The sequence below is a fragment of the Psychrobacter namhaensis genome, assembly GCF_016107545.1.
In the GTDB taxonomy this organism is placed as follows: Bacteria; Pseudomonadota; Gammaproteobacteria; order Pseudomonadales; family Moraxellaceae; genus Psychrobacter; species Psychrobacter namhaensis.
The window spans coordinates 115343-173013 of the sequence record NZ_JABASS010000002.1; the positions used below are offsets into that span (position 1 = coordinate 115343).

Genomic DNA, 57671 nt, shown 5'->3' on the forward strand with positions numbered 1-57671 from the left:
ATCGACGAAGCTGAAGGGTTGTTACACGATATTGATCAATTCGTTGATGAACATCAAAATCAGCCTTATGTTGAAGTGACCGATGCGATTGTACGGGCGTTTCACACGTTGAGAGGGGCGTCTGGCTCTAGTGCTTTAGCCGCTATCAGTGAAGTTAGTGCGACCATTGAGCATAGCTTGGAGTTGTTGCAGCAGCAAGATACGGCCATGAATGCTCAGCATTTAGAAGCGTTGGCTCAGTCTGCCACGTTGATGGATGGCTACTTGTACAACTACAAACAAAACATTCAACCACAAGATGTGTCGATAGAAGACGCGCAAAGTCAACAAGATATAGCCTCTTTACAAGCGATGCTGGGCGAGCCATATGGCGTTAGCGATGCTGAGGTTATATCGGATAATAAACCAACGATAGCGCAGCTTTTAGACAATCATATCGATGAATTATTGGATGCTGAATGGGAGTTAGATGCTGCACTGAGCCACTCTGAGACAGCGCAAGTTCAAAGTTATATAGAGCAGCAAATTTCGCAAATACAGTATTTAGCCAATAAAGCCCAAGCGTTTCCAAAATTCACCTCAATCCTCAATGAGCTGGGTCACGCTTATACCTACTTGCAGGGTAATCCTGACAAAGCAAGAGACAAAAACGTTCAAGCGGTATTACATGACGGCCATGCCCAATTAGTCGGTTTGTTTGACGCATTAGCGGGTAGTATGTCACTGAAAATCGATCAGCAAGCTCTTGATGACCTGCAAAGTATCTACCAAAATGATGACAGCAGTACTCATAATGAAAGCGTCTTTACTGTGCAAACCGTCTCAGCGCCTGATCTACAACTTGAGTCTATTGATACCGACGCTGAACTGTTGGAGATCTTCTTAGAAGAGGCGCAGGAGCTTGATACAGCGCTAGACGAGAGCTTTAATAAATGGCGTGCTGATATCACCAATGTTAATGCGTTAAAAGTTTTGCAACGCCATCTGCACACTATCAAAGGTGGCGCGCGGATGGCAGGTATTCGTAGTATTGGCGATTTGACTCACGAAGCTGAAAGTATCTATGAAGCGTTTGTAGAGAACAGACGAGCACCAACAGCGCAATGGCTTGAGATTATGCAGGTGGTGCAGGACACGATGTCACTGCAATTGATGCATATCGTAAATTATAAAAAATCGTTTTTTGCCTCAGCGCTTATCGAGCAACTACAACAGTTTGAAAAAGCAAAAACGTTGCCAGAAACGGTAGAGCTCATCATACCAGCACCGAAGAGCCGTTTTGACTCTGAGACGGTAAGTACAGCTGCTGACAGTAGTTATGATAGCGATGCGGCGTCTGATGCTTTAAGCCTAGACACTATGATTAAACAGTCATGGGCTCATGGTTTGCCTGATCCTGATATATTGGCGGTGTTTTTAGAAGAAGCAGAAGAGCTTACCAATCGTAATAAGTATCTGCATTTATTCTTAAAAGATACAAGTAACACAACCGCGCTTCAAGCGCTTCAGCGTGATTTGCACACCATCAAAGGTGGGGCGCGAATGGTTACTGCGGCTGGCATCGCTGATTTGGCTCATGAGATGGAGGCTGTTTATAAAGATTTTGTAAATAACCGCCGTCCTACTACCAAAAAAGTATTAGAGTTACTCGTTGCCAGTCATGACTGGCTTGCCGATGCGGTATCGATGCTTAGACAGCATGTCAATCCGCCAACGCCTGCATTGCTCATTGAAGCGTTACAGCAGTTTGGTAAAAATCCAGACAGTTTAAAACAAATACCCAAGGAGTCTCTGCAGGCACAGCATGAAGCAATCTTCATAGCGAGAGAAAGGCAGGATTCACAGTATCTTGCGAAAGATATTAGTGACATGCCAGCGATGGTCAGCAGTACCAACGAGGAAGATCAGAGTGCTAACAATAATGAGATGATTCGTATTTCAGGAGGGTTGATCGAGCATATGATCAACTTGTCTGGCGAGTCAGCCATTAACCGTGCGCGTATCGATATGGGTATGAGCAGCTTGACCAACAGTATTGAAGATATGGGTATCACAGTACAGCGGCTAGCCGATCAGTTACGCCGGATGGAAATCGAGCTTGAGGCACAAATTTTATCGCAGATAGACGATGAGCTGATTGAGAATGAAGATTTTGACCCTCTAGAGATGGATCAGTACTCTTCTTTGAATCAATTATCAAAGTCTTTGACAGAATCGGCGTCGGATTTGGTTGATATTAACCACACCTTGTTAGAGAAAACACGTGATAGCGAAAGTCTTTTATTACAGCTGTCACGAACACAAACTGAGTTGCAAGATGGGCTTATGCATTCGCGTATGGTGCCATTTACGCGCTTGACCCCGCGTCTTGAGCGGGTCGTGCGTCAGACCGCTAATGAGCTTAACAAGTCTGTTGAGTTAACAATCATCAACGCTGATGACGAGATGGATAGAACCATCCTAGAGCGTATTACCTCGCCGCTTGAGCACATGCTGCGTAACGCGGTCGATCATGGTATCGAGAACACCTCGACGCGTCTAAAAGCAGGTAAGGAGCGTAGTGGGCGTATCACTCTTGAAGTACAGCGTGAAGGAAGTGAGATTGTCATTCAGTTAGTAGATGATGGTCGCGGTATTGATGTAGACGCGGTACGTAATAAAGCGATCTCTCAAGGTCTTATTGACGCAGACGATAACAGCCTCACTGATCTTGATATCATGCAATATATTTTTAATGCTGGCCTAAGTACCAGTAAACAAGTGACGCAAATCTCTGGTCGCGGCGTTGGGATGGACGTGGTTATTAGTGAGATTCGTCAATTAGGTGGCGCCGTATCGGTCACCTCGGAGTTAGGTAAGGGATCACGCTTTACGATGCGTTTACCACTGACGGTGGCCGTGTCTGATGCTTTGGTGGTTCGGGCCGCGGATCGATATTATGCTATACCATTGGTGCAGATTGAGCGTGTGGTTCGTATCAGTCCAGAAAAGCTTTACGACTATTATCAGTCAAATGATGCGACATTGAGCTTTGAGGACGGTGATTATCGGGTACGCTATTTAAATGAAATCTTATCAGGCAATAAGCTAAACGAGCTTGTCGTTAATACCAACACCAGTTTGCCGCTCATTCTTATTAAAAACCGCACAGGACACAACATTGCTTTGCAAGTTGACCAAATTGCAGGGTCACGTATTGAGGTGGTGGTAAAACCATTAGGAAAACAGCTGTCAAACCTACCTGGGATTTCAGCTGCTACTATTATGGGCGATGGCTCGGTAATGCTCATCTTAGATCTGATCGCGTTAATGCGTAATGCCCAGTTAAGTAAAAACGTCACGAAATCCGCTGATGCTAAGAGAGGTCGTTTAGAGTCTAAGTCCACGGTCTTAGTCGTCGATGACTCAGTCACCGTACGTAAAGTAACGTCACGTTTCTTGGAGCGCCAAGGGTTTAATGTCGCGGTGGCAAAAGACGGTATCGATGCGATTGAGATATTACAAGACACGACCCCAGACATGATACTGCTAGACATTGAGATGCCGCGCATGGACGGTTTTGAGGTCGCTACCCAAGTCAGACACAATAAGCGCTTACAGCACATTCCTATCATTATGATTACCTCACGTACTGGTGAGAAGCACCGTGAGCGTGCCCTAGAGATTGGCGTGAATGACTACATGGGTAAGCCATTCCAAGAGCAAGAGCTGCTCAGTAAAATCCAGCAGATACTGGGTCAAAAGGTCAGCTTGACTCATGATGGATAATGCACGTGTTTTGGCACTGAGTAAAAAAAACAAAGATGATATCAAGGTGATGGTGGTAGCAGAAGACTACCATCAGCGTATGGCTTTTTCGGACACTGTACGCAGTTGTGGTTTTACCCTCGTTGGTTGTGTGTCACGGCTGCAATTGCAAAAAAAAAGTGAGCTTGCTGATATGGCCATCGATATTTGGCTGATAGACAGTGACTACGATGATAATGTGCTTACTGTGACCACCGCCTCTAAACCCGCCGCCGTACTGGTCGGTTTTAGTCAAGCACCTTATCTGAATGAAGCGCAGCAGTATGCCAAATGGCAGCGTAAGTTAAAGCGTAAGCTTGCACACATATTTGCTTTACCGCTCTTAGTAGATGCCCCTGTTCAAAGGAATGAAAGTCCTGAAATAGAGTGGCGCTATGTGGTTTTTTTGGGCGCTTCTATGGGAGGGCCTAATGCCATAAAAGAGTTTTTAGATAACGTGTCGCCCACGCTGCCGATTTGTATTTTACTGGCCCATCATTTTAACAGAACCATGATTGATACCTTGCCACGCATACTCAACCGTCATAATAACTGGCGTTGTCAGGTCATCACTTCTTCACAGCGCTTACGAGCCGGTCAGTGCCTTATAGCACCTATCGATAAGCAGATTGTCTGTGATTCAACAGGTCGGGTAATACTGTTAGATCAAGCTTGGAGCGGGGAGTATAAACCTGCTATCGGTCAGATTCTCAAAAACACCAGCGACGTTTATGGTAGTGAGCTTATCAATATCATATTTTCAGGGATGGGCAACGATGGATCCCAGTACTTGGATCTCATTCAAAATAACAACAGTCAATTGTGGGCGCAAGACCCTAGTTTGAGCGCTTGTTCAAGTCAACCTCAGGCTATTATTGATTCAGGGTATTGTGGTTTTGTCGGTAGTCCAGCGGATTTGGCAAAAAAACTGACGGATTATATTGGCGAGAGGGCGGTGACAAGCTCTTCGCCTTAACTTATGGTGAGCGATGTATGAAACAAATTTTGAAACATTCGTTTGAGGCAGTAAGCTTGCTGACCACAAACAACGGTATGCTTGATGTTACTGTTATTCCAGCTGTTAACCAACCTGACTGGTTGATTCCAAGTAGCCTGATTTTGAGTGTGGAAAACTGTGCCGAGCGTACGTCAACCTATGACTGGCAGCAACAAGCGCTGATGGTATTTCATCTGTTACCACAGGAGCAGTCACCAGAGACAATCGTAGTATTAGAGGGTAATACCTCAGATCACCGCTTGGCTTTGCAAACGGCAGGCGAGTTGCAACCACGCCAAGTGCGTATTTCTGAGGTGAAAGACATTGATGTCCCTGAGCAGTTCGATAACTCTGAGCCACTCAATAATATGGATACGGATGATAGGGGATTACCCCTTAATGAAAACGTTGTGCTATCCTACCTTTTTCAAACCGTTATGATTGATGACAAAACTTACTTGGTGCCAGACTTAGATAAAATTGCGCACCAATTAATTGATTTAGACAGCTAACTTTTCATCTGTTTTTGAGTGGGTCTTTGCTATCAAAGCGATCGTCCAGTCATCCTTGATGATGGTTAACTACTGAATCATAGCTGTTTTGTCTATCATATGAATGACAGCTAATTGATGACGAGGGTAATAGGGCAACTCATGAGCAATGTAAATTCAAACGTATCAAAGTGGTCCGTCAGTAGCCGTATCTTTCATTGGATTAGTGCGATTTTGTTGCTAGTCACGTGGGTAATGATACTGCTGTACGACAATCTTGATAGCAACCTTTATATCGGATTGCATAAATCGTTTGGCATCAGCTTGCTGTTTTGGATGATAGCGCGGGTCATCAACCGTCTATTGACTAAAGCTCCGCCATCAGTCCCAATGCCAAAGTGGCAAGCCCTGCTGGCACACTTAACCCATTTCGGTTTGTATGCATTATTAATCGCCATGCCAATGGCCGGCTTGTTAATGACGGTCTATGGTGGCCGACCAGTTGATATTTTTGGCTTGTTTCAGATTCCAGTGTTTGTCACCCCAGATCGCGGATTGGCCCGCTCCTATAATGATTTGCACACTGATATTATCTGGCCTGCGATTATTGCGTTTACGCTTATCCATATTGGCGCAGCTTTATATCATCAGTTTGTGAAAAAAGACAATTTGATAGCGCGCATGAAGTAGTCGTTTTTGGGTTAATTTTTATCGACGAAAAAGCCCTAAGTACGAGAATACTTAGGGCTTTTTTAGGTGCGGCATAAAGGCGTCAAGGCACAAAAGAGTGTTTGACGACGTTATTTTTTATGCTCAGGCAAACTGATATTCATCTCTAGTACATCTAAGCTGTCTTCAGAACGATGATTGATATTAACATCATCTATCTGTACACCATTGACATACTTATTAACCACTTCTAGTATTTCACGTTTCATTTTTTCGATACGATCAACGGTTAAGCGATTATTTAAACGATTTTCGCTAGCAACGATAACCTTGAGACGTTCAGTAGCTAAATTAGCGCTGCCTGCGCTACTACTGTCGTCAGTACCAAACAGGCTACTCCAAAATCCTTTTTTCTTAGTCATCATTAACCCCCAAACCAGCGCTGTAATAAACTTTTTTTCTTCACGTCAATATGACGTAGTGGACGTTCTTCGCCTAAGAAACGGGCGACAATGTCATCATAACACTGACCAGCAACAGAATCGGTATAATGAATAACGGGCTCACCGTGGTTAGATGCTTCAAGCACTGAATGGCTTTCAGGAACCACGCCAAGTAACGGCACTTTTAGGATATCATTCGAGATCGTATCGATATCCATCATCTCATTAGCAGCGGCACGTTCGGCATTGTAACGAGTGATAATCAAGTGCTCACGTACCGTACCTTGATTCTCTGCGACCTTTTTCGTTTGGCTTTGTAAAATACCAATAATACGATCTGAGTCACGCACTGAAGAGATCTCAGGGTTGGTGACGATGATCGCTTCATCAGCATGATACATTGCTAACTGAGCCCCGCGCTCAATGCCAGCAGGCGAATCACAGATAATATAGTCAAACTGTTTAGACAGCTCAGCCATAACCTCCGCCACACCTTCATTTGTCAATGCGTCTTTGTCACGGGTTTGACTGGCGGGAAGGATGTACAAGTTTTCGAGCTGTTTGTCTTTGACAAGGGCTTGCGACAAGCGCGCGTTACCGGTGATGACATCGACAAAATCGTAAACAATTCGGTTCTCACAACCCATGATCAAGTCTAGATTACGTAGACCCACATCAAAATCGATAACGACTGTCTTATAGCCACGCAACGCTAAACCAGCGGCAAAAGAGGCACTTGTCGTGGTTTTGCCCACACCGCCTTTACCTGAAGTGATTACAACTATCTTCGCCACAATGGCACACTCCTATGAATCAATGGGTTATCTTTATATAAATAGGGCAACGGCATGTTATTCACATACGATATATACACTACCTGCGAACCTAGCCTAGCATAAATAAACAAAAATTTATAGCAGGTCGAGACTAAAGCAGAAAAACAGTTTCTATATAGACCACACGGCCTCGTTACCTAAAATTTACCAGTTAATACCGCCTTTTTTATCTAATAAAATAGGCATTTATGAAGAGGGTAAATAGTGGCAGAGCTAGCGATTCATCATAGAGCAATTTTGTTAAATAAACTTACTATAATATTAAGTAAGCCACTTATAAGGCGTTAAGAATCGATCAGCTTAGTCAGCCGACCCTTCTAAAAAGCGCCTAAAATACTGATGGGTGCAAATCAGTGAGTGTGTTAGGTTTCATCCATCACCGTAAACACCAAACCTTCACCTTCTATAAACCTGACTTGCACTGACTTATCAATCACATGCTCGGGTAAGTTGTCGCGCAAGCAATAGGTGCCAGCCACCGAAACCAATGATGGATTGAAAACCTGACAAAAAATACGCGCATCTTTGTCACCAGTCGCGCCTGCGACCAGTCGACCTTGGGCACGACCGTAGATGTGCAAGCTGTTATCAGTAATCGCTTCAGCACCGCTATTGACACTGTTGGTCAAGATTAAGTCACCGCCGACGTGATTGAGGCTTTGCCCTGAGCGTAGCATTTGGTCATAAATGAGACTGGTAATTTGCTCCGTGCTCACTAGGGATTCTGCAGTGACATCAGATATCGTTGTCTCAGTGGCTGTGTCGTTGATTGCAGTGGTGTCTTTATTGCTGGCCAAATCGGCATTTTTATCCTCAGCTACTTTAGCGACCTGCGGCGCTGCTTTTTTGCTCGGTAAAATACGCTCGATACGTTTGCCATCGGCGGGGAAGATTGCCAAGCGCTGTGCGCGTGCTTGTTCGTCCAGCTTTCCTGTCACTACGCCAATAGGTTGTAGACCCCATGACCATAACAGCTCTACCAATGCTGATAGGTCTTGCTCAACCTCACTATCGATGAGGATGGGGATATTGCTCGTTTTATTGCTCAGCGTTTCAGCAAGCTGGGCTTCAATAGCGACCAGATCATCGGTACTAAACTGCAAACGTGAAAAGGTCAGCATCTTGCCATAAAAGGCCAACGCTGGTGCGGCACTCGAGGCCTGGTTATTTTTATCTAAAACTGTCATATATAAATCCTCAAGAGATAATCCTATCGCTGTACTCACACTGCTATTTTATTATCGAACCATATTGTTTATTTACTACTGAGCCATACTCACTGTTAGAAGTACAGGTTACAAATTAAGCATGTCTTGATGTTTCCACTGCTGTACTTTTACTTGAGCTTCAAACTCAGTCAGACTGTCATCAATGATACTCGAAATCAAGGTATCCAGTGCGGTATTATCAGTGTCTATATTCGCAATACCATTCGCAATCGCTACCATCAATGCGTCGAGACGCTCAGTGTCAAGCAGGCGTTTATTCAGCGCGTAAACGACGTTCTCACCTATATTATGCCCGACATGTTGTAGCTGCGATTCAATTAAGCTACCAGCGATGGGTATCATGCGAAGGTAACGGCGTAACTCAGGGGTGTTGGCCAACCCTTCTTCAATAGCATGGCCCATCTCACTGGCTAACATATTGCTGCCGCCTGTTGATGCCGTCAATGCCTGTAATTTGGGTGCCAGTTCTGACCGTAGTACGGACAACAATGCGGCTTCAATCTCCGTGCGATTTCGCGCAATCGTGGATTCAATAAATGATTTGTGCGTCTCAGGGTTGGTCAGTTGCTGCCGAAAGTTTTGGATAGCGGTTAGTATGACGCGATCAGACAGCTCTTCTAATAGTAAGTCGATATAGAATGTAATGCGATTGATCCAGGGCTGCGGCAGCACTTGGTAGCCAAGCTGATACAAGCGCCTGCCGATGACCACTGCTCGAAACAAACGTAAGGCTCGTAGCTGCGGAAAACACCCCAGTACTTCGTACCAATGGACAAAAGGAAAAAAGAACCAGCGATAATAAACTTGTTGTTTCACTGCAATCGCCCAACGCAACAACAGCTCAAGAATTAAAAAGACGGTAAAAAAACCACCAACAGTACGCAAAGGGTCATGCAGGGTGTTTTGATACCAGTTGAGCGCCTCGCTAATGCTCAGCCACCCTGCGACATTGTGACTAAAGTTACTCATCAAGATCGCATCCACACTAATCAGTAGCAGATCAATACTGATCGCAATGATCATCACGATATCATAAGTAAGTTTTAAGCGATTTGGCTTTGGGCGATTGGGTCGGGGCAGCTTATCATCTGATAAACGAGGCGACTGATTTGGCACGGGCGCTGAGTCTAGCGGTGGACTAGTAATAGGAGAGGCGGACACAGTCAAACCTTATAAGTAATCAATAGCATAAAAAAATAAGCGACTCAAATAGCACATGGCCACCAAGTCAGTCATGGGAAAAAAGCCATAAGCTTATAACCATTCACATTATCAATGAATAAGGTTAAAAAACAACCCATCTTCTATTATAATTATGCACTGATTCTCTTTACGCCCTCACGCTCTTAACCGTCATAAACGGCTTAAGTTTGCGGGTTTGCTTCAAACTCAGCCAGCATATCTGTAATCAGCTGGTCTTTTTCGCGCCATATTTGCTCAACCCACTCAAACATTTGCGCTTTTACGGCGGCATCGTTTTCATAGCCGCCATTTTGGATGCCAGTGAATAGGGCATCAGGTATCTTGATATGTCTGACATCCACACCCAAGCGTTTAATGTTTCCTTTCCAAAGGTCACTATAAGTCGGTACCCCATCTGGATAGACAATGGTCATATCTAACATGCCATCGATATCGGCGCCTAACGCGTTAATGGCCAATGATAGACCGCCTGCACGTGGCTTTAGGAGATGCGTATAAGGGGACTGCTGCTGTGTATGTTTGGCCTTGGTAAAGCGCGTACCCTCTAAATAATTTAACAACGTAAACGGCTTGTCTTTTAATAGGGCGCAGGCACGCTTGGCTTCTTCAATGTCCTTACCTTTTAGGGCAGGATTTTTGGCGATGGCCTCTTTGGAATATCGGCGCATCATTGGGAAGTCTAAAAAGTAAAAAGCTTGTCCAACAATGGGAATGTAGATCAGTTCAAACTTGGTAAAGAATCGGGTTAACGGCAGGCGTTTTTCACTAATGTACTGCACGATACTGGTGTCGACCCAAGACTGATGGTTACTGATAAGCAAGTATTTACCATGCATATGCACGTCATCGGGTAAGTTGATGCGCCAATCTTTACGCGGCAGTATGTTGTCGATTAACGCATTGTTACTACCGATCCAGTGATTGGTGATTTTGATGACTGTTTTATCGGCAATAGCCGCGCCAGTGAAAATCTTGCCAACACCCATTAGCCATAAAGGAATGCTACAACTGAAGCTGTTGGCTGCGATGACGCCAGTGGCTGTCGCAAGGGAAACGGCTTTGCCTAACTTTGGGGTGCGTTTGTGTATTTTTTGAATCGCAGATGTTAGTCGCATGCTAAATCCTTTTCGGTCGATCTTATGAGTATGTAAGGCATCCATTGCTGGAGCTGCTTGTTTGACTAGGCTCAAAGACATGTATATTTTTATGGGGTCAAAAAAGTAACATTATAAATTTTTGTCTGTAAATAAATCTATGATCAACTCAAGACGTTTTAGTCATGAGTCATCATGAGAAAACGCTAAGCATCGCTTCTAAAGACAGCCATCTATACCCGAGTGTTACTTAGCCCTTGCTATTGCTTAATTTTAGCAGAAAGGCTGCCTAGTGTACGCGTGTAAACGTGACTTGTGATACCAGTACTAAAAATCAAAAATTTGAGGGTCCGAAATGTGCCCGTATAGCAATCTAGTAACGCATTCTGCACTTCTCATACACAGGTATGACAAAATATTACACATGGTTAGATGGGAGTTGCCATAATGACAACGAGTGTATATATACACCTAGAAAAAATTAATGGAAAATATTTATAAAAAGCACACCTTATCTATAACTTTTTAAACTTAAGAGGAAATATTATGCGTAATAAATTAATGATTGCAGCAGTTGCATCAGGTCTAGCGCTTAGTGGTTGTACTACTGATCCAAACACAGGACAACAACGTCTAAACAAGACCGCACTTGGTACGTTAGTTGGCGCAGCTGGTGGTGCTACTATCTCAAAAGCAACTGGTGGCGACAAAACAGGTCGCGATGCTGCGATTGGTGCCGCTTTAGGTGCAGGTGTTGGTTATTATATGGAGCGTCAAGCTAAGCAGCTTGAGCAACAAATGGCTGGTACAGGCGTCACGGTTGAGCAAAACCCTAGCACCGGTAACATCGATTTGGTTATGCCAGGTAACATCACCTTTGCCTTTGACGATGCGACCCTAAGCTCATCTTTCAAGCCAACACTTGATAAGCTGGCCTCTACCATGAACCAGTACAATAAGACCACTGTGAACATTGCTGGTCACACAGATAGCCGAGGTTCAGCGTCGTACAACATGGGTCTATCACGTGATCGTGCTTACTCAGTGGCTAACTATCTGACGGCTCGCGGTGTCGCTTCTAATCGTATCAATGTAGTGGCTTATGGGGAATCGCGTCCAGTAGCTGATAACAGCACTGATTATGGTCGCCAGCAAAACCGCCGTGTTGAGCTAACCATTAACTCTCCACAGAGTGTTAACTAATCAATAGATTGTTAGAGATTTAACAGCTATCCCTATAGTGGTTATTTATCTTAGATAAAAGTGATCTTACTTAACACGTAAAAAGACCAGCTTATTGCTGGTCTTTTTTTATGTTTGATTGAACCATTTTTTATTCCTGCTTAAAGGTTAATTTAATAAAATCAAGAAGGAACCTAAAATTAAATATTGATAATGATTATCAATAACACTATAATTTGTAAAGTTTTCTTATTGCTGTAGTATGAAACGTCTTACTAGACCCGATAACTTACTCTGCATGATAAATAGTCAGTGTGGGTAGTTAAGATCTCTTGCGGTAATAGGATCTAAATGATTAATATAATGGATGCTCTTTAATCAAAACCAATTTTCTTTTGCTATATTTTTTGAGGATGTGTATGACGACTACCACAGTAACGAGCCGTAAGATTTTACCAACTACTTTAGCTGCTGCACTTGCAGGGCTGTTAATGGTATCGGGTTGCACCAAGCAAACTGCCGAAGACGCTGACACGAGCGCTGATACGCAAACAGAAGTGCAAAGTACAGAAGCGTCTGATGATACCCAGCTGTCAGCTGCCGATAAGGCTCACACTGATAGACTGATGATAAGCTATGCCAACATGGCGCATGCCGCTTATAAAGACTCGTTAGATACTGCCAAAGCGCTGCAAACGGCGGTAGAAACATACGTAGCAACGCCTACTCAAGCAAATCTTGATGCGGCAAAAGCTGCTTATAAAGCGGCACGTCAGCCTTATTCACAAACTGAGATTTTCCGTTTTGATGAAGGTTTTGTCACAGCCAATGACAAACGTGAAATTGGCAGCATCGATAGCTGGGAAGGGCAGGTAAATGCTTGGCCACTTGATGAGGCTCTGATTGATTATGTCAGTGACAGCTATGAAGGCGAGTACAGCAGTCAAGACAATATCATCAACAGTGATAGCATTACGGTTGGGAGCGTCAAGCAAGATACCAGCACCATTACCCCTGAGCTGTTAGCAGAAATGAATGAGATTGGTGGTAGTGAAGCCAACGTGACTACTGGCTATCACGCCATTGAGTTCATGCTATGGGGTCAAGACACGAATGGGGTCGGCGAAGGCGCAGGCAATCGTCCGGTAAGCGACTATGTAACTAAAGCTGGTGAATGTACCAGTGGTGATACAGTCAATGAAGATGCGAGCATATGTGAGCGCCGTGGTGAGTTCTTAAAAGCCGCCGCTCAGTTACTGGGGGATGACTTAACAGCGATGGAAGCTGAGTGGCAGCCTGAAAGTGAAAACACCTTACGCAGCGACCTTATGGCACGTAAATATGACAATGGTTTGCGTCAGATTATGTACCAGATGGGCAGCTTAGCACTTGGTGAGCTTGCGTCTGAGCGTATGCAGGTCGCATTTGTTACAGGCTCTACTGAAGATGAGCACGAGTGTTTTAGTGACTTGACGCATCTTAGCTATGCTAACAATGCTCGCGGGATTCAAAATGTCTTTAACGGTAGCTATAAGACAGTCGCTGGTAAAACAGTCGGGGGTTATGGCGTGAAAGACTACCTTATAGACACGGGTAACCAAGAAGCCGCTGATAAGTTGGCTACTGATTTCGCTAACGTAGAAGCTGCCTTTAACGTGCTTGTTGAAAAAGCGGAAAAAGAAGGCATCAAAGTTGATCAAATGATTGCTACCGCAGGTCAAGTTAGCGACCAAGGGATTTCAGCTGAAGAACAAAATGTCCGCCGCAGTTGGATTGAAAATAGCATTACCAGCTTACAAGAGCTGACTGCTGGTATCGAAAATGCGGCAAAAGCGGTGGGTATTGACAACCTAGATGCTGACGCAGGGTCGCAATTTTAAGTTAAGAGGTATGTGCTTAAAACAGCCAACTGAATCTACTTATGATGCCTAAGCAGTCGTTATAAGTCAGTGAGGATGATTTGGCTAAAAAAATAATTTAGGTATAATACACACGTTGTCGACCGCTGTTGGCAACGTGTTTTTTATACCGTATTAAAATAGCCTGATAGGTCAGTGCGCAGCTGTGCCCTGTCGACTAGACGTTCGGCACTTTATAGCACGCGATTTTAATGGTTCTATACTAGAACTAAGGTACTCTCTATGAACACCAAAGATGTCTTAAAAGTCAAACAACCTGCCTTGTTCTACTCTTCTTTTATCAACAAAAGCGCGCCATCAAAGCTGACACTTGGGGTGATTTTCACTTTGTTTCTCAGTGCCTGTCAGCCGACTGACGGAGTGTCTGACGGCGCTGCTGTTAATACAGAGGGGGCAGTCGATCACCAAGCTTTAGCGCCTGAACGACGCCACACCATAGAGGCGCTGGCTGGCGTACCACTACAGCAGTTGGTCAGCTTTGATCCGCAAGAGATTAAGCAAGGCGGCGATACAGGTATCAGTATCAGTAGTGCCGAGAGTTACTCTAAACCTTCATCAAATTTGACGGCTTCGCGTAAAGGGTCTTTTTTTATTGGGAATGCCTTCTTTCGGCAACCATGGGTGATCGCCCCTGCTAGCACGGATAGCCGAGATGGTTTGGGGGCTTTATTTAATGTCGCTGCTTGCCAGTCTTGTCATGTCAAAGACGGCCGGGGACATGCACCTATGAATATTGATGACGATGCTGACAGTTTACTTATTCGTCTGGCGATGCCAGCGACCACGGATGAGCAGCGCCAGCAATTGCAGAACTCACTGATCGAAAAAGTCGCTCATCCTATGTATGGTGGACAGCTACAAGATCGTGGTATTCAAGGCGTACCTGTCGAAGCGAGAATTGCGGTACAGTGGACAGATAAAACGGTTACTTTTACCGACGGTCATGTCGAAACGTTACGCGCCCCTACTTTTAACTTGACCAAGCCAGGTTATGGCCCATTCGATGATGAATTGATGGTATCACCGCGTGTTGCCTTACCAATGATTGGACTTGGGCTGCTCGAACAAATACCTGACGAAGACATTAAAAAACAAGCCACCGATAAAAATAATAATAGCGATATCAGTGGAAAATTTAACTGGGTGATGGATCCGCAAACTGGCAAGCATGCGCTAGGACGCTTTGGCTGGAAAGCTGGGCAAACCAAATTGCTTACCCAAAACCAAAGCGCCTTTAATGAAGATATGGGTCTGACGTCAAATATCCGCCCGCACGAGTCATGTATGCCGACACAAACCGCTTGTGTGAAGGCGACGACTGGCGCGGATGAGCAAGGGGATGGTAGGCCGCCTGTTGAAGTCAATGATGAAGTGGCAAAATTTGTCGAATTCTATACACGCAATTTAGCCGTACCGCATCGCCGCAATGCTGATGACAAGCTGGTGCTGGCTGGCAAAAAACGCTTTTATGATATGGGCTGTCAGAGTTGTCACACGCCAAGGTATCAACTGCCAAAAACCGATGATGACCATCTTGAGCAGCATGGACAAGTGATTTATCCTTATACGGACTTACTACTTCATGACATGGGGGATGATCTTGCTGATCGTACGATTGCTGGCAAACTGCCACCTAAAGATGCCCAAGTTGAGTTTTTAGCCAACTCATACGAATGGCGTACGCCCGCTTTATGGGGCATTGGTCTTGCCCAAACCGTTGATCCACAAGCGACGTTTTTGCATGATGGCCGCGCTCGCACCCTCATGGAAGCGGTGTTATGGCATGGCGGAGAAGCACAAGAACAACAGAAAAAAGTACTTAACCTTGACAAACAAGGACGGGCTGAACTGAATGCGTTTTTAAAATCATTATAAAAACCATGTAAATAACTACCTATAAAATTACCGAGAAACTTATGAAAATAAACCATGCTTTAGCAATGGCGTTGTCTGCCTTGAGTGCTGGATTGCTGATCAGCTGTGTAAAACCGGCTGATGAGAGTAAAGCGCCAGACGTGGATAGCCAAAAGGTGGCACAAGATAGCGCTACCTCTGCCAGTGCAACAGAAGGTGCGGGCGATACTATTGCTCAAATAATGGCAGTAGACATTAGCGCTGATACTGAACAAACCTACCTGACCCACGTGGCAAATGATATTGTCATCCCAGCATATGCGGACGTGGCTAGGCAAAGTGATGCACTGCATGATTTGGCCAAAAAGCACTGTCAGAAGGCCCCTATCAGCGGTGAAGAGCTACAAGCGCTACGCGATCAATGGCTGGTGTTGGCACAAGCATGGGCAAGTGCGGAGATGATTAATTTTGGTCCAGCGACCGCCAGTATGAGCAATCTGTACATCAACTATTATCCGGACGAGCGCGGACTGGTGCATAGCGGTGTGGCAGAGCTGATTGCGTCCAACCCAACGCTCAGCCCTGAACAGCTCGCTAATGAGAGTGCTATCGTCCAAGGGGTGCCAGGTTTAGAGGAAGCGTTATATGCCAATGACAGTTTAGATGCGAGTCAGTGTGCTTATGTGATAAGCGCAAGCAGTGCCTTGAGCACACGTTTAAAAGACATTGAGAAAAACTGGCAGCAGAATTCTACCGAATTACTGGCGATTGATAAGACGGCTGAAAGTGACCAAGGGCTAAATCAATGGTTTAACTCTTTGCTATCCTTAGTTGAGACCATGAAATCTAATGCCATTGAGCAGCCACTGGGCTTAACAGGAAAAGCCAAAGGCCATGTGCCAGCTGCTACTGCCGGACAAAGCCGTGCTATTATCAATGCTAAATTGGCCACTTTAAACACAGCGCTGACCGACCCCGTCTTAACCGCTATTTTGGCCAGTAACAACGAAAACAACGTGGCTGACCGTTTATCGACAGCGCTTGCTGATACCACGACATTATTGGCACAGATGCCAGAAGACTTAACCACCGCTGATAAAGCCGCGCAGCAAAAGTTGCTGGATCATCTGACTACGATTACGCGCCTCATAAAGCGTCAATTGATTCCGACACTTGGGATTCGTGTGGGTTTCAATAGTACCGATGGCGATTAAACAATGCAGACTATCAGAGCCAAGCCCGCCGTAACAATGACTAAGCATTTCTATAAATCTGATGAGTTAGAAAACAGACCAACAGATAAAAAGTTTGCTCATGAACTGCTGGCGACGTCAGTGTTGACAATAATTGGCACAGCAGGGCTGGTCGGTATACATCATCGCTCGCGCAAACAACGTCATCCTGACGCAAGTTTACAAGATTATGTGACTGGCTTTCGTTCGCAGTTACCCTTACTACCATCCGCCTTGAAGCCGCAGTTAACGCGCTTGCGCTATGCTTGCCAGCAGGCAACGATAGCGTGGCAATGCGCTTATAATGCTACCTCGTTAGCGGATAAAGGTAACGGCAATAGCTCGACCAACTTTAGCGCTGTACATATCACCACCATGCTAGCGCGTCCCGTTTGTTGGGTGAGCGGTGTGGCGTCTATGCCAAAAAATATCGCATCGATAAAAGACAAAAATGCCACCACCGATGCGCATGATTTTGGGGTAGTCGGTATCGATGCAGACAGGCAAATTGTCTGGCAAACCACCATGCCTGAACGTGTCCATGATATCGTCGTTCAGCCAGATTTTCATGCACAAAGTGAGTTTGACCATAAGCCTCAAAGCCGTGATGTGGTGGTGATGGGTCGCCGTCCCAGTGAAAAATTCTGGGTACTCGATACGCAAACAGGGCAGGTAAAGACTGCCATCAAAGCTGCGACCAATCGCCATTTTTATGGTCATGCGTGCTATAGCTTAGATAGCAAATGGCTCTATGTGACTGAGAATGACACGGTCCACTTGGACGGAAAAATTGGTGTCTATGATGCTTATCATGATTACAAAAAAATAGCTGAATTCGACTCGCACGGCATCGGCCCACATGAGCTGATAATGCATCCTGATGGTGACACTTTAGTGATCGCCAATGGAGGTATTAAAACCGAACAGGCTTCTCGCGAAGAACTCAATTTAGACACCATGCGCCCTTCGCTGGTTTATTTAAACCGTCATAACGGTACCTTGCTTGAACAAATCACACCTGAGCACAATCAGATGAGCGTGCGTCATCTCGCCATGCATGATAATGGCACTGTGATGATTGGTATTCAGTTTCAGGGAGAAAGGCACATTAATGTGCCACTTGTCCTGACGCACAAACGCGGAGATCCTAATTTTAGTCCCTTAGTCATGCCGAACAATCAATGGCAGCGCTTTCATCAATATATCGCCAGTGTGGCGGTGGATAGTGAGCGTAATCATTTGTGTGTGACCACACCGATTGGTGGCTGTGCGGCAATCTTTGATTTAACGACGCGTACTTTGATTGATGTTGTCAGTTTGCCAGACTGCGCTGGGGCAGCAATAATAGCTGGCAAGACAGGCAGTAATCGGGAAAAATTAGGATTTATCGTGAGTGATGGGCAAGGTCAATTAACCACGTTATGCGTGACTCATTTATCAACGACCGCATTAGAGACTAGTGACAATATTGAGCGTGTGCTGACAGATAGCCAACTCCAGAGGATGTCTTTTGACAACCATTTGCAGGCGCTTTGAGAATGAGTTTACTGCCAGAACAGAGTACCCCTTTATTAGAGAAAGCTATTCAGTATTTGGCAAGGGCAGGGATTGAGCTATGCGTGACCAAAAAGCGCGTTAAAAACATCAATTTTCGACTAAAGCCACATTTATTGATGGTATCTGTACCAAAATTTATTAGTACGGTACAGATGGGGCAGGCTATTGCTAAGCGGGTGCCGTGGGCCATTGCTAACCACGCGCAAGTGTTGGAACAACATCAGCGCAAACAAAGCACCGCACCCGAATTGTCAACTGCTGAGAGTCCGCTTCTGTTGTGGGGTATGGCGCAATCGTTTACTTTAAACCACGATGAAAAATTGGCGTATTATCGGCGGCAACTTTCCACAGTAATGCCTACGTTATTTGAAAAGTGGCAGCCAATCGTTGGCGCTCAAGCCAATGAGATACGGTTAAAAAAAATGCATATACGTTGGGGCAGTTGCAACACGCGTGCGCGCCGAATCTGGCTCTCGGTTTATCTCCCTGCTTATCCCATTGAGTGCACCGAATATGTGATCGTCCATGAGCTATGCCACTTGCATCATGCCAATCACAGTCCTGCATTTTGGCAAACGGTGGCGACAGCGATGCCTGACTATCAGCGCTGGCATAACCTATTGGCCGGTAAAACGGGCCAGTTAGACTAGGCACCTCACGTAAACCATGTAGAATGTTTGAGTAAGCCTGTTATGATAAGACATAGCGGTAGTGGTAGTTTCATTTAAATAATGCAGTTAGGCATACAAGGATGTCATATGGAACAGGTCAGTCAAGCCGAGTTTTGGCAGCAGCGTTATGAGCAAGACAGCACTGGTTGGGATATGGGTAAAATATCACCGCCACTCAAAGCCTATATTGATCAGCTACCTGAGAGTGCCAAAAATCAAGCCATTTTAGTACCGGGTGCAGGCAATGCTTACGAAGTGGGCTACTTACACGAGCAAGGTTTTACCAATGTGACATTGGTTGATTTCGCGTCTGTCCCAATTGAGGCGTTTGCTGAGCGTTATCCGCATTTTCCCTCTAAGCATTTAATCTGCGCGGACTTTTTTAGTTTGTCAGATGAGCAATATCAATTTGACTGGATACTTGAGCAGACGTTTTTTTGTGCGATCAATCCAGCAAGACGTGATGAGTATGTGCAGCAGATGGCGGCGCTGCTTAAGCCTAACGGTAAACTGGTGGGATTACTATTCAACAAAGATTTTGGACAAGCAGAGCCGCCATTCGGTGGCACGCAAGCGGAGTATCAGCAGCGTTTTGCCCCCTATTTTGATATTGAGATTATGGAGCCGAGCGATAACTCGCATCCAGCACGGCAGGGCAGTGAGCTGTTTATTAAGATGCGCATAAAAGACTGATCTCACGCTCCATATTTTCTCGAGCTTGTTGCTCTAATCGCTCATAGTAATATGAGGTGAGATAGAGTTTGGGATGCGCTAATAGTTTCTGTAACACCGTCACTCGACCGATTCGGTAATCGTTGACGGAAATATGCGCGTACTCTTGGCGTACCGCTCGCGCATAACGTTCATACTCAGGCCAAGGCGTCCCTAAAATACTTAAGTCCATATCTAACAAGTAGGCCGCATCACTGCGTTTATCATCGTCTGTCAATTCGTTAAGTTGATGAGTGGCAGTCATTAGAATAAGCGCATAGATATATCGACATTGCTCATCATTCAGATATCCCTTTAACTTATCTACTGCGTGTTCAGCGCTTTTGAGCTCGTTGTCTGAGCGTATCGGATGGTATATTACATCGTGGTAATACAGCGCCAAAGCGATGAGATGTGGCTTGTGGAGATGCGAGACAATCTGTTCGAACTGTTCAAACAGCTGCCGCACGTGACGTAAAGTGTGATAAGCGCGCTGGGTTTCGTTGTAACGAATAGCGATATCTCGCCACAGTGTTTTTGTCTCGGTCGGTAGGACATCACGGTTGATCGCAGATAAATGCTGAGCAAAACGATTGCCCAGTTCAGTACTTATTTGCGAAAATTCGTGCATATTTACCCTGCTTTTTATAGTGACGACGACTCATTATGATGGTTAACTTTTATTGGCATCCTCTTCAAAAGCTTGTTTAAACACTTTACCAAGCAAATTGACATCATCGACACGGGCATAATTTAGACGGGTGACAAAAGCGATATGACGATGTGGTCCTTCCTCTGCTAGTGGCACTGCAACTGCGTTGCGGTTTTGCAGATGCAACTGATCCAGCGCCATCTCAGGTACCAACGTCGTACCCATATTGGCGAGTGCCATCTGAATTAAGGTATTAAGACTGGCATCAGAAAAACTGGATTTCATCTGCGCGCGGTCAAAGTGACAGACAGAGAGCGTTTGGTCAGTCAAGCAATGACCTTCACCCAATAGCATAAGATTGGCAGTGGCCAGCTCATCAGCATCAATAGTATCCAGCTTGGCGTGCGCATCATTTTTTGGAAACACCGCAAAAAAGTCTTCACTCCAAAACTCAAAGCTGTGCAGCCCATCTACGGCATAAGGGAACGCAATGATCGCGGTATCAATATGTCCATAACGTACTTGCTCGAGCAGGCGCTCTGTTTGTTGTTCAACGATGGTCATACGAAATTCTGGATAGTTTTTTCGTAGCGCAGGCAACACTTTTGGGAGCAAGTACGGGGCGATGGTGGGAATAATGCCAACCGTCATCGGGTACGCGAGCGGCGATTGATGGCTGTGCGCTCGTGTGGTTAAATCATGTACCTCAGAAAAAACCCGCTGCGCCCGGGTCAGAATATCTTCACCGATAGGGGTGATTAAGACCTGTTTGTTATTGCGTTCAAAAATTTGAGTGTCCAGCTGTTTTTCTAACTCTGCGATTCCCAAGCTCAGCGCAGATTGTGAAATATTACAGTCTTCTGCCGCCCGTTTAAAATGACGGTGCTTAGCGACTGCTAAGGCAAATTCAAGTTGACGTAAAGTAATCATAAAACCTCTCTGTTAATGGGCTTTTATCGCAATTGGTTCCGTTGTGTCATCCGATAGATGAGTACCCTATCATTTGTTTTGAAAATTTCTAATAATTCTAATAAATAGGTACTTACGTATAGTACACTGATGATGAAAAGCGGAGATAATAGTTTAACAAGTTTAATAAAACAAAACATCACATTAAAAACTTTTAACTGGATTAACGATAGAATTCGCGTATAGTTTGTCAGGTAGCCCAGAGTATTAAAGGCTTAATTGAAACAAACTTATAAATAAATTTCGTTTAACTTAACTATAAAGGAGCCAATCATGGCGTCTATTATCAATCAAGAAATCCCAGAATTTTCAGCAGAAGCATATGTAAACGGTGAGTTTAAAACCATCACCTCAGAAGACGTTAAAGGCGGTTGGGCTATTTTCCTATTCTACCCAGCTGACTTTACCTTTGTTTGCCCAACTGAGCTTGAAGACATGGCAAGCCACTATGAAGAGCTAAAAGACTTAGGCGTAGAAGTTTACTCAGTATCAACGGATACCCACTTCACGCATAAAGCATGGCATGACTCTTCAGACGCAATCGGTAAAGTAAACTACCCAATGATCGGCGATCCTACTGGTAAAATCACTCGTGGCTTCAACGTCATGATTGAAGAAGCTGGTTTGGCTGAGCGCGGTACATTCTTAGTGGATCCTGATGGCTTAATTCAAGTCGCTGAAATCCATGCTGGTGGTATCGGCCGTAGTGCAAAAGATATGCTACGTAAAGTTAAAGCGGCACAATATGTTCGTGAAAATGATGGCGAAGTATGTCCAGCAGCTTGGGAACAAGGCGGCGATACGCTAAAACCAAGTCTTGATCTTGTTGGTAAAATCTAAGAACAAGGTTAGTCTAAAATTAGTTAGTCTAAAATTAAAAGTATCTTAGTATTTATCCCATAAAGATAACTATTAAAATATGACAAAGGCTCTATCGGCAATGGTCGATAGAGCCTTTTTTAGCACTGCCAAAAACGGGCTTGCCTCAGTAAGCTAGTGCTTTATAAAACTCCTTTTATTTTTAACACAATTTACTGTGCGTTAAGTTGGGATAGGTTGCTTACATCACCATCACATACTGTCACGTAAGGCTGTTTGTCTTGTACGTCTGAGTCGTTATGCTAGTCATAAATAAATGAGTAAGAAGTAGCCTTGAGCATAAGTCTAATAACGGCTCGAAACCTAATGTGCAAAAACAGTGCATATAAATCGGGCGGAAAAAGAGCCGCATAAGCGCAAATATAAACAAAGCAAAGTAAGACAAAAATTTGCGCCTTAAGACTTTCTAGGTTAATGAATAGTAAAAAAACATTAAAAAAAGGAGTGGTTATGAGTACCAATCAAACATCTGATAAAGAGTTCCCTAAACAGCAGCAGTCATTACCTGGTTCACAGCAGGAGCAAACGCCAACCCCTGAAGTCTTACCGCGCGACTATCCAAACGGTAAACTTGCTGGAAAGGTGGCGGTGGTCACGGGCGCGGATAGTGGGATCGGCCAAGCAGTCGCGATACTGTTCGCCAAAGAAGGCGCAAATGTGGTGGTCAGCTATCTATGCGAAGACGACGATGCCAATATTACCAAGCAGCATATCGAGTCCTACGACCAGCGCTGCCTTTTGGTCGCCTCTGATTTATCGCAAGAATCTAACTGTCAGGCGCTCATCGATGCCGCTATTTCTGAATTTGGCCAAATTGATATTTTAGTCAACAATGCAGGTATGCAGGTTGAGCAAGAGTCGCTCACTGACATCAGTAGCGAGCAGTTTGATAAAACCATTCACACCAATTTTTATCCGCATTTTTGGTTGAGTAAATTTGCGTTGCCACACATGAAGGCTGGTAGTAGCATCATCAATACCACCTCCATTACCGCCTATCGTGGTAGTGACCGTTTAATTGATTATGCTTCCACCAAGGGCGCGATTTTATCTTTTACGCGGGCGTTGGCCAATAACTTAATGAGTGAGAAAAAAGGCATCCGCGTCAACGGAGTGGCGCCAGGGCCTATTTGGACACCGCTTATCGTAGCGTCATTTAGTCCTGAAGAAGTAGAAAGTTTTGGACAAACCACGCCTATGGGACGTGCCGGTCAGCCCAATGAAGTAGCCCCTGCTTACTTATATTTAGCAAGTGACGAGGCAAGCTATGTTACTGGACAAGTCATGCATGTGAATGGCGGTGAGATTATTGGTGGGTAAGCATTGGTTAATGACAGGGTTAGAAAACCACCAATAAATCGTCCTAAATGATCAATAAAATAGCCGCCTATGTGTCAGTTAATTATTTAACCACGCACATAGGCGGCTACTTACTCGCATAAAGCAATGACTGCAAAGCGTAGGCAGGCTAGCTCAAAGATTGTAGTTTGTTTTTTTCAATGGCTTTATAAATTTCATCTTTCAGGTATAGCTTTCGTCGCTTCATGTGCTCTATTTCTTCGTCACGACTGGCATGTTGTACCACGTCTTTTTCAAGTTGATTGATTTTCTCATCAAGCTGAGTATGCTCATCGAAAATATTCGCAAAGTGGCTGTCTTTCTGCTTAAGTTCAGCAATAACTTCTCTATTGTCTTGCCTAGTATCAGTCTTTCTCATCGGGTCATCCTTGTTATAAAACGCAATATTGCAGTAAGCAAACGCGTATTTCGTTAAGATTTTATGATTGTGAGACTTGATTCTTACGGGGCTTTATCGCATTTAAACTAACAGCGATAAGGCCAATACAAGCAGAAAGGGCTTTTAATAAGCACACGTAAAAGCTGATCTGCCGTAAGCTCAATAGGAATAATTCCTATCGACCTCTTTTGATTGTAGCGAAAAAAGTACCTTGTTGCTATGGGTATACTCTGCCTATGGTTTTAAATTTAATTATTTATAACGTTTAATGATTGGTTTTATAAAACGTAAAGTTTGAGTTTCTCAGCTTGTCTAAACACTTGGAACCTATGATAATAGAGACATCAAAAGGCATAGGCCTATAGAGTATTAGACAAATTATTAGTAATACAGAATTCATATTTGAACGGGCGACATGCAGTTGCCGTTACATATACAGTAATAACGAGGAACAAACATGATAGATCAAAACTTATTAGATGCAGTCAAAAGCTATAGCGAAAATATGACCCGTCCGATTACCTTTGTATTGGGTAGCGGCGAACATAGTAAGCGTGCTGAGTTGATTGATTTTTTGACTAAAATTGCAGGCACTACTGATAAGATTAATTTTGACGTAGAAGCAACTGATGAGAGCTTACCGAGTGCGATCAGCTTTAAAGTGGTCAGTCACCTTGATGGCGCATTGAGTGATACGGGTATTGTTTTTAGTGGTATCCCAGGTGGGCATGAATTTACGTCATTGATTTTGGCAATTTTGCAAGCGGGTGGCCACACCTTAAAGTTGGATGAAGGTATTCAGAAGCTTATCAAGCGTTTTAATAAGCCGCTCCAGTTCCAGACTTATGTGTCACTGTCTTGCCATAGCTGCCCTGAAGTGGTACAGGCTCTGAACCAATTTGCGCTCCTCAATAATGACATCAGTAACGAGATGATCGATGGCGCGTTGTTCCAAGAGCAAGTTGATGCCAACAATATCCAAGGCGTACCCGCTGTGTTTTTAAATGGTAAACCTTTTGCTAATGGCAAAATTGACACGGCTAAGTTAATTGAAAAGCTACAAGAGCAATATCCTGACTTGTTAGCTGATGCTAACGAAGAGGATGCTGAACAGCTAGAGCAGCAAGACGTGACTATCATTGGCGCAGGTCCTGCAGGGGTGGCTGCCGCTATTTATACGGCGCGTAAAGGCTTAAAAGTGACCATGGTTGCTGACCGTATCGGTGGACAGGTTAAAGACACACAGGACATTGAGAATCTAATCTCTGTCCCTTTGATCACGGGTAGCGAGTTATCTGCAAATTTTGAAAAACATTTGCAAGAGTACAACATCACTCTCAAAGAGCACGTTAGGGTCAAAGAGATTGATGAGACCGAAGATGAAAACTATAGTATCCACCTAAATACGGGTGAGACATTTAAGACTCGCAGTATTATTCTAGCGACTGGTGCTCAATGGCGTAAGCTGGGTGTACCAGGCGAAGAAGAAAACATTGGTCAAGGCGTGGCGTTTTGTGCTCACTGTGATGGCCCGTTTTTTAAAGGTAAAGAAGTGGCGGTCGTTGGTGGCGGTAATTCGGGTATCGAAGCTGCGTTAGATCTGGCGGGTATCGTCAAGCATGTCACCGTGTTCGAGTTTGCCGATGAGCTAAAGGCTGACCAAGTATTGATCAATAAAGCCAAAGAAAAGGCCAATATTGATATTATTGTTAGTGCCGCTACTAAAGAAATCAAAGCGGCCGACGGTAAAGTCAGCTCAATCGTCTATGAAGACCGTAACACTAGTGAGACCAAAGAGCTTGATCTGGCAGGGGTGTTTGTACAGATCGGTCTAGTGCCTAATACAGATTTCATTAAAGGGTTTGTCGATTTAAACCGCTTTGGTGAGATTGAGATTGATGAGCGCTGTCATACAGATCGCAAGGGTATCTTTGCTTGTGGTGATGTGACTACCGTACCATTTAAACAGATTAACATTGCGATGGGCGAGGGTAGTAAAGCGGCATTGTCTGCATTTGAGTACTTGGTTATGCAGTAGTTTTCCACTGATACTTTACTAAAAATTTGAACCCCTGAAGTCATAGTAGACTTCAGGGGTTTTGTTTATTGAGTAACAATGAAGCACTAATCAGCTAGTATGCCAGCCACCGACAGGATGTCTCCTGCTTCATCTTCTTTAATAATACGGGTTTCTTCTAGGGCGGCTTTTTGCCAAGCTTGTACATGTGGATGGTTTAGTAGCGTTTGGCAGTATTGCTTGGTGATTGGCTGTAGAGTAAGGTTGGAGGCTCTAGCGTAGGTGTTTAAACGCAGAACCACGGGAGCAAAAAAGACATCTGCAGCCGTGAACTCACCGAATAGAAAACTGTCTTCTGCCCGTCCTTTTAAGCAGTGGTAAGTTTGTGTGGCTCACTATCAATCGTCTAACAAATCCATTTGCTTGGCGGCTTCATAGATACCGTTTGAGCGGTTACCCGTACGGCAAAATATCAACATGGGTTGTTCCGCTTGATTAAAGAAATCTGCAAACGCTTCGACGTGGTTTTGATTGAGCTCATTACCAGCAAAAGATATCTCCTTATAAGCAAGACCGGCGTCTTTAGCAGCGGCTTCAATTTCTGCGCTGGTTGGTTGATTTGGTTCTTCACCATCTGGACGGTTATTAATGATGGTTTTAAAGCCATTTTCGGCAATCATCGGTACTTGGTCAGGGGTGATTTGTCCAGTAAAGCTCACTTGATGGCTCATAAGAGCTCCTTTTTATTGTCTATGTAAAAAAATGATCAGTTTGGGTGGAAAGTACAGAATCTAAGCCTAAGCTGTATGGGCAGTTTTCTAAAGATGAGGTGTGTAAGCGTCATGACCGTTTTTATAGCCGTCTCTACAGCAACCCTTGCATCAATGCACTTTGGTAAAGCAGTTTAGCACGGGCACCTGTCCCGCAAAACATGAGTATGGGTTTGGGCATGGCACGATAAAAGTCAGCAAATTGCTCGACAGTCGCTCGGCTCAACCGCTCCTCGTCAAATGGTAAATGATGATAGGACAAGTTGGCTTTTGCAGTCGCATGGGCAAAATCGACGCTATTAGGCTGCGTCTCTGTTTCAGCGTCAGGACGAATATTGAGCACAGAACGATAACCAAGCTCAGCAATTTTTACGCATTGGCTCGGATAAATTTGCTTATAAATGGTTAAATTATCGGTCATAAGTCAGTTCGGCCATATATGTTAAAAGGCAGTAGATTTTAGCGCATTAGGGTTAAGAGCCATGTTTGGCAGTGATGATCTATAAAGACCAGAATAATTTAGCATAACACAGCTTTTAGTATATCTACATTTTGTCACAGCCGAGATGACGATTATTGATTCAATAACGTGCGGTGTCTAGTGCTATTAGACATCTTTTAATGCGTTTACCGCATCCATGGTACTGAGATAAACGTGTCCTGACAGATGGGTGATAATCGGCGTATGCTCAATGATATCCATCACAGGTCCTTTAATAAAGCTAAAATTTAGGTGCTTGTGCTGGCCCAAAAGCTCTTGGTTGAGGCTAATAAGCATCTCTTGTCCCGTCAAATCAATGTGATTGACCGCTGACATAATAAGAATAATCTCACGAGCTTCTGGATACTGCTGGGTGGCTTGGACGACACGGCGATGGACGGATTCGCTATTACCAAAAAATATGCTTTCATCAATACGCAGCATCAACAGATTACGAAACGTCACCACGTCATGACGATTGATATTACGAAAGTGCCCCGTACCTGCCAATTGACCCACAATAGCAACGTGCGGCTTGCTTGATTGCCAAATCAAGCTAGCAAACGACACCATCAGACCAATGACCAAACCCGTATTTAATCCAAATATCAGCACACCCACAAAAGCGGCCATAAAGCTGGCAGCGTCTAAGCGGTCTCGCTGCCACGCGGATTTGAAGGTCGTCATATCAATGAGACCGATGATAGACGCCATGATGGTTGCGCCTAGTAAGGCATAGGGGAGAGGGGCTAGTAAGTTACCAAAAGCAATTAACGCGGCAATCATGACCAGCACTGTTGTCAAACTAGCGACCGGCGTTTTGGCACCTGAATCGACATTGATCGCGGTGCGCGAAAAGCCACCAGCGACCGTAAAGCTTTGAAAAAAACCACCTGCCATATTGGCAAGCCCCAAGCCCGTCAGCTCACGGTTGGCATCAAAGGATTCCCCGCGCAGGCGTGCATAATTGCTCGCAACTGAGCTACTGGAGACAAAAATAATCAGCGCCATTAGCCCAGCGCTAGGTAACAAATCTAGCACTTCATCAAAGTTTGGCACATAGGGGATAGTAAAAGTTGGTAGCCCTTGCGGAATACGACCAATCGTAGCCACGCCACTCGTTGTCCAATGCAAACTGACACTCAGGACGATGGCAATACCAAGTAGAATAAGCGGGAATAAGCGCTCTGCCCATTTGGCATAGGCGGATGACAACCAAGACTGCCATACCCATTTACTGCCGTAGCGATTGGCAACCAACAGGACAAAGGCTATCACCCCAATAAGCAGCGTCAGCGGCTGTAGCTGGTGGGCATACCTTTGCATGCTGGACAGATAACCAATCAAACCGTTTCCTGCAATGGGAATACCCGTCAAATACTTAAGCTGACTGATAAAGATCAGTACGGCCGCCCCACTGATAAAGCCCGCCGATACGCCGCGACTGATAAACTGCATAATCCAGCCAAGCTTGAGCCGACCCGCCAACCATAGTAGGACGCCGACCATCAACGACAACAAACTTGCCATCAATACGTACTGCTGAGCGCCCTGCGATGCATAAGGGTGCAGGCTGCTTGCCGTCATAATTGCCGTGATAGCAACAGGCCCCACCGCTTGGACATTGCTTGAGCCTATCCAAGCATAAACCATGACGGGCACGATCGCGGCATACAGTCCGTAGACGGGTGGTAACCCTGCTAGCACCGCATAACCTAAGCTTTGTGGAATGACCAGCACACCGACGACCAGCCCAGCAATGACGTCAGTCGGCAAGGCAGACAGTTGATACTGACGTAACCAAGTAGGAAACAGTCGCGCGGCGATAGAAAGCATAGCAATACGTCATCACAATAAAGAAAATTAATTAAACATCAGAGTTAAGCCAGTAAGCTAACGGTCGGTTTTTGCACAAAATCGTTGATAGAGCAGCTCCAATACCGCTAACGCGTCGTCGCTTGCAATACTGTAGTAAATTTGCTTGCCTTCTCGGCGGGTTGAGACCAACTCATCCTTACGTAGGATACCCAGCTGCTGCGATAAGCTTGGCTGTCCAACACCGACGAGATCTTCAAGCTCGCTGACGCAGTACTCACCTTGAGTTAGCTGACACAACAGCAATAAGCGATCAGGGTGGGACAGCGACTTTAATAATTGGCTGGCTTGCATCGAGGCCTGTTGCATTTGTTCAGCCAAGTCTTTGGGTGTGACCTCTACGACGCGTGACGACATAGTATCATTAGGGTTGGTCGTAGATGTGCTCAATGCTGAAGTAGTCAGAGCGAGCTCCTTATATGAGACATAATTAAAAAGAGTAGAGATTATAAAAAATACAGTTAATTATCAATGATCTCGCCAGTGATATCAAGTTATAGTTATTTACATTATATAAATTGATAAAATGTATAGTAGTTGCTATATTGATGTGTATCAATAATAAGCAGGTATAGGCAAGTATGATAAGTGAGCCCATATTATACTGAAGAATCTGTTGAAAAATAAAACATTCTGATAAAAGCAACGAGGTAGCCATGCAAGTTCATTCATTCTTACATAGCGACACAGAAACCTATACGCACGTACTGGCGGACGTTCAGCAGCAAGTATGTGCCATCATTGATCCAGTGTTGGACTTTGATGCCAAATCGGGCAGCACTGGCAGCAGCAGCGTTGATGAAGTCATTGAGTTTGTAAATGAGCACGGTTGGAAGCTGCTCTATATTATCGAGACTCACGCGCATGCAGACCATTTGTCAGCTGCGATCCATGTAAAAGAAAATCTTGGTGGGAAGTTAGTCATAGGCCAACATATCACCGAAGTACAAAAAATATTTAAGCAAATTTTTAACTTTGATATCAGCTTTCGTACCGATGCCAGTCAGTTTGATATTTTGACAGATGACGGTGAGACATTAGCGCTTGGTAGTATTACTATTACTGCGATGTACGTGCCGGGTCATACGCGTGCTGATATGGCTTATGTGGCTGCTGATGAAGAAAAAACAGTGGTGTTCGTGGGCGACACTTTGTTTGCTCCTGATGTGGGGACGGCGCGCTGCGACTTTCCAGGAGGGGACGCCAAAACGCTGTACCAGTCTATCCAAAAGCTGTTGGCACTCCCAGAAGATACCGTGATGTACCTGTGTCATGACTATCCCAGTAAGGGCCGTAAACACTGCCCAACGACTACTGTCGCTGCGCAAAAACTGGGTAATATCCACGTTAAAGATGGGATTAATGAAGCTGAGTTTGTGCAGATGCGCGAGCGCCGCGATGCGACTTTGGAGATGCCGCGCCTGATCATTCCAGCAGTGCAAGTTAATATTGATGCCGGTCACTTTCCAAAGCCAGAAGACAATGGTACTCGATATTTGAAAATACCGATCAATATGCTCGGTGAATAAACCCGACAGTATAATGAGAGACAGTTGTTACCTAATACTTGAACTATAAAGGACACAACCATGAAAATGAATGTCGGAAGTACTGAACGGTTACTACGTATTATTGCTGGTGTCGTCATTATCGGCTTGGGTTTGTATTTCCAAAGCTGGTGGGGTGTAATTGGCTTAGTTCCTTTACTCACAGGACTGTTCCGCTTTTGTCCGCTGTACAGTATGCTTGGGATAAATACTTGCAAGCGCTAAGTGTGACAATAAAGGGGGAAGGCAGTGAATCCGTACGAGCGTTATGTGTTGCCAAAGCTGATAGATGTCGTCTGTAGTACGGGCAATGTGACGAAAGCGCGGTCTAAAATTGTCCCTCAGGCGCTAGGCGAGGTATTAGAAGTTGGGATTGGCAGTGGTCTGAATTTGCAATTTTATGATTCCAAAAAAGTCACTTCTATTATCGGTATCGACCCAGCTTCTCAGATGCAGACGCTGGCACGTAAACGAACAGCTGACATTAACATTCCAATTGAAGTGATAGCGGTGGATGTCCAAGGCATTCATGCTGATACCGATCGATTTGATACTATTGTGATGACCTTCACCTTATGTAGTATCGATGATCCAGTAGCCGCAATTAGAGAAATGGCACGCGTACTAAAACCTGACGGTCGCTTACTATTTTGTGAGCATGGCTTAGCGCCAGACCTTTCTATTAAGCGCTGGCAGTATCGTTTAACACCTTTTTGGAAACCGATGGCAGGCGGTTGTCATCTAGATCGTGATATTCCAGCGATAATTAGAGCAGGTGGTTTTGTCATCGACGAGTTGAGTGAGGAGTACTTGCCCGGTCCACGACCGATGAGCTACGTATATAGTGGCGTGGCACACCAAGTGTCATAGATAATGAGTATGAACAATTATGTTAAAATTGCTTGGGCAACAAACCTGTGTAGACAGCTTTCATTTGCAAATACCAATAGTGAATTTTTAAAAAAGCCAAACGATTAGAACAATTAAAATAGGAATCAAATTATGAGCGAGCAAAGTTTTCATCTAGTATGCCCACATTGCCAAGCGACCAACCGCGTTCCCGCCGCAAAAATAAATGCGGCACCAAATTGTGGTAAATGTAGCCAGCCGTTATTAACTGGCAGCCCTCACGAGTTGAACGCACAAACGCTCAATAAAGTCATTCAAAAAAATGACGTGCTGACCGTCGTTGATTTTTGGGCGAGTTGGTGTCAACCGTGTCTTATGATGGCACCGCAGTTCAAAGCGGCTGCCAGTCAGTTACCGCAAGTGGTTTTTGCGAAGATACAAACAGATAAGTATGAGCAAGCGGCAGCCCCTTATAATATTCGCAGCTTACCCACCATGGTGGCGTTTAGAAACGGTAAAGAAATCGCCCGGCAGTCAGGCGCCCTACCTAGTGACCAAATTGTTCAGTGGGTACAAAGCCTGCAATCATAACCGTTAGACTGTAATCATGAATAAAAAAAGCCAACATGCTTAGCGCATATTGGCTTTTTTTCGTTAACACTACTTTGAAACTGTCGATATGGCTTATTGAGTACTACTCGCCATAAATTTTGACACCGTTTGCAAAGCTACAGCGCTGAATACGGGCAGACTGAACTATTGCATCACGCTCGCCATACAGGCGCGATAATTTTGCATCGCGAGCTTTGGTATCGCTGCTCTTACCCACACCAAAACTGATGTTAGGTGAGATCCCCCAGCGTCCTGCAGACACCCCAACCCCGACCCCTGAGGCGGATAAGGTCGATTGCTCATTGCGCGCCGCTGCCACATAACGATTGACACGGGCGTACTCTTGGCTGAGTGCTTGGCAATCATAGTTTTGATAAGTACTGGGCGGCACATACTGCGGTGTGACAGTGCCAGTAGAGGCACAGCCTGAGAGACCGAAAATGCCCGCTGTTACCAGTAGTGACGCTGTAGTAAGAGTTTTCATAGTGGCTCCATTAGGCTAAGTTACTGTATGGTAAGTATTTAAGATAGCAAAAATCACGGGATTAAGATATTGATTATTCAAGATTTTTAACCCTAACACGTTGATGATTTTTGTCGTTCTAATACGACATACTTATCAAAATAAATTTGCAGGTTTGGTGATCGCGAGTATGACGATACCAACATACGCCACAGCGGCAATAAGAATACCTGTTTTTCTTTGTCCAAGCGTCGCCTGATTATTAAAGGCTTTTATACTCGCACTAATGGCTGCCACTAATAAGATGATTTTGGCAAATACCCACTGTACAGGGGCGCTTGCGCTCATCAGCTGCATGAGCATGACGGCCCCTGATACGATAATTAGCGCATAAATTATGTGAGTGGCTATTTTGACCGCACGTGGCGCTTGTCTATTTGTACTTAACACCAAGTAGCTTTGGTACAAAAACAGCACAATGATTAGTACCGCCATTAGCATATGTAAATGTTTCATTAAATATTGCGTCCTCTAAAAATGCAGTTTTCGAGCGTGTTTATAGCATCTCATCATTGTATAAAAAAGGTTGGGACAAATGACTCTTCTAAACTTTGTTTTGTCCAGCACATAACGGGCTATCAGGGCTTTGACCTTGCCATTCTGTTGGGGTGTAGGCATGGATAGCCAAGGCATGTACTTGCCCACCTTGGGAAGTTAGGAGCGAGTTGACCTGTGCATAGACTAACTGGTGACGAGCGACCAATCTTTTGCCTTCAAAGGCGTCACTGACAATAGTCAATTTAAAGTGACTTTCTTTGCCTTCAAAATAGCCAGCATGATTCATTGACTCATTGACCAGTTCTAGATGTTGCGGTTGCAAAGCCTGTAGCTCAGCGACAAGCGCATCGGCGGTAGGTGTGTTACTCATAACAATCCTTGAATGTACGTGACTTAATAATACTTAGCAATCTGCGATGACAAATGCTGTTTATTATAGCAGAGGCTGTGAGTGGTATGGCATGCTATTAAACGAGATGTGTTGCTAAGATAAGCGGGTGGTTAAACAGTAAAAAAGCAGAGTACAGCTTAATAGTGTGGACTCTGCTTTTATAAGTTAGGCGTGCTGACTAAAAATACAACGTCTAACCATCCTGATTAACGACGCGCCTTTTGATACAGTGGCATGACTTTGGGCATCAATGCTTGTAGCTGCGCAATACGATTGCTGCTGGTTGGGTGAGTGCTTAGGAATTGTGGCGGCTCGCCTTGGCTGGCGCGCTGCATTTTTTGCCACAAGGTAATCGCGGCTTGTGGGTTGTAGCCTGCGCGTGCCATTAACTCCAAACCAATTTGATCGGCTTCAGCTTCTTGTGTGCGGCTGTGCGGACGGCTCAAACCCAAGTCACCTGCGACGTTCGCTAGCTCAGCCTGTCCTTGTGATAGGCCAAAGATGCTGGCAGCAACACCGATGCCGGTCTGTGTGGCGTACTGTCGTGATAGGCGCTCACGTGAGTGCTCACGGAGGGCGTGCGACATTTCATGACCCATAATCGCTGCAATCTCATCATCCGTGAGATTTAGGCGGTCAATGATACCTGAGTAAAACATGATCTTACCACCTGGCATAACAAAAGCATTCAACTCATTAGATTTAATCGTATGCACTTCCCATGGCCATTTTGCGGCATCTGGGCGATAGACGCCAACTTGACCCACTAAGCGATTAGCGATGTTTTTTAAGCGATTAAGCTGCGCTTGGTTGGTGTCCAGCACGCCGCGTGCTTTTGCTTCTTGCATGGTTTTAGCATAGCTTTGCGCTGATAACTGCAACACTTGCTCGCTTGAGACCAAAAGGAGCTGCTGGCGATCAACGCCAACGGCGCCAGTACTAGTTGTGCTCGAACAACCCGTCAAAGTCAGTGCCGACAATGAGGCGGCCATCACAGTGGTGGTCAGTAATTTTTTCATGCTAAACATCCTCGCTATAAATATTAAAATAAGTGAGACAAAAAGGTGAGATGAGCAGTAGACGAAAAGGCAGCCTTTTATTGATGTTCTACCTGCTTTTACCAATCTACTGAAACAATAAAATTTTACCTCAACAGCCATTAGCCATAAGTATAATAATGTTAACAGGTCAAAACCAATGCAGGAATAGTAACAACGCAGCATAGGATTGTAAGTCACAGATGAGAAGTGAAATAATAGTGAAATTATTTGGGCGGTAATAGATGCTATTAAATCAATAGCTTATGCTAGATACTCGTATAAAATGGCAATTAAAATCACATTACTCCGAATTAATTTTAAAAAAAGTGTTGACACCCTCAAAATATTTGCTAAAATAGCCAGCCTATCGAGACGGAGCAGTTGTTAACAACGCTACGCATTGATATTAAGCGGGAATAGCTCAGTGGTAGAGCATAACCTTGCCAAGGTTGGGGTCGAGAGTTCGAATCTCTTTTCCCGCTCCAAATATGGCTTGAAAAAGCGCAAAAGCCTCACTTTATAGTAAGGCTTTTTTTATGGGTAAAATTTGAGCTAGGCTGATGATTAAGGATAATATAATTAACTTCTCATCGACCATGCCACAGTTTTGTTGCCTATCCAGTTGACCCAGCTAACGGGAAAAAAGCGCAACTGTAGTCTAATCAAATTGGCCATGACCCCTGGCACCACTAAAAACTCTCGGTTCTCTACGCCTTTCAACATAGATCTGACCGCCGCTTCAATCTTTAGTTCACCGGCGAGTTTTTTCATACCGATACCAGCTTGCGCCATCACGCCAACTTCAGATTGGGTAAGCGGGGTATCTATCGGCGGTGGCGCGAAGACGGTGATGTCGATACCGAGTGGCTTCCATTCAAAGCTTATTGACTGCATCATGCCCCAAACAGCAAATTTCGATGCACTGTACGAGCTATAACCGTAGCTGCCAGTGAAGGATGACATGGAAGCGGTGACCATGACTTGATCACCCCGTGATAAAAACGGACGTACGGCAGCCAGTACGTTGCGCGTACCAAACACATTGATATTCATCACACGCTCAAACTGCGCTTGAGTCATCTCATCAAAGGCCCAAGGCCCTGTCACACCAACAAAGTGCATTAAAATATCTGGTGACAGTCGCTCAGCCGCCGCTGCGATTTGCTTGGCTGTCGTATCGGCATCGGTCACGTCCAACGCATAAGTGGCAATCGAGGTGTTATATTTATTCAATCCCTTGAGTATGGCTAAAGCTGCATCAAGCGGTTGCACATCAAACAACACCAAGTTTGCGCCTTGATGGATCAGCTGTTTGGCCGTTTCGAAGCCGATGCCGGAAGCCGCGCCAGTGATATAAATATTTTTATCCGTAAAATATCCCATCAGACACCGTCCTTCTGCATTCGGTCGGTCGGTAAGGAGCGCCTTTGTAACGTTCCAAAGGTTGTCTCGCCCATTAAATGACTGACTTTATGACCAGGAATAAGCCAGTAGGGCGTGGCTTCACTACTTGGTGCGCAGTTGGGAAAGTCTTGATTGCTAGAGGGTCCAGCAATGGTCTTTTCGACGACCATCGAGATATATTGGTCGTTACTGCCTTCTAGGGTGTTACCGTTTAGGATGACCTCCATCCCTGTGTTTTTGGCGTAGCGTCGAATGGCATTAACGTTTGAGTTCATTGGCGCATAAGCATCAGCGCCGACACCATTTTCTGAAGTGACACGGATGCCATCTGGCACGCGTGCGACTAGAGAGTGATTGCCCTCGGTATGTCCGGGGGTATGCACCAGCGCCAAGCCTTCGCCTAATTGAATACTGCCAGTAAATGTAATCACTTTGTTAGGATCCACGCCCTCGATGCCGTTAGGGCAATACCACTCCGCTTGGACGGGCAGCAGCGCAGTGGTGCTCTGCCATTCTTGCTCATGTATCAATAGCCGAGCGTTAGGGAAATAGGCAGCTCTGTCGGTTGAGCCATCAGTGTTGGTAGTGCCTAGCCATCGGCGGATGTCTTGGGTGTGCAAGTGATCGTAGCTAATATAATCAACATCTTCTGGGGCTAAACCGATCTCAGCTAAAGCGCCAGCCACATCACGGATGATAGGCGCCACCACCTTTTCAAGTGGTGACCAATTTGGCATTTTTTCTGTTAATTGCTTAAAAAAAGGCGTTTCTCGATCGGCTTCGATATCAGAAGGAGAAAACAGCAGGGTCTTTACTTCACCCAAACAATCATAATATTGAATGATAAAAATACGGTTTAGGATATGTAGGTAGGGGAACTTATAGGTGCTTTGGGTATAGACACCGCTGTAGGCATACCACGTGGGATAGGGCACTCTGACCATGTCAGCGCTTTGATAAAACAGCACAGGCGCTTCATCCATAAAGCGCTCTCTAAATACCACTGCTTGTCTGCGCGCCGCTTTTAGACGCTCTTGAGGCAATGGGCTTGCGCGAACATGATCGAATTCGCGGATGGCTTTCATGCCCAACGATGATAAATCCATATTGCATCTCCTTATGACTGATGGATATCTCTGCAGATTATAGTAGCAACATTGTTTTGGTCTTGGTAGCGTTTTTAGAAGACGGTTAAATTTGCGGAAACAGGCTTATCAGAAATCATCCCAGTAGGGATCATCACCGAAACGCTCGGCAATAAAGTCAATCAGATAACGACAACGCTGCGATAAAAATCGGTTTTTCGGGTAAACAGCATAGGCGTTGAGCGTGGGTAGCTGATACTGCTGAAGAGTGGGCACCAGCTCGCCACGTGCCAATCTTTGGTAAGCGATAAAGGTCGGGATAAAGGTAATACCATGACCCTTGACCGCCAGATCCACTAAGAACTCACCATTGGTGGCTTTGATTTTAGCATCGATTGTATGATGATGCTTTTTGCCTTCAGCATCCACCAGGTCTATACTATTGGTTTGACCGAGACTATATTGCAAAAGCTCATGATCTTCTAAATCTTCTAGCGTCTCAGGCGTGCCCATCCTTGCTAGATAGTCAGGACTGGCGCAAATGACACAACGAATCAATGCCAGCTTTTTTGCTTGATAACTAGAATCTCGCAGCTCTCCAATTCGAATCGCCAGCTCATAGCCTTCTTCAATCAAATCGATACGCCGATCGGAAAAATCCAACTCAAAGTTGAGGTTAGGATGCTGGCTGGCATACTCATCAATCACATCATTCAGATGCATAAGGCCAAATGACAAAGGGGCTGTCATCTTTAGCGTGCCCTCAATGCGTGTGGGTGCGCCACTGGTTTGCTCGTTGAGGGCATCAACGGCACTTAAGATACTGTTTACTTGTTGATAATACTGCGCACCTGTCTGGGTCAAGTGCGATTGGCGTGTGGTTCGGCTAATAAGCTGGCTGCCCAAACGTGTCTCTAACTCTTTGAGACGGCGGCTCACGGCTGACTTGGCAATATTTAGCTGCTCAGCTGCTTTGGTAATACTCCCTGCTTCGACGATACGTACAAACATCGCCATATCTTCTAACTGTCCCATCTCTATCGCCTCATGATTGTTCTAAAATCAAGAACTTACATTTGTCATTATTGCTGTTTATCCGTTTATGGTCAACATTTATACTGGTGTCATTCTTTGGTAAAAAACGTATTTACACACATTTATTGGATAATCATGATGGACAAATTACAACAGCTTAGTGCTCCCATTGGTCGTTTGCTTTTATCGATGATTTTTATTTTTTCAGGCTTCAACAAAATGACGGGATATGCGGCCACTCAAGGCTATATGGAGTCAATGGGTGTGCCAGGTATGCTATTACCGTTAGTCATCGCGCTTGAGCTGTTTGGCGGTATTGCTATTTTGCTTGGGTTTAGAGCGCGCTTGATTGCTGCGTTGTTTGTTGGCTTTAATATTGTCTCAGCGTTCATCTTCCATCAGTTTTGGCTTGACGCGTCACAAATAAATCCTTTTATGAAAAACATCGCAATAGCAGGTGGGTTTTTGATGATTTTCGCTCACGGCCCAGGTGCTTACTCGATTGACAATAGTCATACTCGCAAAAGCTCAGTATAGTAAATATCTTTGGTTATTATTAATAAGGAGTCACTATGAGCGCATCCATAAAGATTGCCCTAATAATCGGTAGCTTGCGAAAAGCGTCAATCAATCGCAAGTTTGCACAATACATCGTGTCGCAAATGCCCGAAAACGTCACAGTTGAAGAGGTGCGTATTGCAGATTTGCCGCTTTATAATCAAGACTATGACGATACAACGATAGACAGCTACGAGCGAGTCCGTCAGCAGTTAACAGCGGCTGATGCAGTTTTGATTGTCACGCCAGAGCATAACCGTACTATGCCAGCGGCTCTAAAGAACGTGATAGATATTGCCTCCCGTCCATATAAAGAAAGTGTCTGGAGGCATAAAAAAGTCGCGTTGGTAACCGCATCGCCAAGCAACTATGGCGGCATCAATAGTGGGCTTGATGTACGCAAAAGTATGCAGATGCTCTCAGCACACATGATGGTTAGTCCTGAAGTGTATCTTAGCCAAGCGACTGACAGTTTACATGAAGACGGTCGCGTCACAGAGCGAACCCAGAACTACCTGCAAAAATTTATCGATGAATTGGTAGCTTTTGCAGGAAGCACTGGTGCCTAACGCCATCTCTGACCAAACGCATAATTGCACCAGTAGCACTAATACTGGTCAGGATAGTGCTCACGGTAATGACCAGTTGCCACCGCCAAGCTTTTGGCAGCGCAACCGAGCGCCTGTGTTATTGACCATAGTAGGCGGGGCGATTGATACCATCGGTTTTATCGCCTTGTTTGGGTTTTTTACCGCCCATGTCACGGGCAACTTAGTGATGGCAGGGAGTGGCTTGGTCAAAGGTGAGAGTGGCCTATGGATTAAACTGGCTGCTTTGCCACTATTTGTGTTGACAGTGATGGTGACCAAGACTTTTATCGATAAGAGCAAAAAACAGACAGTGATATTGAGTCACTTATTCTTCGCCGAAGCGTTTTTTTTGGCGGCCTTTATGGTCGCAGGCTTGTACTATCAGCCCTTTGTAGATGCAGGTGACATCACAGTGGCGATAACGGGCGGACTGGGTTTGATTGCCCTTGCGATACGTAACACAGCAAGTAAAACACTGATCAAACACATGAGCCCGACAGTGCTGATGACTGGCAACACCACGCAGTTGGGTATCAATTTGACTGACTATGTGAACAAACGCACTACCGAAAATGCCAAAAAGCTGGGTCATAGTGCAACGTTGGTTTTTAGCTTTTTGATCGGAGCATTAGTCGGGGCGCTTTTATATCTCAAGCTGAGCTTTTGGGCGGTTGGGTTATTTGTACTGCCTGTCTTGTATTTGGCGGTTTTAGCACGTGATAAAGCATTTTTACGCGATATTGGTTAAAAAGATGCACCATTAGCCATCGCTAAAATTTTAGGACTTTCTAAGCGGGATTTACGTACTAAGCAGTACTTACTTAGAAAGGGACACTATTGTTCTATAAATAAGAATAGTTATTTGCAAAAAACTGAGTTTATCGATTTATACACAATAATTATAATAGACTCATCGTTCAAGTATGCTAATAAATAAAAACTTATATAAGTTTAAAATATGATAAATAAGGATATACCATGAACGCAATCTATCATGCCGCAGACTCGCGTGGCGATGCCAACCATGGTTGGCTCAAAAGTAAGCACACCTTTAGTTTTGCTAACTATCACAACCCTGAACGTATGGGTTTTGGCGCATTGCGTGTCATCAACGACGATTTTGTGATCGGTGGTCAAGGCTTTGGCAAGCATTCACACCGTGATATGGAAATCATCAGTATTCCCTTGTCAGGTAAGCTCAGTCATGGTGATAACATCGGTAATGAAGGGGTGATTGAGACAGGTGAAATCCAAGTCATGTCAGCGGGGATGGGCATTACGCATAGCGAAATGAATGGTGATGCCAATGAGCCTGTGAGGTTTTTACAGATTTGGGTCATCCCTAATGTCATGAACGTGACGCCTCGCTATCAGCAAGTGCGCATGGATGACATCATGCAACCGAATGAGTTTAATCAAGTACTGTCACCAAACGTTGACGATGCTGGCGTGTGGATTCATCAAGATGCTTGGTTTAGCATGGGTGATTTTGACAAAGGTGTGACGCCGACTTATCAGTTAAAAGATCCTAACAATGGTGTCTATATTTTTGTGATTCGCGGTAAAGTCGTCGTAAACGGTCACACTTTGGACACTCGTGATGGCCTAGGCATTTGGGATACGAGCGATTTTACGATGGTGACAGAGGAAGATGCGAAGGTACTGGTCATGGAAGTGCCTATCACGCTTTAAATGCTTTTCACTGAGGCTTTATATGGGTGTTAACAGATTCATTTCTATTGACCATCAGCCGTGTCCAGCTCCCTGTGTGGGAGTGCTCGCTGAGTAGTTTATTAAGCTTAATGTGTGTTAGTGACATCACACGCTAAGCAGTCGCTGATAATAAGAGGTGCATAATGAGCATTAAAACCCTAAAGCCAAGGTTGGCAGAGGTTGGTGGTATTCTAATCGCACGATTGTTACCCAATAAAGGCCATCAACCGATTGGTGCTTGGTGTTTTTTGGACCATGCTGGCCCAGTTGCATTTGCTGAAGATGAGGCAGGCATGCAAGTTGGTCGTCATCCGCACACCAATTTGCAGACCTTTAGTTGGATGTTAGAGGGCGAAGTGCTACACAAAGACAGCTTGGGGAATGAACAAGTCATCACCAAAAACCAAGTCAATGTCATGACAGCAGGTACGGGTCTGACGCAAGGTATCAGTCATACGGAACAAAGCGTCTTTCCAAATACTGGCGGCTCACCAGATGCAGCTCATGGCCTGAGTATGGTGCAGCTGTGGATTGCACTACCGACCGATCAGAAAATTGAGCGGAGCTTTCATCATTATCCAGCGCTACCCACTTGGCGCGAGCAAAGCACTGAAATGGTTCTCACGACAGGGAGTTATGTCAGTGTATCAGGCGAGCGTTATGATGCGCCGACCATACAATACTCAAAAATGGTCGGTATCGATGTGAATTTCTTAGAAGATGGAGAGGTTGCGCTTCATTTAGAGTCAGGCTTTGAGTATGGTATCTTGGTGACAGAAGGGCAGATCGAGTCTGAGGGCAGTATCTGCGAAAAAGATCAATTGTTTCGCTTCCATGATGCGGATATTGCTGGTCGCCATCGTATCAAGCTGGTTGCAAAAAAAGGCACACGGATCATGTTTATCGGCGGTGAGCCTTTGAATAACCAAGTGCTGCTGTGGTGGAACTTTGTCGCAGACAATAAACAAGAAATCGAACAGTCCATCAGCGACTGGAACAATGGTCATGAGCGTTTTGGTGAGGTTGACTCTACTATGGAGCGTCTGCCTGCCCCAAAACTGCCTATAGGCTTTAAAGGCTAACTAACCAGCGGTTACTTATTAAATTATCTTTCAGAAAATTATATATAGTTAAGTTTATTTACAAAAATGAACTAGGGTTTTGATTGAATTATTTCCATAATGGCGCAAATTAACCATCCTGTTTTACACTCATTTGTTAACCATAGGGGTTGGCAAAGAATCTCAACTAGATTTGAATAACTTATACAATAATGTGGAGAAGCACTATGTCAGATTTACAAACACTACAGCAGTTAGCAGAGAAACGTCGTTCTATCTATGCGCTAAGCGATCAGTTGCCAGTCGCCAATGACGAAATTGTTCAGCTGGTTGAGCATGCTATCTTGCATACGCCTTCATCGTTTAACTCACAGTCAACGCGTATCGTGGTACTGTTTGGTGATGACCATAAAAAACTGTGGGATATGACCGAAGAGACGTTGCGCGTCATCGTTGGTGACGAAGAGGCGTTCAAGTCTACCAAAGATAAAGTAGCTGGTTTTAGAGCGGGCGCTGGTACTGTGCTATTCTTTGAAGATCAAGCGGTCGTTAGAGGCATGCAAGAAGCGGCGCCTTTATATGCGGAAAACTTCCCAGTGTGGTCAACCCAAACCAATGCCATGCATCAGTACGTCATTTGGACGGCGCTCGCCAGTATCAATGTTGGGGCAAACTTACAGCATTATAATCCTATCATTGATGAAAGAGTGGCTCACGCTTGGAACATTGATGCAGACTGGGAGCTCAAAGCGCAAATGGTGTTTGGCGCTATTGAACAGCCAGCCGGTGACAAAGAATTTAAGCCAGTCGGTGAGCGCCTAAAAGTGTTTGGTGCATAGTTCAAATGATAGGCCCACGCTAAACAACTTCTGAGAATATGGGGTGTGGTTGATATACAAAAAGAGAAAGTAAAAAAGCGCGGCTCAACGAAAGGTTGGGCGGCGCTTTTTTATCTAAAAAGGTCTAAAGAAGAAAGGTTTAATCTAACAACGAATAGCTTTTCTTGGGGCCTAAAACCATAACCCGCCTTAATTCGGCTTGCGGCGCATCAGACTGTTGGCGACCCACGCTGGACCAATCAATAAGAACTGTAAGTCCTCAAAAAATGACGGTTTTTTCCCTTCGATTTTATGACCAATAAACTGCCCAATCCAAGCGACAATAAAAATACCTGCCCAGATTTTAAAGCCCCATGGTAACGCCGCCATTACTGACAGACAAATGAGAATAAACATGCCCATCGCCAAAAACAGCGGCGTGGATAGACGCATGTAAAACAACAATACCAAGGCGCTAAGTACCAAGGTAAACCAGACTGATAGCGACATACCCATGCCAAGCAAACTGACAAAAATAGTCGGGACACATAACCAATGGATTTTTTTGTTAATCAGGTTTTGGTGACTGACAGAATACTCACTGAGCCACTGCTCCAGTGTGCGTTTAGACATTCGTTTTTGACGATTATAAGACATACTAACCTCCTTGTTAGTAATTGAAACCATAGACTGACATTTATTATCAATCTGGGTATTAATATAGCTCTTAGAATCAGTTGTAGCACTAATGGCGCCAATCTACCAGATTATCTGATAGACGGCTCAGTCAAAATCAGCTATACAATTCGCGATGGTGGGCAAAATCACTCGTATATTGAAAAGCTAGCTGACGATATAAAGCGATTAGCCTTGCTCGCTGCGATACCATTCATAAAGACCAACAAACGCATTGACTTGATACACCATGGTTTGAATGGCAAAGATAAAATTGCCTGACATCAGGTTAACGATAAGCCAGACAAAATTGACGATAATCCATAGCCACCAGTTAAATGAGTAGCGCAAAATCATCGCGGCTTGGGCAGTGATGGAAAGCACAAAAGCGATCACATTGATCCAAAAAAAAGAAATAAATCCTAAGAACTGACTGTTATCGTCCTCTACCACCGCATAACCGTAGCTCGCTAATAAATCATTTATCGTTGGGAAGAGAGCAAGGCCAATGACAATGAATGCGGCGGTAATGAACCAAACCGCTTTGCTAGCAGATTTGGGTATCATGTCGCCATCAGGATCCGTATGTTTGGACCAATAAAAAATACCATAGACGTGGGTAAAGAAGTTAAAAAGTGGTGCTAGCATCAAACCCACGGCACCTGAGGTCGCTTGCACAATCACTTCGCCAGCGGTTGCGCCCATACCGAAGCCATTGCCCATGACGTTTTTGCGAAAAGACAGCGATACAACACACACCAGACCAATAAAAGAGACGGCCAAATAAAACCAATCAAGCGTGGTATGGTCTGTGGTCAGCCAAAAGCCTGCGGATAAGGCAATGACGCCGCAAATAAACCAAATAACAATCCATTGCATCGCCCATTTTCCGGTGATGTTGTCCAATAGCTGAATACGCATAGTTTTTTCCCTAACATAATGACTGATTTTAATAAGGTGGTGCCTGAAACGCGCTGGCTAACTCAATGATGATGGTAAATATGTTGATCGATAAATAGTAATGCTTGCTGATAGCGTGCGTCATAGTCAGGCTCATCAATTAAGTATGGCTCGATATGGTGACGGGCAAAAATGTCGATCAGCCGCTGCTCAAACCGTCCACGGGCTTCAGGCGTTCCTAAAGAGCGCATGCCATCGTCGACCCACGGCGTGTTGTTATCCAGCATAATCGTATGATCCAAGCGAAACTCATCGATACAAGCGGCCACAAAAGGGTGAGGGCGGCCTTCATATTCTTCACAGAATGCCTGTGTGGTGACAAAATCCGTATCAACGATGGTGACAGGGGCGGTTGCCACCGCTGCCGCATCTCGTATCGCCTGCGCATGATTGAGCGAAATGGGACCGTAGTCACTATACTGAAGCCCAACTTCTTTGCCGCCCAAGTCTGTCCCAACGTACAGGCGACCCATCTCAAGGGCAAAGCTGGCACCATAATGATTGGCAAGCTTATGTACCAATGTCGTTTTGCCTGAGCTTTCACCGCCGACGATCGCTACCGTCTTGGTATAATTTCCGCGCGCTTGTGGGTGAATCGCTGACCAATGGGCGACGGGGTCGCAAGCTATAGCATAAGAGTCAAACTCAGGCTGCAGCGGGGTGGTGACAACTTGCAGCAGTAGCTGCTCTTGAACCGCACTCTGGGTCAGGGGGTGGTTATCAGCCACGAATAATACCGTCTTTGTTGGCAGCTCTAGCGCCGCCATCAAGCGTTGTAATTTCGCGTTACTCACAGTCACATCAATACTGACATCAGCGAAATGCTCGTGGAGCGGTAGCTCAATCTCATGCGTGGTATGAATGTGAATGAATGGCATATCTGCACAGGCCATTTGTAGCCAGCGCGCTTTGTCTTGTAAGGTAATGGCAAAGTCTGGATGCGGTGATGGATGCGCCATAATAACGATGTGTAGTCTCTTTGCTTGTCCTGCTGCATACAATATGCTGCGCATCTGCCCCAGATGCAAAGGTTCAAAGTGTCCAATCATCAATCCCGTGTCGTATATAGCCATTCTTGTTTTAACCTTTTTTGTCTGATTATGGGTAGTTTTAACGATGACTCATCTAAACTTAAGTGATTTATCAGCATGGTATAAAGGTTTTTGGGGATTTGCAGGTAGGTTATTGTAAACGGGAGTGGTGCGCTGAGTTCCTTAGACACTACAGACCCTACTTTTCTAACAGTGACAGACGTGGTTTGGTATAAATCTGGCGCATCAACTTTTCGTCCGTCTTTTTACACCGCTCATTTTATGAAGTTCAAATGCCGCTTATGTGCTTGATTATATGTGCAAATCGAAGAATGCCGAACGCAAAGTGGTAAGGTTTGAGCAATAAACCCAACTCTGAAACATTTTGAAATAATTATTTAAAATCAGCAAGTTAAGAGGCTTTATGACAGAATGTGGCAAGCTCGAGTAGCATAAACTCACAAAGTACGCCTACATTTTCAACAGATACATGCTTAATAGTTGATATAATTATTTACAAGTTAAGAAGATTGCTTTAGCTTAAAAACTAAAGACAAAAAATGAAGTAAAAAAACTAGAAGAAATAAACAAAATAATCGATAGAGAGGTAGTTGATTTGGCTAAATTAGCAAAGTTGCATCGCTCACGGAACAATCGCATGATTGCAGGTGTGATGGGCGGAATTGCAGAGTATGCAGGCTGGTCACCCACTTGGGTCAGACTGTTATTCGTCATTATTTCGTCGCTAAGTGCCGCAGTCCCAGGTATCTTAATTTACATTGTTTTATGGATAGTGATGCCAAAAGCGACCAATCAGTCTTATCAATAAGACGGATGCAGTATTAAAAATTATTTCAAAAAGAAGGTTTAGATAATAAAAGTTTAAATAAAACTGTTTCCCTTAAAGTATTATTTTTCTAACAAGCAGTTTCCTTAAAAAGATAAGTTCCTTAAAAAACAAAAAGCCTGACCAATCAGGATGCCCACGATATACTTTTCCTCCTGCCCAGATGCTAACGCGTTTGGGTATTTTTTTATCTGTGTCTGTGGCCGTTTGCATCCTTAGCGTTTGGGTGCAAATAGGCGATACAACTGAGTATTTATGCACACAATGTAAATTTAGTTGTCGTAAATATGGATAAAATAGTCAATTTTTAGTAAGGTGAGCAGGCAAATAGAGTCGTTGCCAAATAGGCCATGCGAGCGCTATCAGAGATTTATTTAATCATACTCATTCCACAGTGGCTTTACTATGAAAACCCAAACTATGACATCCGAAGCGACAACCCCGATGATACAAGATAAAGAACCCCAACCGATGACCTTTCAAGATTTAATCCTTACCCTACAAAATTATTGGGCCGATAAAGGCTGCGTGGTGTTGCAACCCTATGATATGGAGGTTGGCGCGGGCACTTTTCATACCGCGACGTTTTTGCGTTCATTAGGTCCTGAGCGCTGGAATGCCGCTTATGTACAGCCGTCACGCCGTCCAACTGATGGTCGCTATGGTGATAACCCAAACCGTTTGCAGCACTATTATCAGTTTCAAGTGGTACTCAAGCCCAATCCGCCCAATATTCAAGAGCTGTATTTGGACTCACTACGCGCCATCGGTATCGATCCGTTGGTGCATGATGTCCGTTTTGTGGAAGACAACTGGGAGTCACCAACGCTTGGCGCGTGGGGCCTTGGTTGGGAGATTTGGCTAAACGGTATGGAAGTGACCCAGTTTACCTACTTCCAGCAAGTAGGCGGTATCGAGTGTTTCCCAGTCACAGGTGAGATCACTTATGGTCTTGAGCGTTTGGCCATGTATGTGCAGGGCGTTGATAGCGTTTATGATTTGGTGTGGGCGGATGGCGAGTTTGGCCGTGTCACTTATGGTGATGTTTTCCACCAAAACGAAGTTGAGCAGTCTACTTATAACTTTGAGCACGCTGATGTGCCGATGATGGGCGAGATGTTTGATTTTTATGAGCAGCAAGCAGATAAATTGGTCGAAGCAGGGTTGCCGTTGCCCGCTTATGAGATGGTATTAAAAGCATCCCATGCCTTTAATTTGCTCGATGCGCGCGGTGCCATCTCAGTCACGGAGCGTCAGCGTTTTATCTTACGCGTTCGTACGCTTGCGCGTAAGGTCGCTTTTGGTTATGTCGAAGCACGTGCCAAACTGGGCTTCCCGTTAGCAGATGAAGCGCATCGCCAAGACGCGCTGGATAAGTATTTGCCAAAAGAAGACGTGGCAACAGAAGACTTAGAAATAGAAAATACTGACAACAATCAGTCTACTAATAACCAATCTACTAACAATAAATAGGAGCATCCCATGAGTACTATTCTATTTGAACTGGGGTGTGAAGAGCTACCTCCAAAAAGCCTAAAGCCGTTACGTGATGCGCTACAAGCGAGTGTCACTGAGCAATTAACGGACGCGGATATCAGCTTTGATAGTATCAAAGCCTTTGCGGCCCCGCGCCGTTTAGCGATTCAGATTCAGGGCATTAGCGACAAGCAGCCTGATCGCACTGAGCAAAAACGAGGACCAGCAATCAAAGCGGCGTTTGATGCCGATGGCAATCCAACACGTGCGGCGATGGGTTTTGCCAAAGGTTTGGGCATTGACGCCAGCGAGCTGACAACCATAAACACCGATAAAGGTGACTATGTCGGCTATGAGCAAACCATTCATGGGCAAGCCACCACTGAGCTGCTGCCTGCTATTTTTCAAACCGCGCTTGATAATTTGCCCATTGCAAAGCGTATGCGTTCAGGCGCATCAAGAGATGAGTTTGTGCGTCCAGTACAGTGGGCGGTATTGATGCAGGATGATGCCATCATTGATGCCACTATCCAAGGACACCAGACGGGCACGCAAACCCGTGGTCACCGTTTCCACAGCCCTGACTATCACACTATTGCTCATGCGAATGATTATGAGCAGCTGCTCGATAGTTTAAAAGTCGTGGCAGATTTTGATAAGCGTCAAATGCTAATCAAAAACCAAGTCAAAGCGTTGGCAGATGAAGTCAACTCTGACGCCATCGTACCGCAAGATTTATTGGACGAAGTCACCGCATTGGTTGACTTCCCGATTGCGCTACGGGCAAGCTTTGAAGCACGTTTTTTACAAGTGCCACAAGAAGCGCTGATTTCTACCATGCAAGCGGATCAAAAATATTTCTGTCTAACGGATAAAGCAGGCAAGTTGCAGCCTTACTTTATTTTCATTACCAATATCGAGTCCAAAGATCCCAATCAGATCATTGAAGGCAACGAAAAAGTCGTGCGTCCGCGTTTGGCTGATGCCGAATTTTTCTTCTTACAAGATCAAAAACAGCCGTTATTTGCACTCACAGAGAGCCTCAAAACTCGTGTGTTCCAAGATAAACTAGGCACCATCTGGGAGAAATCTGAGCGTATCGCCAAGCTTGCCGCCTTTATTGCTACCTTAATGCAACAGCAAGGGCGTGAGATTAGCGTTGATGAGACAGTACGTGCTGCGATATTGTCCAAAGCAGATTTGGCAAGCTCACTCGTTGGTGAATACCCTGAACTGCAAGGAATTGCAGGTACTTATTATGCGCGTCTGAACGGAGAGCCTGAAGCGGTTGCGGCCAGCTTAGAAGAGCAATATCTGCCAAAGTTCAGTGGCGATGTCTTACCGCAGACACCGATTGGGATTTGTTTGGCGTTGGCGGATCGTTTGGATACGCTGGTTGGTATTTTTGCTATTGACCAAGCACCGACGGGTTCAAAAGACCCGTTTAGCTTACGCCGTTCGGCCATCGGTATCTTACGTATTTTAATCGAAAAGCAGCTACCCATTAACTTGGTTGCACTGGTTGAACAAGCGATTAAAAACTACAGTGATGCTAAAGGCAGTAAGATTGCTAAAATGGGTGATACCTTTACCCAGGTAATGGCATTCTTAAACTCACGCTATCGTGCGATGTACACCGAGCAAGGCGTTAGCGTTGATACGATTCAAGCGGTACAGGCAATCAATCCGCATATGCCGCTTGATTTCGATCAGCGTATTCGTGCGGTACAAGCGTTTAGTGAACTGTCACAAGCCTCCATGTTGGCCGACTCCAACAAGCGCGTGGCTAATATATTAGCCAAGTCAGAAATGAGTGTCGCTGACACTGTTGATGAGGCGCTATTGACTGAGCCTGCTGAGCAGAGCTTATACAGCAGCGTGCGTGAGGCGCAGACGGCAGTGACTCCGCTACTCAAAAAAGCGGACTACACGCAAGTGTTGCAAACGCTTGCCAGCTTAGATGAGCCATTGACCCAGTTTTTTGATAATGTGATGGTCAATAGTGAAGATGATGCGCTTAAGAATAATCGCTTAGCATTGCTAAAGCAGGTTCGCGCCTTATTTTTAACGGTGGCTGATATCAGTGAGTTACAGCTATAATCTGCTGAAAACCAATCACTGGTTTAATGGATTGTTTATACAAAAAACTGGCTTTGTATGGCCAGTTTTTTATCCCTTACCGCGCTAACTTATACCCGAAGGAGTACTGCCGTGTTTGGTGTTATTATTGTCATTCTTATGATTTGGGCGGTGATGTGGGCCTTTTATAAGTTTATGTACCCGCGTCCACCCAAAAGCATGATGCCAAAAAAAGGCGATGTCACCACCCCGCGTACCTGCGATTTTTGCGGCAATAGCTTGGCAGAATATCGCGGTGTACTCGAGACCAATCCAGAGTTAGCCGTAACGGATGAGAGCGGTATTGATAGCAAGAAGGAATTGTTCTTTTGCAATTACGAGCATCAGGCCGACTTTCATGCAGGTAAGGTCTATCAACCTAACCTATAGGCAGTTCGATATAAAATCGAGATGTTGAGGGCTATACGTTGAGCACTGCGGGCTATTGCGATAAATTTACCTTATATACTGTGAACACAGAGACGGCAACAAATTTATCCTAGTAGCGGCGCTATCTCAGTTGTCAATTCAATCGATTGTATAAACAGATGGGTTATCGATTAGGCATAAAAAAGCGCTTAGCTTGATTGGCTAGGCGCTTCTGTGTTCGATGTATCAATATGACTTACAGAACAGACTGTGCGTCTTTCATGATTTTATTGAGTAGGGCTTCAGACTGTTTGTTTTGCTGTAAGCGATCTTCCTCACTTCTTTGATTTGCGTCGATTTTCTCATAGAGATTCAAGCAGCACAGTACCAGTATGCTTTCTTGGCTGAGGCTAGGGGCGTCTCTTTTTAGTTCAAGGGCATAGTTATTGATATAAGAGACCGCTGAAAGCAGCTCCTCTTGTTCATGTACGGGGCAAAAAATTGGATAGGTCACGCCCGCAATCGCAATGTCTACTTTTTTGATTTGGGGTTCAGGATTTTTGGTCATTTTATTAGTCGGCTGCGATTGCAGTCCTGTATTTTGTGCTTGGTTGTCTTTGATTTGAGGGTTTTTGGGCTGTTTTTCTATAAGTTTGCTTTGGTCATCGGTCATGATAAATCCTACAATATTTAGTCAGTAAAGGGTGTGGTATAAGGTAGTAAAAATAGAGTGGCACCATTCGATAAAGGATAGGGTTTTTATCTATTTTGACGACTCATTAACCTTCTGCTTGGTCGATACGGGTTAAGCGTTTTAATACCACCTGTGTGCGCTCCGCGGCTAGTTGATTCTTTTTTTGTAGTTCACTATTTTGTTGTTTGATGTCGTGATACTGCTGCTTTAACTCATTATTTTGCTGTTGCAGTTCGCTGTTTTGTTGTTGTAGTTGGCTGATCTGTTTTTGCAGCTTGTCTTGCTCTTCACCAATCATGTGATGCGCTTCTGCAAGGTTTTGGTAGCGTTTATCGAGATCGTTTAGTTGTTTTTTGGCACCGTCACGTTCTGTATGGCTGGTATTGAGCTTGGTTTTTAGGGCGGCAAGCTCTTGAGGATCAGTAACAGGGTTTTGTTTAAGACTGCTAAGTTCAGCACTGACAAGCTGATACTGTTTTTTGATGTCGAGTACCATTTTTTCTAATATTTTAAGTTGATCATACATAGTCAGTTTTTATCCTTAACAAGTAAGCGTGGATGAATTTTGTTTTCTGCGTTTAATAATGCCATAGGTGACCGCATAATATCTATATCAACAAAGTAATTACACGTATTAGGCTTGGTCTTTTTACGGTTACTAGCCGTGGTTTTGTCAGTGACATTGCACGGCGTCTACTTCTATTTTTTCAGCAATAATCAATCACTAGGACATCTATTATGAATGACAATATCTCTGGCTGGAATACTTGGCTGACCGCTTTTGATGACTGGACTGATGTGTCTATCAGTGAGGTACACGGTTTGATGACGGGGCTGATGACGGCTTGTAATGCCCCTGACGAAAAGGTCTGGGCGAAGGTGTTTGAGGAGTTGAGTTTTGCGCCATTACCAGAGCCTGCCTTGACCTTATTGGCTGAAGAAGCGGAAGATACCGTGTTTCAGCTTAAAGACAAAGATGATGCCTATTCTTATATGCCGCTGATACCTGATGATGAACACGATTTATACGAGCGCGTGATGGCATTGAAACAGTGGGCGAATGGTTTTATGACCGGCTTTGGCATTACCGACTGCCGTCTCACCAGTGAAGAAAATGAGATGCTCTCGGATTTGGCCAAAATTGGCGCGATACGCCTTGAAGACGATGAAGATTTTGAAGGTGGTGAAGAGTCCTATCTGTACATCTATGAGTTTGCGCGTATGGTGCCAGTGAGCTTTGCCACTCGTAAGCGTAAGCCAGTCAAAGACATCGCCCTCATATCTGGACTTGCTCTCGATGCCAAAACGACTCAAGAGCTACAAGCAGAAGGTAAGCTGCCAAAACCAATGCCACCAGTCGTTGATGCGATGAACCAAAAAAATCCATCGTAAATGATGTGATTTGATAAGACAAAAAGACTCGCTTTTTTATCTTACATCGTGATAAGGATATTTCATGACTTCTCTCAACAAGAATCAGCTAAAAAATGTGTCTTACCCTAAACAAAGCATCGATTGGCTCACCCGTCTGATTGGCTTTGATACCGTCAGTCGGCACTCAAACTTAGCCCTGATTGAAGACGTGCAAGTCTACTGTGAGCATTTGGGTCTAACGGTAGATTTGACCTTCAATGAGGCCAAAAATAAAGCCAATCTATTTGTGACCGTGCCAGCAGGAGAAAACGCGGATAAAGTGGACAATGGGCTGGTACTGTCAGGGCATACGGATGTGGTGCCAGTTGATGGTCAAGAGTGGTCATCAGATCCTTTTAACGCGGCGATCCGTGGTGACAAGCTATACGGGCGCGGCGCTTGTGATATGAAAGGCTTTATCGCTTGTGCGTTGACGCTACTGCCACAGGCTGTACAGTTATCAAACAGTGGTCAGCTACGTCGTCCATTGCACTTGGCGTTGTCATTTGATGAAGAGGTGGGCTGCTTAGGTGCACCCTTGATATTAGCTGATCTAAAAGCGCGCGGTATTACGCCTGATTATTGCATCGTGGGTGAGCCGACCAATATGGCGATGGTGGTCGCCCATAAAGGCATTGCTGTTTATCGTTGCCGTGTACATGGTAAGTCTGCGCATTCATCACTGACGGCGCAAGGGGTCAATGCCATCAGCTATGCCAGCCGTTTGATCGGATACGTCGATACTTTGGCAGAAGAGATAAGTTGTCGCGAAGACAATGATGCGCTGTTTGATGTGCCTTATTCGACCTTATCTGTCGGCACCATCCACGGTGGTACAGCGACCAACATTGTGCCCAATCTGTGTGAGTTTACTTTTGATTACCGCAATTTGCCGCATATGACGCAAGACGATATATTAGCACCGATCCAAGCAAAGGTGGCAGAGCTGAGCGCACAAATGCAAGCGCGTGCCCCAGAGACAGGGATTGAGCTGATGCAAGAAGAAAGCGTGCCGGCTATGACCGATAACGATAGCGCTGAGCTACAAGCGTTAATAGCGGCTCTAACGGGGGATGATGACCGTCACAAAGTGGCTTATGCGACGGAAGGTGGTCAGTTTACCAATGCAGGTATTCCAACGATTATTTGTGGCCCTGGTAGTATTGAACAAGCTCACAAGGCGGATGAGTATGTTGAGCTTAGCGAAGTGGCACGCTGTGATGAATTTTTACAGAAGTTGCTCACAAGCTGTACGCTCAAGTAATCTATAAAAAGCGCGCTGTCCATTTTTGATATTCGGTAGTCGATTGCTTAACATTTTTTATAAATAACGACGTAGGGGTTGGCTGATGTCTTGGCATCTGTTTGCGGTATTTTTTGCAAGTACATTTTTGATTTCAGCGACCCCAGGTCCGAACATGCTATTAGCGTTTCAATATGGGATGAATTATGGCGTGAAGCGTACGCTGTGGACGCTGGCGGGCTTGAGTCTTGGTTTGTTTATTTTACTGCTCTCAACTTTGCTAGGTTTGGATGTTATCAGTCGCCAATCGCCTTGGTTGCTGACGGTGATCAAAGCGGTAGGAGCGGCCTATTTGATTTATTTGGGGATCAGCTCGTGGCGTGATGCTGGTGGTAGCTTGATGAAGGATGCGCGCGAGATGAGCGAGGAAGTCGCCATTGACTACCTTGCCTATGACGAAGCTACAGCTGATACCCCCAAACCGCGCTCGCTCTCTAGTGCTGCGGTTACATTTGCCCCAAGTAATATGACGTTGTTTCGTACGGGTGTTTGGGTGTCTTTATCCAACCCAAAAGCCATCTTGTTCTTTGCTGCTTTCTTCCCCAAGTTTATCAATTTTAGCGCGCCGTTATGGCCACAATACATTTTATTGACCATCGGATTGTTTTTCAGTGAGACGATTTGGCAGATCGTTTACACCCTAGGCGGTAAGAAGCTGGCAAGCTGGCTGGATGTTGGCAGTCGCTTGGCTTGGCTTAACCGTGGTTGCGGTGTCATATTTATAGTGATTGCGGCTGCGCTATTGGCTGAAGTTGTAAACAGTTTTATGGTTTAAAATATAGTCGATTCATTTTGAGAGCGACACAGGACGATCATGAGGGGATTTTTACAGCTTTATGTGAGCGAGCACACTTCGAACTGGCGATAAAAAAGCCGTTTACTATATTTATAATAGTGAACGGCTTTTTTGTTTATGCACACTCAGCTTTTAAACATTTAAGCCAATACCTCGATTAGCTCACCCTTCACCATATGCGGGCTGACAAAATCAGTAACGCGGACACTAACGATTTTACCGAGCAGCTCATTCATTTGCTCTTCATCGTACGGGAACATAACCGTACGTGTATTGTCTGCCGTACCGATTAAACAATCAGGGTGACGGTTGGCAATTTGTTCAACCAACACGCGAGTCGTGGTACCGATCATTTCATGCGTTTTAGCAAGTGTCGAGTCGATGATAACCTTTTGGAACTCAGCCAAGCGTGCTTTTTTGGTCGTGAAGCTGACATCATCTGGTAACTCTGCCGCTGGCGTACCCGGACGCTTAGAATAAATAAAGCTGTAAGAGTGATCGAAGTTTAATGCTTTTGCCAAGTTCAACGTTTCTTGGAAGTGTTCATCTGTCTCACCTGGGAAGCCAATGATAAAGTCGCTAGACAAGTGGATATCGGGACGAATGGCTTTTAGTTTATTAATTTGATTGATGTAGACATCAATGGTGTGGTTACGCTTCATGGCAGCAAGAATCGCATTGGAGCCGCTTTGTACCGGTAGATGCAAGTGTGACACCAGCTCTGGCAGTTGCGCATAAGCGTCAATGATATCGTCGGTAAACTCGAGCGGGTGGCTAGTGGTATAACGTATACGCTCAACGCCATCGACATGCGACACATAGTGTAATAGCTCGGCGAAGCGGCAGACACTGCCATCGTCTTTTTCGCCACGATAGCCATTGACGTTTTGGCCCAACAAGTTGATCTCACGGATACCTTGCGCCGCTAAGCTGTCAATCTCAGCCAACACATCATCAAGTGGGCGCGACAACTCTTCACCGCGGGTATAAGGCACGACGCAGAATGAGCAATATTTTGAGCAACCTTCCATAATGGAGACAAAGGCTTTATAGCCTTCTACTCTTGGTTCTGGTAGGAAATCAAATTTTTCAATACTTGGGAAGGATACATCAATGGTGCCGATACGGTTCTTAGGAGAGACATCGCGCTGCTCGTTCGATTGATCATATAGCTCTGGCAAACGGTGTAAGGTTTGCGGGCCGAACACCATATCGACGTATGGGGCGCGCTTTTGAATGTTATCGCCTTCTTGTGAGGCCACGCAGCCGCCAACCCCAATGACTAGGTCGGGACGTTTTTCTTTTAGTTTGCGCCAGCGACCCAGTTCTGAAAAGACTTTTTCTTGCGCTTTTTCACGAATAGAGCAGGTGTTCATCAGGAGTACATCGGCTTCATCGATATCGTGTGTCACTTCCATGCCGTGTGAGTCACCAAGTACGTCAAGCATTTTGCCTGAGTCATAGACATTCATTTGACAGCCTTGAGTGGTGACAAAGACCTTTTTAGGAGGGGTACTGTGGACAGGTGATTGCGCTGAACTTGGTTCTTTGAGTGCAGTGACAGCAGGCGCGGCAGCAGTTGTTTTAGCAACAGCAGCGTCATTATTAATGCGGGGATTAAATACAGTAACACTCATAAGGATAAGTCCATGATTGACTAAAAATATAGCGGGGTAGCCGATTAACAGGTGGCGTATTTTATCACAACCCGCTCCCAATGTGAAAAATTAGCACGGGCAATCTAGGGTTATTATCATAGATAATTCATAACAGTATCAAATATTTACTGGGGTTAGCAGCGCTTTTAGTAAAAACTACCCACCACTATCACTTCTATGTTACACCGCGCTGTCCTATTTATTAACGAAAGGTAAAGGTGATGGTTGAAAGTGCAACGAGTATAGTATGATAAGCGCCATAGCCTTAGCGGTACTCGGCAATTCGTGGTTTATAAATGTGTAGTGATATAATAAAGAGAGACAATATGACAAAGTTGCGCGTTGCTCATAGCATCAAGGATAGAGAGTCGACTGATCAAAAGGATGGTTCAAAGCGCCTCAAAATAAGTCGGCTAAGAGTGAGTGCGCTGAGCTTGGCGACGGCAGTCAGTGCGCTAGGATTGTCGCAAGTTGCTTGTGCCGAGCTGTGGGGCGATGATCAAGATAGCTATCAGCAAGATCGCAGCTATCAACAAGATAGTGGTGCAAGCTCATTTACCGCGGCAGCCATTGCGGCAGAGCGCGGCGACATGAGTGCCCTTTACAATTATGAGCAGGCCATGAGCGGCAGTCTGTTTGCCATGTATCCGACTTATTGGCGGATGAATTTAGACCTAAACTCGCAAAGTGCGGCTGCTGTGTCACAGTTTGTGCGCCAGTATCCCAATACCGTGATGGCAGAAAAGCTGGTGGCTGATTTTGCTGAAACCAAAGCGGGTTCTAATGACTACGCATCTGTCAGACAAGTGGCAAATCTCATTACCAATGCTGATGCAAGCGAGCGCTGTGCCGTGGCGCTTGGGTTTAATAACGGCGGTGATACCATGCGTGCCATGGCAGCAAAGTCAGATGTTTGGCTCACGACCATGAAACAGCCAGCCTTGTGTGAGCAGTTGGCGATGGAGATGAATAATAACGCGCTGATTAGCAATCAAGATAGGGCGGCTCGTCTTAAACGTATGCTACGTATCGGTAAGACGGGTGACATCATGGCATTGTCATCACGTCTTGGTACGCCGATTGCTTATTCAGCACTAAGTGACATTCAGCTGAATCCATCTTCGTTCTTTAGCCGTTTTGGCCGTGAGCCTGCCAGTCAAACCAACCAATATCTGTATTTATATGCGTTGGGACGTGTGGCTGATAAGTCTTATCGTGAAGCCGCGCTCCAGTTAGATTTTGATATCAAGCAAGACAACCAGCGCTCAATCAGACTGTTGAATGATGAGACCCGTCGTTATGCGTATCGCATCCTTGGGGTGAAGCGCATGAACTATAACACTGATGATGGG

58 protein-coding genes and 1 tRNA gene (2 of these 59 running past the window's edge) are annotated in these 57671 nt (G+C 44.9%); 33 read left to right on the forward strand and 26 right to left on the reverse strand.

The window, feature by feature from the left end; translation table 11 throughout:
* From JFC06_RS02375 to JFC06_RS02390, 4 genes are all read left to right on the forward strand, one after another.
* Positions 1-3768, forward strand: the 3' portion of a protein-coding gene (locus tag JFC06_RS02375; protein WP_198333840.1) for an Hpt domain-containing protein. Its footprint begins 3162 nt before the window's first position; the window shows 3768 of its 6930 coding nt (coding positions 3163-6930); the start codon falls outside the window, past its left edge; the stop codon is at positions 3766-3768.
* A complete protein-coding gene (locus JFC06_RS02380) occupies positions 3758-4762 on the forward strand; it encodes a chemotaxis protein CheB (protein ID WP_227670092.1) in 1005 nt (334 codons plus the stop codon). Before JFC06_RS02375 ends, JFC06_RS02380 begins: the two co-directional genes overlap by 11 nt.
* 17 nt (positions 4763-4779) lie before the next feature.
* Positions 4780-5295 (forward strand): hypothetical protein, encoded by a 516-nt coding sequence (locus JFC06_RS02385; RefSeq protein ID WP_198333841.1) that lies wholly within the window; start codon positions 4780-4782, stop codon positions 5293-5295.
* Between the two features lie 141 nt (positions 5296-5436).
* The gene (locus tag JFC06_RS02390) at positions 5437-5964 is read left to right on the forward strand and encodes a cytochrome b (protein ID WP_198333842.1); all 528 of its coding nucleotides are present in this window, start codon (positions 5437-5439) and stop codon (positions 5962-5964) included.
* Positions 5965-6074: 110 nt separating this feature from the next.
* Here the strand turns inward: JFC06_RS02390 and minE are convergent, their stop codons facing one another.
* The 5 genes from minE to JFC06_RS02415 form a co-directional block, all read right to left on the reverse strand.
* On the reverse strand, positions 6075-6365 hold the full coding sequence (gene minE, locus JFC06_RS02395) for a cell division topological specificity factor MinE (RefSeq protein WP_193005267.1): 291 nt from the start codon (positions 6363-6365) through the stop codon (positions 6075-6077).
* 2 nt (positions 6366-6367) lie between these two features.
* Entirely contained in the window at positions 6368-7180 is an 813-nt protein-coding gene (gene minD, locus JFC06_RS02400) for a septum site-determining protein MinD (protein ID WP_193005268.1), read from the reverse strand.
* Positions 7181-7584: 404 nt separating this feature from the next.
* A complete protein-coding gene (gene minC / locus JFC06_RS02405) occupies positions 7585-8409 on the reverse strand; it encodes a septum site-determining protein MinC (RefSeq protein WP_198333843.1) in 825 nt (274 codons plus the stop codon).
* Between the two features lie 108 nt (positions 8410-8517).
* Positions 8518-9612, reverse strand: coding sequence for a hypothetical protein (locus JFC06_RS02410; protein WP_198333844.1), 1095 nt, complete (start codon positions 9610-9612; stop codon positions 8518-8520).
* A gap of 203 nt (positions 9613-9815) precedes the next feature.
* The gene (locus JFC06_RS02415; RefSeq protein WP_198333845.1) at positions 9816-10769 is read right to left on the reverse strand and encodes an acyltransferase; all 954 of its coding nucleotides are present in this window, start codon (positions 10767-10769) and stop codon (positions 9816-9818) included.
* A gap of 525 nt (positions 10770-11294) precedes the next feature.
* Here JFC06_RS02415 and JFC06_RS02420 point away from each other — a divergent pair.
* The 7 genes from JFC06_RS02420 to JFC06_RS02450 all read left to right on the forward strand — a co-directional run bounded on the left by JFC06_RS02420 (position 11295) and on the right by JFC06_RS02450 (position 19856).
* The gene (locus tag JFC06_RS02420) at positions 11295-11951 is read left to right on the forward strand and encodes an OmpA family protein (protein ID WP_193005272.1); all 657 of its coding nucleotides are present in this window, start codon (positions 11295-11297) and stop codon (positions 11949-11951) included.
* Positions 11952-12349: 398 nt separating this feature from the next.
* Positions 12350-13810: an imelysin family protein gene (locus JFC06_RS02425; protein WP_198333846.1), complete on the forward strand. Its 1461-nt coding sequence runs from the start codon at positions 12350-12352 to the stop codon at positions 13808-13810.
* Between the two features lie 261 nt (positions 13811-14071).
* Positions 14072-15724 carry a di-heme oxidoreductase family protein gene (locus tag JFC06_RS02430; protein ID WP_198333847.1) on the forward strand — a complete coding sequence of 551 codons (1653 nt, stop codon included), beginning with the start codon at positions 14072-14074 and terminating at the stop codon, positions 15722-15724.
* Positions 15725-15765: 41 nt separating this feature from the next.
* Positions 15766-16917, forward strand: a complete 1152-nt coding sequence (locus JFC06_RS02435) for an imelysin family protein (protein ID WP_198333848.1) — start codon at positions 15766-15768, stop codon at positions 16915-16917.
* Between the two features lie 3 nt (positions 16918-16920).
* Positions 16921-18471 (forward strand): DUF1513 domain-containing protein, encoded by a 1551-nt coding sequence (locus JFC06_RS02440; protein ID WP_198333849.1) that lies wholly within the window; start codon positions 16921-16923, stop codon positions 18469-18471.
* Positions 18472-18473: 2 nt separating this feature from the next.
* Complete coding sequence (locus JFC06_RS02445) at positions 18474-19142, forward strand: M48 family metallopeptidase (protein ID WP_198333850.1); 669 nt, start codon at positions 18474-18476, stop codon at positions 19140-19142.
* Positions 19143-19250: 108 nt separating this feature from the next.
* Positions 19251-19856 carry a methyltransferase domain-containing protein gene (locus JFC06_RS02450; RefSeq protein WP_198333851.1) on the forward strand — a complete coding sequence of 202 codons (606 nt, stop codon included), beginning with the start codon at positions 19251-19253 and terminating at the stop codon, positions 19854-19856.
* Here the strand turns inward: JFC06_RS02450 and JFC06_RS02455 are convergent.
* Entirely contained in the window at positions 19834-20505 is a 672-nt protein-coding gene (locus tag JFC06_RS02455) for an HD domain-containing protein (protein WP_198333852.1), read from the reverse strand. The two genes, JFC06_RS02450 and JFC06_RS02455, sit on opposite strands and share 23 nt — an antisense overlap.
* Positions 20506-20547: 42 nt before the next feature.
* Positions 20548-21456, reverse strand: a complete 909-nt coding sequence (locus tag JFC06_RS02460) for a hydrogen peroxide-inducible genes activator (RefSeq protein ID WP_198333853.1) — start codon at positions 21454-21456, stop codon at positions 20548-20550.
* Between the two features lie 312 nt (positions 21457-21768).
* Here JFC06_RS02460 and ahpC point away from each other — a divergent pair, with 312 nt between their 5' ends.
* The gene (ahpC, locus tag JFC06_RS02465; RefSeq protein ID WP_198333854.1) at positions 21769-22335 is read left to right on the forward strand and encodes an alkyl hydroperoxide reductase subunit C; all 567 of its coding nucleotides are present in this window, start codon (positions 21769-21771) and stop codon (positions 22333-22335) included.
* A gap of 483 nt (positions 22336-22818) precedes the next feature.
* Complete coding sequence (locus tag JFC06_RS02470; protein WP_406947915.1) at positions 22819-23694, forward strand: glucose 1-dehydrogenase; 876 nt, start codon at positions 22819-22821, stop codon at positions 23692-23694.
* 148 nt (positions 23695-23842) lie between these two features.
* Here JFC06_RS02470 and JFC06_RS02475 read toward each other — a convergent pair whose 3' ends face one another.
* The gene (locus JFC06_RS02475; protein WP_193005283.1) at positions 23843-24091 is read right to left on the reverse strand and encodes a YdcH family protein; all 249 of its coding nucleotides are present in this window, start codon (positions 24089-24091) and stop codon (positions 23843-23845) included.
* Positions 24092-24569: 478 nt separating this feature from the next.
* Here JFC06_RS02475 and ahpF point away from each other — a divergent pair, with 478 nt between their 5' ends.
* Positions 24570-26150: an alkyl hydroperoxide reductase subunit F gene (gene ahpF / locus JFC06_RS02480; protein WP_198333856.1), complete on the forward strand. Its 1581-nt coding sequence runs from the start codon at positions 24570-24572 to the stop codon at positions 26148-26150.
* An 86-nt stretch (positions 26151-26236) separates the two neighbouring features.
* On the opposite strand, the gene JFC06_RS02485 is transcribed toward ahpF, so the two are convergent.
* From JFC06_RS02485 to JFC06_RS02505, 5 genes are all read right to left on the reverse strand, one after another.
* Positions 26237-26431, reverse strand: a complete 195-nt coding sequence (locus JFC06_RS02485) for a glutathione S-transferase family protein (RefSeq protein WP_227670091.1) — start codon at positions 26429-26431, stop codon at positions 26237-26239.
* Between the two features lie 96 nt (positions 26432-26527).
* A complete protein-coding gene (locus JFC06_RS02490; RefSeq protein WP_198333857.1) occupies positions 26528-26860 on the reverse strand; it encodes a TIGR01244 family sulfur transferase in 333 nt (110 codons plus the stop codon).
* A gap of 133 nt (positions 26861-26993) precedes the next feature.
* Positions 26994-27320: a beta-lactamase hydrolase domain-containing protein gene (locus JFC06_RS02495; RefSeq protein ID WP_198333858.1), complete on the reverse strand. Its 327-nt coding sequence runs from the start codon at positions 27318-27320 to the stop codon at positions 26994-26996.
* 186 nt (positions 27321-27506) lie between these two features.
* A complete protein-coding gene (locus tag JFC06_RS02500) occupies positions 27507-29216 on the reverse strand; it encodes a SulP family inorganic anion transporter (protein WP_198333859.1) in 1710 nt (569 codons plus the stop codon).
* 57 nt (positions 29217-29273) lie between these two features.
* Entirely contained in the window at positions 29274-29612 is a 339-nt protein-coding gene (locus JFC06_RS02505) for an ArsR/SmtB family transcription factor (protein WP_406947913.1), read from the reverse strand.
* A gap of 299 nt (positions 29613-29911) precedes the next feature.
* Between JFC06_RS02505 and JFC06_RS02510 the strand changes: the two genes are divergently transcribed.
* The 4 genes from JFC06_RS02510 (at position 29912) to trxC (ending at position 32242) form a co-directional block, all read left to right on the forward strand.
* Positions 29912-30784 (forward strand): MBL fold metallo-hydrolase, encoded by an 873-nt coding sequence (locus JFC06_RS02510; protein WP_198333860.1) that lies wholly within the window; start codon positions 29912-29914, stop codon positions 30782-30784.
* Between the two features lie 60 nt (positions 30785-30844).
* Complete coding sequence (locus tag JFC06_RS02515; protein WP_193005290.1) at positions 30845-31027, forward strand: YgaP family membrane protein; 183 nt, start codon at positions 30845-30847, stop codon at positions 31025-31027.
* A 24-nt stretch (positions 31028-31051) separates the two neighbouring features.
* On the forward strand, positions 31052-31672 hold the full coding sequence (locus JFC06_RS02520) for a class I SAM-dependent methyltransferase (RefSeq protein ID WP_193005291.1): 621 nt from the start codon (positions 31052-31054) through the stop codon (positions 31670-31672).
* A 132-nt stretch (positions 31673-31804) separates the two neighbouring features.
* Complete coding sequence (gene trxC, locus JFC06_RS02525) at positions 31805-32242, forward strand: thioredoxin TrxC (protein ID WP_193005292.1); 438 nt, start codon at positions 31805-31807, stop codon at positions 32240-32242.
* 103 nt (positions 32243-32345) lie between these two features.
* Here trxC and JFC06_RS02530 read toward each other — a convergent pair whose 3' ends face one another.
* From JFC06_RS02530 to JFC06_RS02545, 4 genes are all read right to left on the reverse strand, one after another.
* Positions 32346-32747: a hypothetical protein gene (locus JFC06_RS02530; RefSeq protein WP_193005293.1), complete on the reverse strand. Its 402-nt coding sequence runs from the start codon at positions 32745-32747 to the stop codon at positions 32346-32348.
* A 135-nt stretch (positions 32748-32882) separates the two neighbouring features.
* Complete coding sequence (locus tag JFC06_RS02535) at positions 32883-33242, reverse strand: SirB2 family protein (RefSeq protein ID WP_193005294.1); 360 nt, start codon at positions 33240-33242, stop codon at positions 32883-32885.
* 88 nt (positions 33243-33330) lie between these two features.
* Entirely contained in the window at positions 33331-33654 is a 324-nt protein-coding gene (locus JFC06_RS02540) for a BolA family protein (RefSeq protein WP_193005295.1), read from the reverse strand.
* Between the two features lie 227 nt (positions 33655-33881).
* The gene (locus tag JFC06_RS02545; protein WP_193005296.1) at positions 33882-34694 is read right to left on the reverse strand and encodes a M48 family metallopeptidase; all 813 of its coding nucleotides are present in this window, start codon (positions 34692-34694) and stop codon (positions 33882-33884) included.
* A 431-nt stretch (positions 34695-35125) separates the two neighbouring features.
* Here JFC06_RS02545 and JFC06_RS02550 point away from each other — a divergent pair.
* Positions 35126-35200 (forward strand) — tRNA-Gly (locus JFC06_RS02550).
* Between the two features lie 94 nt (positions 35201-35294).
* On the opposite strand, the gene JFC06_RS02555 is transcribed toward JFC06_RS02550, so the two are convergent.
* The 3 genes from JFC06_RS02555 to JFC06_RS02565 form a co-directional block, all read right to left on the reverse strand.
* Positions 35295-36098, reverse strand: coding sequence for an SDR family NAD(P)-dependent oxidoreductase (locus JFC06_RS02555; RefSeq protein ID WP_198333861.1), 804 nt, complete (start codon positions 36096-36098; stop codon positions 35295-35297).
* A complete protein-coding gene (locus tag JFC06_RS02560) occupies positions 36098-37225 on the reverse strand; it encodes an MBL fold metallo-hydrolase (protein WP_198333862.1) in 1128 nt (375 codons plus the stop codon). Before JFC06_RS02560 ends, JFC06_RS02555 begins: the two co-directional genes overlap by 1 nt.
* 108 nt (positions 37226-37333) lie before the next feature.
* Positions 37334-38239 carry a LysR family transcriptional regulator gene (locus tag JFC06_RS02565; protein ID WP_193005299.1) on the reverse strand — a complete coding sequence of 302 codons (906 nt, stop codon included), beginning with the start codon at positions 38237-38239 and terminating at the stop codon, positions 37334-37336.
* A 138-nt stretch (positions 38240-38377) separates the two neighbouring features.
* On the opposite strand from JFC06_RS02565, the gene JFC06_RS02570 reads away from it, so the two are divergent.
* The 6 genes from JFC06_RS02570 to JFC06_RS02595 all read left to right on the forward strand — a co-directional run bounded on the left by JFC06_RS02570 (position 38378) and on the right by JFC06_RS02595 (position 43000).
* On the forward strand, positions 38378-38776 hold the full coding sequence (locus JFC06_RS02570) for a DoxX family protein (RefSeq protein WP_193005338.1): 399 nt from the start codon (positions 38378-38380) through the stop codon (positions 38774-38776).
* A 35-nt stretch (positions 38777-38811) separates the two neighbouring features.
* Positions 38812-39366: an NAD(P)H-dependent oxidoreductase gene (locus JFC06_RS02575; RefSeq protein ID WP_198333863.1), complete on the forward strand. Its 555-nt coding sequence runs from the start codon at positions 38812-38814 to the stop codon at positions 39364-39366.
* A gap of 76 nt (positions 39367-39442) precedes the next feature.
* Positions 39443-40135: a YoaK family protein gene (locus JFC06_RS02580; RefSeq protein ID WP_198334030.1), complete on the forward strand. Its 693-nt coding sequence runs from the start codon at positions 39443-39445 to the stop codon at positions 40133-40135.
* A gap of 230 nt (positions 40136-40365) precedes the next feature.
* Entirely contained in the window at positions 40366-41079 is a 714-nt protein-coding gene (locus tag JFC06_RS02585) for a pirin family protein (protein ID WP_198333864.1), read from the forward strand.
* 164 nt (positions 41080-41243) lie between these two features.
* Complete coding sequence (locus JFC06_RS02590) at positions 41244-42182, forward strand: pirin family protein (RefSeq protein ID WP_198333865.1); 939 nt, start codon at positions 41244-41246, stop codon at positions 42180-42182.
* Between the two features lie 206 nt (positions 42183-42388).
* Positions 42389-43000 (forward strand): nitroreductase family protein, encoded by a 612-nt coding sequence (locus tag JFC06_RS02595; RefSeq protein WP_198333866.1) that lies wholly within the window; start codon positions 42389-42391, stop codon positions 42998-43000.
* 189 nt (positions 43001-43189) lie between these two features.
* Here the strand turns inward: JFC06_RS02595 and JFC06_RS02600 are convergent, their stop codons facing one another.
* The 3 genes from JFC06_RS02600 to nadR all read right to left on the reverse strand — a co-directional run bounded on the left by JFC06_RS02600 (position 43190) and on the right by nadR (position 45732).
* A complete protein-coding gene (locus JFC06_RS02600) occupies positions 43190-43636 on the reverse strand; it encodes an Mpo1 family 2-hydroxy fatty acid dioxygenase (RefSeq protein ID WP_198333867.1) in 447 nt (148 codons plus the stop codon).
* A gap of 207 nt (positions 43637-43843) precedes the next feature.
* Positions 43844-44575, reverse strand: coding sequence for a nicotinamide riboside transporter PnuC (gene pnuC / locus JFC06_RS02605; protein WP_198333868.1), 732 nt, complete (start codon positions 44573-44575; stop codon positions 43844-43846).
* 62 nt (positions 44576-44637) lie between these two features.
* Positions 44638-45732: a multifunctional transcriptional regulator/nicotinamide-nucleotide adenylyltransferase/ribosylnicotinamide kinase NadR gene (gene nadR / locus JFC06_RS02610; protein ID WP_227670112.1), complete on the reverse strand. Its 1095-nt coding sequence runs from the start codon at positions 45730-45732 to the stop codon at positions 44638-44640.
* A gap of 529 nt (positions 45733-46261) precedes the next feature.
* Between nadR and JFC06_RS02615 the strand changes: the two genes are divergently transcribed.
* The 4 genes from JFC06_RS02615 (at position 46262) to JFC06_RS02630 (ending at position 50476) form a co-directional block, all read left to right on the forward strand.
* Entirely contained in the window at positions 46262-46474 is a 213-nt protein-coding gene (locus tag JFC06_RS02615; protein ID WP_198333870.1) for a PspC domain-containing protein, read from the forward strand.
* A 489-nt stretch (positions 46475-46963) separates the two neighbouring features.
* A complete protein-coding gene (glyQ, locus tag JFC06_RS02620; RefSeq protein ID WP_198334031.1) occupies positions 46964-47965 on the forward strand; it encodes a glycine--tRNA ligase subunit alpha in 1002 nt (333 codons plus the stop codon).
* Between the two features lie 9 nt (positions 47966-47974).
* Complete coding sequence (gene glyS, locus JFC06_RS02625) at positions 47975-50068, forward strand: glycine--tRNA ligase subunit beta (RefSeq protein ID WP_198333871.1); 2094 nt, start codon at positions 47975-47977, stop codon at positions 50066-50068.
* A 111-nt stretch (positions 50069-50179) separates the two neighbouring features.
* Positions 50180-50476, forward strand: a complete 297-nt coding sequence (locus tag JFC06_RS02630) for a hypothetical protein (protein ID WP_406947912.1) — start codon at positions 50180-50182, stop codon at positions 50474-50476.
* A gap of 235 nt (positions 50477-50711) precedes the next feature.
* Here JFC06_RS02630 and JFC06_RS02635 read toward each other — a convergent pair whose 3' ends face one another.
* Together JFC06_RS02635 and JFC06_RS02640 are read right to left on the reverse strand one after the other, a co-directional pair.
* Positions 50712-51128: a cell division protein ZapA gene (locus JFC06_RS02635; RefSeq protein WP_198333872.1), complete on the reverse strand. Its 417-nt coding sequence runs from the start codon at positions 51126-51128 to the stop codon at positions 50712-50714.
* Positions 51129-51234: 106 nt separating this feature from the next.
* Positions 51235-51675: a hypothetical protein gene (locus tag JFC06_RS02640; RefSeq protein WP_193005310.1), complete on the reverse strand. Its 441-nt coding sequence runs from the start codon at positions 51673-51675 to the stop codon at positions 51235-51237.
* 212 nt (positions 51676-51887) lie between these two features.
* Here JFC06_RS02640 and JFC06_RS02645 point away from each other — a divergent pair, with 212 nt between their 5' ends.
* The 3 genes from JFC06_RS02645 (at position 51888) to JFC06_RS02655 (ending at position 54640) form a co-directional block, all read left to right on the forward strand.
* On the forward strand, positions 51888-52541 hold the full coding sequence (locus tag JFC06_RS02645) for a UPF0149 family protein (protein WP_198333873.1): 654 nt from the start codon (positions 51888-51890) through the stop codon (positions 52539-52541).
* A gap of 64 nt (positions 52542-52605) precedes the next feature.
* Entirely contained in the window at positions 52606-53826 is a 1221-nt protein-coding gene (gene argE, locus JFC06_RS02650; protein WP_198333874.1) for an acetylornithine deacetylase, read from the forward strand.
* An 85-nt stretch (positions 53827-53911) separates the two neighbouring features.
* A complete protein-coding gene (locus tag JFC06_RS02655; RefSeq protein ID WP_198333875.1) occupies positions 53912-54640 on the forward strand; it encodes a LysE family translocator in 729 nt (242 codons plus the stop codon).
* A 161-nt stretch (positions 54641-54801) separates the two neighbouring features.
* On the opposite strand, the gene miaB is transcribed toward JFC06_RS02655, so the two are convergent.
* Positions 54802-56298 (reverse strand): tRNA (N6-isopentenyl adenosine(37)-C2)-methylthiotransferase MiaB, encoded by a 1497-nt coding sequence (gene miaB, locus JFC06_RS02660; RefSeq protein ID WP_198333876.1) that lies wholly within the window; start codon positions 56296-56298, stop codon positions 54802-54804.
* A gap of 347 nt (positions 56299-56645) precedes the next feature.
* Between miaB and JFC06_RS02665 the strand changes: the two genes are divergently transcribed.
* Positions 56646-57671: the 5' portion of a lytic transglycosylase domain-containing protein gene (locus tag JFC06_RS02665; RefSeq protein ID WP_198333877.1), read on the forward strand. The gene runs 1095 nt beyond the window's last position; only the first 1026 of its 2121 coding nucleotides appear in the window; it begins with the start codon at positions 56646-56648; its stop codon lies beyond the right edge, outside the window.

Coding starts and splice junctions, on each gene's coding strand:
- JFC06_RS02380 (WP_227670092.1), top strand. CDS start 3,758: ATGATGGATAATGCACGTGTTTTGGCACTGAGTAAAAAAAACAAAGAT.
- JFC06_RS02385 (WP_198333841.1), top strand. CDS start 4,780: ATGAAACAAATTTTGAAACATTCGTTTGAGGCAGTAAGCTTGCTGACC.
- JFC06_RS02390 (WP_198333842.1), top strand. CDS start 5,437: ATGAGCAATGTAAATTCAAACGTATCAAAGTGGTCCGTCAGTAGCCGT.
- minE (WP_193005267.1), bottom strand. CDS start 6,365: ATGACTAAGAAAAAAGGATTTTGGAGTAGCCTGTTTGGTACTGACGAC.
- minC (WP_198333843.1), bottom strand. CDS start 8,409: ATGACAGTTTTAGATAAAAATAACCAGGCCTCGAGTGCCGCACCAGCG.
- JFC06_RS02415 (WP_198333845.1), bottom strand. CDS start 10,769: ATGCGACTAACATCTGCGATTCAAAAAATACACAAACGCACCCCAAAG.
- JFC06_RS02420 (WP_193005272.1), top strand. CDS start 11,295: ATGCGTAATAAATTAATGATTGCAGCAGTTGCATCAGGTCTAGCGCTT.
- JFC06_RS02425 (WP_198333846.1), top strand. CDS start 12,350: ATGACGACTACCACAGTAACGAGCCGTAAGATTTTACCAACTACTTTA.
- JFC06_RS02430 (WP_198333847.1), top strand. CDS start 14,072: ATGAACACCAAAGATGTCTTAAAAGTCAAACAACCTGCCTTGTTCTAC.
- JFC06_RS02435 (WP_198333848.1), top strand. CDS start 15,766: ATGAAAATAAACCATGCTTTAGCAATGGCGTTGTCTGCCTTGAGTGCT.
- JFC06_RS02440 (WP_198333849.1), top strand. CDS start 16,921: ATGCAGACTATCAGAGCCAAGCCCGCCGTAACAATGACTAAGCATTTC.
- JFC06_RS02445 (WP_198333850.1), top strand. CDS start 18,474: ATGAGTTTACTGCCAGAACAGAGTACCCCTTTATTAGAGAAAGCTATT.
- JFC06_RS02450 (WP_198333851.1), top strand. CDS start 19,251: ATGGAACAGGTCAGTCAAGCCGAGTTTTGGCAGCAGCGTTATGAGCAA.
- JFC06_RS02455 (WP_198333852.1), bottom strand. CDS start 20,505: ATGCACGAATTTTCGCAAATAAGTACTGAACTGGGCAATCGTTTTGCT.
- JFC06_RS02460 (WP_198333853.1), bottom strand. CDS start 21,456: ATGATTACTTTACGTCAACTTGAATTTGCCTTAGCAGTCGCTAAGCAC.
- ahpC (WP_198333854.1), top strand. CDS start 21,769: ATGGCGTCTATTATCAATCAAGAAATCCCAGAATTTTCAGCAGAAGCA.
- JFC06_RS02475 (WP_193005283.1), bottom strand. CDS start 24,091: ATGAGAAAGACTGATACTAGGCAAGACAATAGAGAAGTTATTGCTGAA.
- ahpF (WP_198333856.1), top strand. CDS start 24,570: ATGATAGATCAAAACTTATTAGATGCAGTCAAAAGCTATAGCGAAAAT.
- JFC06_RS02490 (WP_198333857.1), bottom strand. CDS start 26,860: ATGAGCCATCAAGTGAGCTTTACTGGACAAATCACCCCTGACCAAGTA.
- JFC06_RS02495 (WP_198333858.1), bottom strand. CDS start 27,320: ATGACCGATAATTTAACCATTTATAAGCAAATTTATCCGAGCCAATGC.
- JFC06_RS02500 (WP_198333859.1), bottom strand. CDS start 29,216: ATGCTTTCTATCGCCGCGCGACTGTTTCCTACTTGGTTACGTCAGTAT.
- JFC06_RS02505 (WP_406947913.1), bottom strand. CDS start 29,612: ATGTCGTCACGCGTCGTAGAGGTCACACCCAAAGACTTGGCTGAACAA.
- JFC06_RS02510 (WP_198333860.1), top strand. CDS start 29,912: ATGCAAGTTCATTCATTCTTACATAGCGACACAGAAACCTATACGCAC.
- JFC06_RS02515 (WP_193005290.1), top strand. CDS start 30,845: ATGAAAATGAATGTCGGAAGTACTGAACGGTTACTACGTATTATTGCT.
- trxC (WP_193005292.1), top strand. CDS start 31,805: ATGAGCGAGCAAAGTTTTCATCTAGTATGCCCACATTGCCAAGCGACC.
- JFC06_RS02530 (WP_193005293.1), bottom strand. CDS start 32,747: ATGAAAACTCTTACTACAGCGTCACTACTGGTAACAGCGGGCATTTTC.
- JFC06_RS02535 (WP_193005294.1), bottom strand. CDS start 33,242: ATGAAACATTTACATATGCTAATGGCGGTACTAATCATTGTGCTGTTT.
- JFC06_RS02540 (WP_193005295.1), bottom strand. CDS start 33,654: ATGAGTAACACACCTACCGCCGATGCGCTTGTCGCTGAGCTACAGGCT.
- JFC06_RS02545 (WP_193005296.1), bottom strand. CDS start 34,694: ATGAAAAAATTACTGACCACCACTGTGATGGCCGCCTCATTGTCGGCA.
- JFC06_RS02555 (WP_198333861.1), bottom strand. CDS start 36,098: ATGGGATATTTTACGGATAAAAATATTTATATCACTGGCGCGGCTTCC.
- JFC06_RS02560 (WP_198333862.1), bottom strand. CDS start 37,225: ATGGATTTATCATCGTTGGGCATGAAAGCCATCCGCGAATTCGATCAT.
- JFC06_RS02565 (WP_193005299.1), bottom strand. CDS start 38,239: ATGGGACAGTTAGAAGATATGGCGATGTTTGTACGTATCGTCGAAGCA.
- JFC06_RS02570 (WP_193005338.1), top strand. CDS start 38,378: ATGGACAAATTACAACAGCTTAGTGCTCCCATTGGTCGTTTGCTTTTA.
- JFC06_RS02575 (WP_198333863.1), top strand. CDS start 38,812: ATGAGCGCATCCATAAAGATTGCCCTAATAATCGGTAGCTTGCGAAAA.
- JFC06_RS02585 (WP_198333864.1), top strand. CDS start 40,366: ATGAACGCAATCTATCATGCCGCAGACTCGCGTGGCGATGCCAACCAT.
- JFC06_RS02590 (WP_198333865.1), top strand. CDS start 41,244: ATGAGCATTAAAACCCTAAAGCCAAGGTTGGCAGAGGTTGGTGGTATT.
- JFC06_RS02595 (WP_198333866.1), top strand. CDS start 42,389: ATGTCAGATTTACAAACACTACAGCAGTTAGCAGAGAAACGTCGTTCT.
- JFC06_RS02600 (WP_198333867.1), bottom strand. CDS start 43,636: ATGTCTTATAATCGTCAAAAACGAATGTCTAAACGCACACTGGAGCAG.
- pnuC (WP_198333868.1), bottom strand. CDS start 44,575: ATGCGTATTCAGCTATTGGACAACATCACCGGAAAATGGGCGATGCAA.
- glyQ (WP_198334031.1), top strand. CDS start 46,964: ATGACCTTTCAAGATTTAATCCTTACCCTACAAAATTATTGGGCCGAT.
- glyS (WP_198333871.1), top strand. CDS start 47,975: ATGAGTACTATTCTATTTGAACTGGGGTGTGAAGAGCTACCTCCAAAA.
- JFC06_RS02635 (WP_198333872.1), bottom strand. CDS start 51,128: ATGACCGATGACCAAAGCAAACTTATAGAAAAACAGCCCAAAAACCCT.
- JFC06_RS02640 (WP_193005310.1), bottom strand. CDS start 51,675: ATGTATGATCAACTTAAAATATTAGAAAAAATGGTACTCGACATCAAA.
- JFC06_RS02645 (WP_198333873.1), top strand. CDS start 51,888: ATGAATGACAATATCTCTGGCTGGAATACTTGGCTGACCGCTTTTGAT.
- argE (WP_198333874.1), top strand. CDS start 52,606: ATGACTTCTCTCAACAAGAATCAGCTAAAAAATGTGTCTTACCCTAAA.
- JFC06_RS02655 (WP_198333875.1), top strand. CDS start 53,912: ATGTCTTGGCATCTGTTTGCGGTATTTTTTGCAAGTACATTTTTGATT.
- miaB (WP_198333876.1), bottom strand. CDS start 56,298: ATGAGTGTTACTGTATTTAATCCCCGCATTAATAATGACGCTGCTGTT.